The organism is Leptothoe spongobia TAU-MAC 1115, assembly GCF_018739885.1.
GTDB lineage: Bacteria > Cyanobacteriota > Cyanobacteriia > Phormidesmidales > Phormidesmidaceae > Leptothoe > Leptothoe spongobia.
In genome coordinates this window covers 1-57,671 of the sequence record NZ_JADOES010000006.1, presented here as the reverse complement: position 1 = coordinate 57,671, position 57,671 = coordinate 1, and the positions used below count along the sequence as shown (strand labels likewise).

Genomic DNA, 57,671 nt, shown 5'->3' with positions numbered 1-57,671 from the left:
AAAAACATCGCCCCTTTGACAGCAGCAGTCCTCATTGGCACACTTGTACTGCTGGGATTAGCCTTACTGACTGCCTTTTTTGAGCGTCGTCTGTCGGCTCAAACCATATATGCCCAGGCAAGTCAAGACAGCAAACAGTATCTCAAAACTATTCTCCAAGGTATTCAGGTGGGCGTCTTGGTGATTGAAGACCATGATCAGATTCGCCTCTCGAATCAGGCCATGCTAGATCTACTGCATTTATCCACTGAAACCCAACTCCAAAATCTGTGGGAGCAATCGATTTTCACATCCCAGGAGGTATCCACCTCTTTAGATGATCAACTATTGCAATCAATTCAACCCATTGTGCAAAAGATTGTCGCCAAACAACCCGTGCACAATGAAGTTGTTTATATCACCCCTGCCACCCAGCTAGAACCAACCGCATTACTCGTTAATTTAATCCCTCTTAACCCGCCTAAATCATCTGAAACCCAGATGATTTGCACATTTAATGAGGTCACTGAACTAAAACAAACGGCCAATCAACTCAAAGCATCTGAGGCTAAATATCGAGACCTTGCCACTCAAGAAGAACTGCTCAACCATCTCTCCACTCAAGTTCGACAGTCCTTAGATTTACATACGATTTTACAAACAGCTGTCTGCGAAGTTCGAAAATTCTTTGAAACTGACCGAGCCTTAATTTATCAGTTCACACCTAATTGGCATGGACAAGTCATTTTAGAAGATGTGGCTGAGCCCTGGTCACCCACCCTGGGAGAAACTGCAGATGATTGTTTTCCCGAAGAATGTCTTGAGCGCTATCGCGATGGTAAAACCAGGGCTATCAACAATATCGACGAGGCCGAGCTAGATTCAAGACATCGACAATTTTTAGAACGATTGCAGGTCAAGGCAAATCTGATTGTCCCCATTGTTGTTTCTCATCAACTATGGGGATTGTTAATTGTACATCAATGTAGTCGACCAAGACTCTGGCAAGAAGAAAAAGGACAGTTGCTGAGTCGTTTAGCCAGCCAGTTAGGTATTGCTATTCAACAATCTGAGCTTTATTCTAAAGCCGAGCAAAGTGCCCTGCAGGCTCAGGCCCAGGCCCAAGAGTTACGTGAGTCCGAGGCACAGCTCAAACAGAAAACTCAAACTCTCCAACAAACCTTACAAGATATACAGAGTCTTCAACTCCAGTTGGTACAGAGTGAAAAAATGTCCAGTTTAGGACAGCTTGTGGCTGGAGTGGCCCATGAAATCAACAATCCGGTCAGCTTTATTTATGGGAATCTGGTCCATCTGCAAGACTATGTCAAAAACGTTTTAGGGCTGATCGCACTCTACCAAAAGCACTATCCCAATCCCGTATCAGAGATTCAAGACGAGATCGAAGCCATCGATCTAGCCTTTATACAAGATGATCTGGCCAAGGTTGTGAGTTCCATGAATATGGGCACCGATCGAATTCGCCAAATCGTACTATCGCTACGTAACTTTTCTCGCATGGATGAAGCCAACTTTCAGGCGGTGGCTATTCATGAGGGCATTGACAGTACATTGATGATTTTGCAACATCGCTGCAAAGCAAGCGCCAAACACCCAGACATCGACGTGATTCGAGACTATACCCCTCTGCCGCTGGTGGAATGCTATCCTGGCCAGCTTAACCAGGTGTTTATGAATATTCTGACCAACGCCATTGATGCACTTCAGGAGTACGCTAGTAAACAGGCATCTCAAGGAATCAAAACAGATACACCTAACCAGATTGTGATTCGCACATCTGCCATCGATAACCAGTGGGCCAGAATTGCGATCGCAAACAATGGCCCCGCCATTCCTGACCAGGTTAAAGAACGTATTTTCAATCCTTTCTTTACTACTAAACCCATTGGTAAAGGCACTGGCATGGGATTATCCATCAGCTATCAAATCATTGTTGAGAAACATAATGGCAAACTCGATTGCTTCTCAAAACCTAATCAAGGAACAGAATTTGTCATCCAGATCCCCATTCAACAGATATAGTCCAACTGATTATAAGCATTTTTATGGGTACTGTACAGAACTCCTGAGTAGCAACTTAATGCGGGACGTTTTCTGGAAGATGGTAGTTGGTAGTTAGTCGTTAAACTCCAGTCAGGGCCTAACTTCCAACTACTAACTTCCTTACCTGATCATATACGCGGATACCCGAACTCTTGAGAACAACTAATAACGAAATCTTGACTGATAGCGTTCGATATCGAAGAGTATCCACAAGGGAATACCCCTACAGAACCGTCCACTTTTAATCAGGTTTGATGAATTCGGATTTGGTATACCTTTTACCCAGAGCTAATGGTCCTCAATGGCTCGTGTTCGATAGATATTTACCCCTGTTTTCAACAATCCATACAAAACCAAAAGTGCGCTGAGAAAATAGACTATACGATAAAACCAAATATCTTGGGAATAGGGCAGTTTCTCTTTAAGTGCTCCAAGACTTACGAAAATCAGGTTGATCGAGTAAAAAACCATCAACGCAGGAAAGAGTAGTACTATGCCGCCCAATATCTGATCAACAAAACTTTGTTTTTGATCTATGAGTAAAGGTGCAATTAAAGTGACATCCATAGGATTGTCACAATTATTAACCTGTCGAGTAATCGCTTGACGCAAACGCATCAACCCTTGTAGCTGAGATGTCACTGTAACAAAACCACAGGCCAAACCAGCTGGGAAAAAAGCAACGACCTCAGCTGTTGAGATAGGAATATTGCCCCAACTAGTGGTCAGATCTGAAACACGTTCTTCTAGTGCAGATTGTTCAAGATGAGGACAGTCTAACTCTTGCGCCTGACAAGCCTTTTGATTTCCAATCAGCGTTATATATGGAAAAAAGATTAGGAAGAAAAATACAATCGTTGTCACTAGCAGTAAGGTTAGGGACAATCGAAAGCGCTTTAGTTTTTCTTCGTATAATGCCAATAGCTTTTCCAGATAAGGAGTCATGTCAATAGCACCCATACTATGTTCTCTAGCCAGACTCTAATTCTAATGACGATAGCCTGTCGAGTTATAATGTCGTCCACACTTTTCAACAAACGCCTGCTATCGCAGATTTCCAGTGATTCGAATGCGATAGTCATGCCCTAGATTAGGCCCTAATCTAGGGCCTATTTTTTTATCTTTGTATTGTGTGGCTATGTATCGTATACGGGCAAAAGCTGATTAAAATAGGAGTCGAAGAGTTGGTATTGGTATTTTGCACACCAAAATCAAAGAAATCAGGTGGTTCAGACTTATTATTGTCTTGCTGGCTTTAGTAGGATGCCGTAACTCTAGTTCATTATCATCTCAATCAACCAACTCACCTATTGCAGTCAACTCATCTCCATCTGTAACCTCATCTCCACCCAAGAATACTGAACCCGCCCCCTTACCTGTACCCTCTGCCGAAGAATTAGCCGAAGCAGCTCAGTATCGTCAGCTAGGGCTAGAATATCGCGGTCAAGGGCGCTACGAGGATGCCATCACAGCTTTCAAGGACTCTGTCAGGTTAGATCCACAGAATCTTTCTGGGCAGGTGATTTTAGGATGGACCCTGCATCTGGCTGGACAGGCCTCGAATGCTATTGAGGTGTTGCAACGCGCATTGGCACAAGACTCGGAACATGTACCGGCCTTAAATGCATTGGGCATTGTTTATTTAGTTGATGGCCAGCTAGATGCGGCAGTGGACACTCATACCAAAGCAGTCGAGCTTAAGCCTGACAATGAGATCGGCTATTACAATCTGAGCCTGGCCTATCATCGACTAGAAGACTATGGACGTGCGATCGCAAACGCCCAACAAGCCGCAGACCTGGAGCCCGGTAATCCTCATCCCCTAGTCGCCCTCGCTATCGCCCACTGGGACAACCAAGAGACGACTGCCGCCCAACAGGCTTACCAACGGGCCATCGATCTGGACCCCAGCTACCAAGAATCATGGTTTTTAGACCATTTACAACAAGCAGGTTTTAGCCTAGAACAAATCCAAACAACAGAAGCGATTCGCCAAACAGTCTAATATGGGTAGGGCAGGCACAAGGGAGCGCCCCTACAGGATGGTTTGGGCATAAGTCCAATAACGACTGATACGCATCAGTAAAACCAATAAGAAATGAGGTGTAGGGGCCGCTAGCTAATTCATTGTTGGCTTGGTCCATCGCATCGGTGTTGCATAAATCCCACTCTGATAGAAACGGGCTCGACATTGGACAAACCCCATTTTCTGGTAAAACCCAATGGCAGTGTCCGCTGAATTGACAGTCACTTCACTAAACTCCTGAATGCAGCGCGTAAATAATTCTCGACCAATGCCTTTTCCAGAACAATCTTTTCGCACAAACAACAGCGATAGGTGATTGCTTCTCCGAAAAGCAATAAACCCAACTATAGTGTCATCCCATATCGCAATTAGGGTCTTCTCACGACTCAAGATGCGTTCTCTTAACTCCTTGGGAGCAGAAATCTCTTTCCATTCAGCAATACTCTCCCGTGCGTCACCGACTAGTTCTAATAAATCAGCAGACGCATGCATACAATCACTGATTTGATACTCATCTCCAGGTTTAGGCGTTTCATAAATAATAGTATTCACCATCGCAGGGCATCTAGGATTGATGGGCGCACTCCCAAATTTCGGACCACTAAACTATATAACCAAATATTCCACATCGCCATGGCAAATGCTGTGGCCATGGCAGCTCCAACAATGCCAAACATATGAATACCAATCAAATTCAAAATCACATTGACAATGGCACTAACGACCATCACTATGACCGACTGATTTTGATGCCCGGTCATGATCATAAGATATCCCACTGAGCCAGCTCCCACATTCACCAGCTGCCCTAGACTCAAAATCACTAAGGCCCCTTTTGCCGCTACAAATTCGGAACCAAACAACTGTAGGACAGGCTCAGCAAAAACAATCAGCCCGACCGCCACTGCCAGTGCCGGATAAAACATCCAGCGAGCAATGGTAGAGACTAACTGTTGCAAACTGTGGCGATCACCCTGGGCGTATAAGGAAGCAATTAATGGAGCCGTAATCGCATTGACACTCACCAAAATAAAGTTAACCCAAGCGGACGTTTTGAGGGCCGCACTATAAAGCCCCACTTGCTTTGCATTCAAGAAGATACCAATCATTAGCGTATCGGTTTGACTGAGGAACATACGAGAACCGCTCAACAGCATTAATGGCAGGGCTATTCTCCACCATCGAGCCATCTCATAGGCAGGTTGGGCATTGCGAATTTTAATGTCCAGGTTGTATTGGAAGAATAGCCACTGCAGCAATAAAACAAGTATTGATGAGAGTAAGGAGAGTGAGATCACAATCACACTCGTCAGCTCTTGCCATCGCTGCCAAATCATTACCATCATCACCAGCAACACAGGCTGAGCAATCAGCGATGGAGCATAGGACAATACCATCTTCTGAAAGGCGCGAATAATCTCTTGTTGCAGCCTTAACAAGGCAACCACTGGGATCGCCCAAAGCCCCACCAGCATAGGCATCGCATAGGCTCCTAAGTCATTGCCAGCATGTACCCCCCACAAAACTGCAGTCCCGCCTAGCGCAGTCGTCACACCGACCACCCATGTCTGTTGCCAGCTACCCCAAATCATTCCTTTGAGGTGGGGCCAGTCTTCTTGGACTCGGTAAACTGATATAAATCGCAGTACCGCCGTCGGTAAACCAAACCCAGCAACAAAGGCCCAAAAAAGACCGATTGCGATCGCATAATCATAGATACCGTACTCAGCTGTCCCCATCCAGCGAGCCAGTAACACTTGAGAGCCATACAAAGCAGCAGCACTGACGATTTGTATCATCAGTGCTGCCCTTGCTCCCCGTACTAGCTTTGAAAATAAACTTGATTGCTGCAATCTGCCCCCTGAGTAGCCACTCCTATCATAGCCACCACCACCAAGAACGATGATGAGCTTAATGACAAAGCGCATCCACCACAAAAATAGCCGTCAGATGTCTTACCCAATAGGGCAAGATCATTTGACAGCTATTTTAAAAGCTTGGCATTATGACTGCCGTTGCCGATTTAGAGAAGCAGCAATTACGTTGTCAGCCACTTACTAACTACTGGTTGATAAACTCTTTTACCAGCGCTGCTTTACTCTTAGTCATGAAAAACGTATTGGGATAACCGTTCGTGCCCGATGTAAATCTCCCATTTGCATAAGCATAAAGCTCATAACCAAGGTTCTTGAGATAGCTAACAATGTCATCATTAGGCTGTTCAATCAGTAGAATAGGCTCATGGGTTTTAATCATTTCTCGACCACCTTTGATAGCCTGTAGCTCATAGCCTTGGATATCAATTTTGATGAAAAATGGATTGAGGTCTAATTCATCTAACGTCTTGATCTGACAGTGTGTTTTCTGTAGTGTCAGACGCTCTTCTTCAAAGAAGAAAATGCCATCTACTAACCACTCTCTCGCCTCTGCTTCATCAAAGGAGGACAGACCATCAAACATCCATTTTTTATAAAAAGGAGTATATAAATCCTGCTCGGCCGCCTGAGCTCCCAGACCAAATTTATTAATAACTATTCTTTTATTGTCGCCATATAGACCTTCTAACTTCTTACAAAGCAATTCGCTAGGTTCAAACATTTGAATATGACTATTCTTTGTTTGCATCAGGATAGCGTCAGTGCTTTGGCCTCTATTAGCACCAATGTCAAGATATAAAGCACCGTCCGTATCAGGAAATAGATGGAGCGCTTTAAAATCGGCTTCAAATGGAATTCCCAACTTATTTCTATAAAACCGCATTAGTGAAAACTTGGTCTCTAATAAATAATGGAAATTGACCTGCAGGGTTCGCAGCAGCTTTTTAAAATTTTGATTCATCCTTGCCCTCCTTTAGCCTAACTTTTCATATATTGAATTCACTGTGTCAATCTAGTTACCCCATGGGGTACGGGCCATATTTCAAGCTTTTAGGCACCATAGCGAAGTAACTTAGAAAGATAAGCTACGAACTGTCCATACAGTGTACATATACCGTATTAATGCGGAAAAATCGTTAGACCACCATTATAGTGACGTCATCACCCGGACAATAGTGCCACGAAATGGACGATTCTTATACAAATCGAGTTCCCTCCATCACAACCTACCGTGCAAACACCTTTGCTATACCTCCTTCCCAAAAACTAGCTAGTCAATGACCACCTCTGTAAAGACAGCAATTTACCCAAATAGGTTGCCCTGCTCTATAGATTCCCCAAATACACTCGTTCGGAATACAAGCAGATGCATACATCTTCACCGATTGAAAACATTAAATGTAATAGCGAACATTTTTGAGTAGAACAAACTCCCAAACAGCTACTCAAAACGACCTGCTCTACTAAGTCCTTATACGGAGGGAGATATATTTAAATCTTTTATGAAGACCAGGATTTACACTGGACTATCGGCACAAAACTTGGAATATCCTCCATCATGCCGTTCCCATTGCCCAAATCCAGAACTCGCATTGCTTAGGTAGCTGTAAGTCTCTTATGAGGTGAAGTGTTGCCAAATAAGATAGCTCAGGGCCATGAGACTAATAGTACGTATAACAATGCTAAACCAGGAGAGTTTTAACTTCATGGACCGACGTTCGACAGGAAAAGGGAGATCTTTTTTCCAGAAGCGATTGTAGTTCAACCCAAACTGATATATGGTGTCTCGGGTTTTGACCTTGAGAACATAACCAGGGATAAAAGTTTGACGAACACTAAAGAGAATGGCTTCGTCGAAGTCACTATAGGGGAGATGCCAAGGGCCAAGTTCGAGGTGGTCATCATAGACTTTCAGAATGCCGCGTCGCGCAGTGACCCAATTGAAGGAGCGACGAATATCGTCACCTTCGGCAGTGGTAGCTTTGGTCATACAGCGATGGAGAAGTGGCATAAGGACTCTACTCTAGTTCGGAAGATTTCTCTATAGCACCCTCCGCGCATACGTTAAAGTATAAGACAAGGGGCACCAGATATCGTCAAGCCTCTCAAAACGGTAAGTTATTGACCTACATATTCCTACCCTGGATTGTTCAAAAGTTTTTCTAATCCAGCGCGAGTTAGGAATTGTCCTAGTGACCAAACCTTCAAATCGACTGGCTTACCCTCAAACTGTTGAGGTTGTTTTTGAGTAACTATGGCATCTAAATGATATGTTTTAGCACAAACAACTTCTACGGCCATGTCAAAATCTTGTACAGAAAGTTGACGAGCTGATTGAATCATATTGTGGGTAATATCTAAACATTGTAATTGAAATAAGGCTTTCAATTGAGCCGCAACCTTTCTGCGCTTAAACCAAGAAATAATAGAATCCTGTGCAGGATTTTCAGGAGGCCTGCTGAGGTAATAGCTAACCCGCTTGAGACAGAGATCTGTTACATGCACCTGAATATTATGCTGATTGAGATGCGCCAAAAGTGTGTCTATTTTATATGTACAGCTGGCATGTCCCATAAAAAACGTCAGCAACAGATCTGCATCTGCTAAAACGCATATGCTCTCTGGAACATCCCTAGAGATGATCACAGGAGAGGAATCTGTAAAAAGTGGCATATCTTAATTCTCCCAGTATATGAAGCACGCTGGGGAACGTTTAACTGACTTTAATTCCTATACGGTGTGTTATCTAAATCTATGCAGGATCGTCATCAGCCTCTAGCCATTGTTTGCGTAATGCGCGCAGCTGCGTTAACGAAAATCCCTTAGATTCATTAACTTCAGAGTCATCAATCAGATCGGAGAGTTCACAGTCCAAAATGGCGCACAACCTCAGAAATTTTTTGATTTGATCAACCCCGGATTTACCGGCCTCCCAATTTTGGATTGTATTATTTGATACACCGACAAAAACAGCAAGCTCTTGCTGCGTCATACCTAATGCTTCACGCAATTCTGCAATCTTTGTGCGGGAACTGGCACCCGTAGCACTGGTTACTTCTTTAGTCATGACATGTTCAACTTTCGAAACAGGGAAACTCCTCTAGGCTATCAAGAGCCCCCGCAGAAAGCGTAGTAGAATCTTACACCTTGATAATGGGTGCATAATATCACACCTGAATTTTATGCAAACCTGAATAAGGTTAAGTGTAAAAGAATGTTAACCCAATGTTGACACACAATAAATTTGGTGCAAGACTTGGTTTAATTCATGAGGGCTTAGTGTCCAACCTTAATACTGAGTTGACTAAGTCTGAGTGAAGCGGTTGCAACAGTGTTCCAGAGTTTGAGTTGTTTATTATAGCTTTTGATTCCCTATAACGCATCTAAATAGGGATTTCAGATTAGGGCAGCAGAAACCACCGCATTGCAATAGCGATTTCTTCTGGTGACAGTATTCTCAGTAAGAGCAGAGCAGAGCTTAGAGGTAAAAAAATAACTCATCCTGACTACCAGAACAGAGCTTAGGTATGAGCTGGCGACGGTGGCGGCAGGATCGAGATGAGAAAATCTCAAGGGTGTACATAGTTTTCCTTAACGGTACGAAGTCGTTTCATGGCGGCCTCACAGTTGGTTGTATTGCCAGAGTTGATGAATGCTGTAGAGGAAGAGATTAGTAGTTTTTGTTCCCGACAAAGAAGGGATATTTTGCTTGCAAGCATATATCCCTCAAAGATCACACTCTTATTCTGAGTCGTGAGTATTTTGGATTGAGAAAATATCAGCTTGAGTATTTTAGATTGAGGAAATGTCAAGATGAAAGTGACTTTTTGTACGACAAAATTTGTCAGCCAATCTGCACCAAGCTTGGGGGCAGCAATGTTAGGTATGATAGCAATTTTGGGCTTTTCGGATAGTGCTGTCGCTGCAAACATTGGAAGAGGTTCCGATTATCTTGTTACCCCCCGAGGTTCATCATTCTTTGATTTTGGAGGTCCTATCGGATTAGTCTCATTTGAGGGAAAGCCGCTTGGGATAGGGAACTCTAATGCAGATACCGTAATCCAGCGGAAAAAAGATGCTATTTTCGATTATGATGCTGATGGCATCATAGATCCCATGGTAATGTTTGACCATGATGGAGATGGCATTAAAGAATCCAGTGAAAGTGACACAGTTTCTATTCCAATCGAAATGACGCGTCTTGCTTTGCAAAGTGTTAATCCTGTAGATGTTAGTGGAACTTTGTTTGATGTGTCAGTTGGTCTTACGCCAGAAACAAATTCAGTAGGCACAATGACCATTAACCACAATATCAATCCAGACAATAGTTTTAATGACACTGGTGATTCCCAAGGAACCTTTACATCTGTACTTAAGAAAATCTTCTTTGATGCTACGTTTACACCTGTAGGTGGTGGTCCTGGTGAGTTCACGGAGAGTCTAATAGTTAATGATTTCATCAATGTCGGTGCAGACTGGAGTCATCAGCCTCTGGGGTCAAATCCTATTCTGGTAACAGGGCCTCTAGGAAACCAAGATGCTAATTGTCATGTTGGTTTTGTATCTAGTGGTGTGCCTCCTTGTGATGAAACAGATTTCTTTACTAGTCTGGCTATGCATACGAAAAACGATCTTAGTCAAGGGGAGATCATTGCTCACACAACAGAGTCAAGCCAATGTTCTCCTGGCGAAAACTGTATACAGCCAGTCCCTACCCCTGCACTCCTGCCTGGTCTTCTTGGTCTTATAGGAGGAGCGCTGCGGAAGCGGAAGCAAGAGACAGTTTAACCTGCTGACTACGATATAGAATCAAACTGAGTCGGGTTGTTGATGGAAGTACAATGTCTCGGCTCAGTACTCGAAGTCTGTTATACAGCAAACTGTTTGATATTTGCTGCAATCTATTAATTTTCGACATTGCTTAGCTTGATATGATCTTAGTCTCTGTTTAGTGATGTCCTAGCTTTATTAGCTGCCTAAGTTTCTGAATAAGGAGGAGGAAATCGTGCATCGATTTTTTGCCCGACCTCGTTTCCATAGAAGTAATTCTGTTGTAAGCCTCAAAACTGAGCCGTCCCATTCTCAAATCTCTATGCCAACCACTTCTTCCTGGGGACAACTAAAAGAGTATCTCTTTGGCCTTTCACCTCAAGAAACCACCTTTGACAAACGAGGATTTCGCGTCGGAAATCCTCAAGCACAGCAGCGCTTGGAAAAGAGTGGCCGTATCTTTTTGCAAGGCTACCATGCAGCTCTCGCTGACGATCAACCAGAAACCCTTGCACAACGCTTGAACACTGTTGAAAACGAATGGCGTGGGTTCGCATTTGAAGGTGCAGCTATGGGTTTAGCATTGCTTGATGCCCTCACCCCCTGGCAGTGCAATCGCCTGGAGAATTTTATAGCAGGCCCTGGCACTGATCACATCTATATGGTGCATGTGGGAGCAGGCTGGGTATTGGCTAAACTCCCTTGGCGACTTGATGGATATCTGGCACAGCTGCATAGGGAAACAAATACTTATCGCGAGGGGCATAATCCGACAAAATTCAAAATTCAAAATTCAAAAGCTATTGATCCACTACTTGGCTGGCTAGCTATTGACGGTTATGGATTTCATGAAGGGTATTTCCATTGGTCTCGTGTTGTAGAACAGCAGATAGTTCCGAAAAAGCTCTCTGGCTATGCACGTCGTGTTTTTGACCAGGGCCTGGGCCGCAGTCTTTGGTTTTTGTGTGGTGCTGATTTTACCCATATTCCCGACAAGATAAACGCCTTTGAACCCATGCGACATCCTGATCTTTGGAGTGGCCTGGGCTTGGCCTGTGCCTATGCAGGAGGCGTGGATCAAGTAGCGATCGCAACCCTACAAACAACCGCAGGCGCTTACCGACCTCAACTGGCTCAAGGAGCGGCTTTTGCAGCCAAAGCGCGCCAACGGGCAGGAAACCCAGCTCCCCATACAACCATGGCTTGTCAGGTCTTGTGTGGGATGGATGTGGATGCCGCCGCTGCCCTGACAGACAGTACCCTTCAAGACTTGCCCTTTGACGAAGAAACACCAGCTTATGAAATCTGGCGGCAGCGTATTCAATCACACTTTGCCGTTAAGGAAACAAAAGTATGAAGAGTTTAGTTCGTTTTCTAAAACAACAAAGTAAGCGCTTAGTAGCAATTGTTCTGATCTGTGGTTTCTTCTGGTTTACTCGACTTCCAGCCTTATCAGCTACTGAACGAGCAACTTTGGCTTCTCGTTTCCACTTCACTCGTCTGCCATTACCAGAGCTGACATCATCACCCGTCAAATCAATTCGTTCGGTTCACCCCAGTTTAGAACAGCATTCGGCCTGGATTTCTTCAGTAGGTGCAGCAATTGCCCTTAGCGATTTAGATAGCGATGGGTTATCCAATGATATTTGCCACGTCGATCCTAGAACCGATCACGTGATTGTGTCACCGGTACCCGGTACGGGTGATCGTTATGCTCCATTTGCTCTAGCCCCCTCGAAACTGCCCTATGACTCAGCAACCATGGCTCCAATGGGGTGTTTAGCCAATGACCTCAATGAAGATGGACAGACCGATATACTCGTGTACTACTGGGGGAGAACACCCGTTGCTTTTCTGCAGAAAAACGGACTGGAGATACGTGATAACTTGAGCCCACTGAGTTACGTCCAGCAAGAAATTGAGACAAGTGGAGAACGCTGGTATACCAATGCAGCCACCTTCGCTGACCTGGATGGAGATAGTCACGCTGATTTGATCATCGGTAACTACTTTCAAGATGGTGCCCGCATCCTAGATGCGACTGCATCAGGGCAAGAATCGATGCAACATTCGATGACACGAGCCTATAACGGGGGGCTCAATCATATTCTTCGGTGGGCAGAAGCAGAGGCAGGCTCCACGCCACGGGTCAAGTTTCAGGACATAAAAGATAGTTTAGATGAAGACGTATCTCACGCTTGGACCCTAGCCGTGGGTGCAGCAGATCTCGATGGAGATTTACACCCAGAAATCTATTTTGCCAATGACTTTGGTCCTGATCGACTACTCCATAACCGTTCCCAACCGGGCCACTTAGCGTTTGCTTTATTAGAAGGTGAGAAAGGATTGATGACGCCAAACTCTAAGGTTTTAGGCAAAGACGGTTTTAAGGGAATGGGGGTCGATTTTGGAGATGTCAATGACGATGGATTACTGGATATTTATGTTAGCAATATCGCTGATGAGTATGCCTTAGAAGAAAGTCACTTTATGTTTACAAGCACCGGAAACATAGAGGAAATGAATAAGGGGATCGCTCCCTATGTTGACCACAGTGAACCTCTGGGGGTCTCTCGCAGCAGCTGGAGTTGGGAGACAAAGTTTGGTGATTTTGATAATGATGGCGAGCTTGAGGCTCTACAAGCAACAGGATTTGCTAAGGGAACAATTGACCGCTGGCCAGAGTTACATGAACTCGCTATGGGTAATGATGAACTGTTGAGTCATGCCAATATCTGGCCTCGATTTCAAGCTGGTGATGATCTCAGTGGTCAAGCCCACAACCCATTTTTTGTGCGGACAACAGAGGGGCGGTATTATGATCTCGCTAAAAGCCTGGGACTGGATACTCCCCAAGTTACCCGTGGTATTGCCACTGCCGATGTGGATGGTGATGGCGATTTAGATTTTGCGATCGCAAATCAGTGGGAGCCCTCCTACTTCTATCGCAATGACAACAATCTTACTGCTGGCACATCTCTCAACCTGAAGCTTTTACTCCCAGTTAGTGGGGACAAGCCAACATCAGGCACACCTGCCATTGGGGCCACGGCAATTGTGCACCTACCGAATGGGCGCTCTTTAGTCAGTCAAGTCGATGGGGGCAATGGTCATTCTGGGGCTCGCAGTTCTGGGCTGCACTTTGGATTAGGGCAAATTCAGCCTGATAGCACTTTGCCAGTAGGCCTGCACTGGCGGGGGCGAGATAGTCAAGTGCACCAAGCAACTGTCAAGCTATCTCCCGGATCGCACACTTTGGTTTTAAATGATGACACCTTACTGACAACCACTGAGCAAACAAATCTGGCTGCATTGGTTAAGGAGAATGAGTAAATGAATAAACCAGCCAATTGGTACCAGCCAAATCGTCTAGGCGGCTTACGACGGTTTGCGATCGCTATTACATTTTTGAACCTGCTGGGCCATACCGTTTTAGGGTTTGAGCAATCCTGGGCACAACCCTTAGTAGCGCTTGTTACCGCTTATGGCGTTGAGATCCTTCTGGAATTATTAGATAGCTGGAGCGGCAAACATCGTCCGCGATTCTTAGGAAAAGATAAGCAGGCACCTATCATTTTTCTCAAAATCATTGATTTTCTCTTGCCTGCTCACATTACTGGTTTAGCAATAGCGATGCTGCTCTATGCCAACGATCAGTTGTTGCCAATTGCGTTTGCAACCACAGTTGCCATTGCCTCAAAAGCCATTTTTCGCGTACCCATAGGTCAGAAAAATCGGCATTTTCTGAATCCTTCTAACTTTGGCATTACCGTAACGTTGCTCCTGTTTCCATGGGTTGGGATTGCTCCACCGTACCAATTTACTGAAAATTTGGTCGGTTGGGGGGATTGGCTACTCCCTGCTGTCATCATCTGTACTGGAACATTTTTGAATGCCCGCTTTACTGGCAAACTACCATTAATTCTAAGCTGGGTCGGTGGCTTTTTCATCCAAGCTTGTTTGAGAAGTTGGCTATGGGGCACACCGCTGTTGGCTCCTCTGATGCCAATGACGGGGGTGGCATTTGTGTTGTTTACCTTCTACATGATTTCTGATCCGGGAACAACACCGATTAAACCTTTCAGCCAGATCATCTTTGGCGGTTTCACTGCCGCTATCTATAGCTTTCTAATGCTGAATCACATTGTGTTTGGCTTCTTTTTTGCATTAACGATTGTTTGCATAGCGAGAGGGTTGATGTTATTTAGAAAAAGTATTGTTCAGAAACTCTCCTCAACCCCCATTTTAGTTCCATCAATTCTGGTTGGGGAGGTCTAATTATGACAAATGAGATCGCAATTGTGGGCATGGCCTGTTGCTATCCCGATGCCCATTCCCCAGCTGAACTATGGGAAAACGTGTTGGCTCAACGGCGTTCTTTTCGACGGATGCCTCCAGAACGCTTGAATCTGGCTGATTATTGGAGCAACGATCCCACGGTTCCCGACCGCACCTATGGCTCAGAAGCGGCCCTGATCAAAGGATATGAATTTGACCGGGTTGCTTTTCGCATCATGGGTAGCACATTTCGATCTGCCGATTTAGTCCATTGGGTAGCGTTAGATATTGCCAACCGTGCCTTAACCAATGCAGGATTTCCCCATGCCGAAGGTCTCCCCCGTGAATCAACGGGGATCTTACTCGGGAATACCTTAACTGGCGAGTTTTCTCGTGCAAATTCTTTGAGGCTACGCTGGCCCTATGTGCGCAGAGTAATAGAATCCGTCTTGGAGCAAGCCGATTATTCTTCAAAACAGAATTTAGCTTTATTGCAAATTCTGGAGCAAACGTATAAGGCTCCTTTCCCTGATATTAGTGAAGAAACTCTGGCCGGTAATCTTTCTAATACCATCGCCGGACGGATCTGTAACTACTTTGATTTCAAAGGGGGTGGATATTCTGTTGATGGTGCTTGTAGCTCCTCGCTGTTAGCGGTGGCGCAGGCCTGCACAGGTCTACTGGCAGGAGATCTGGATGTCGCCCTGGTGGGAGGCGTAGATTTAAGCTTAGATCCCTTCGAGTTGGTAGGTTTTGCTAAAGCAGGGGCTCTAGCGACTGACGAAATGAGGGTTTATGATGCTCGGTCCGCTGGTTTTTGGCCCGGCGAAGGCTGTGGTTTTGTTGTCCTCATGCGCTATGAAGATGCCATTGCCCAAAACTGTTCTATCTATGCCGTGATTCGGGGATGGGGAGTCTCCTCAGATGGTAATGGTGGCATAACTCGCCCTGAGGTTGAAGGCCAAATCCTGGCGTTAGAGCGAGCTTATCGCCGGGCTGGTTTTGGCATTGATACAGTGTCTTATTTTGAGGGCCATGGCACAGGTACCCATGTCGGGGATGAAACAGAGTTGAGCACACTCTCCCGTGCCCGTCACGAGAGTAATCCCAATGCACCCGCAGCCGTGATTGGTTCGCTTAAAGCCAACATTGGACATACCAAAGCTGCTGCTGGCATCGCCGGACTGATCAAAGCCACGCTGGCGCTTCACCATCAGCTACTCCCTCCTCATCCCATGTGTGAGCAGCCCCATGCATTGTTAACTACAGAAGATGCAGCTCTGAGGGTACTGCCTCAGGGTCAACTGTGGCCCCAGACAGCTCCCTTGAGGGCGGGTGTCAGTGCCATGGGGTTTGGCGGCATTAATGCGCATATTGTTTTAGAGAGCAGCGATGGCAATCGTCGTCAAAGCCTGAATCAAACTGAAAAAAATCTGTTGCACTCTGTTCAAAAGACAGAACTGTTTCTATTCCAAACTGAGCAGCTTGAGCAGCTCCAACAGCAGGTTAATCAGATTCTAGAGATTGCTCCCCGGTTATCACGGGCTGAATTGACAGACTTGGCAGCTCACCTGGCTCAATCATTGCACCTTGGTAACCTGCGAGCGGCAATTGTAGCCGCAACTCCCATGGAGTTAACAACCCAACTGAAAACATTGGCTACCTGGTTAGCTGAGGGCATCACAGATCGTCTGGATTTGGATGCCGGTATCTTTATCGGACAAAAAGCAACGCCTCCCAACATCGGTTTTCTGTTTCCAGGGCAGGCATCCCCGACCTATTTCAACGGCGGGTGTTGGGAGTATCGGTTTGATGATATTAGAGAGCTATATAGCCATACATTCTTGCCCGACAGAGGAGAGGGTAATGCAACTGCGATCGCACAACCTGCAATCGTTACCGCTTCAAAAGCAGGCATGATAGTACTCGAACAACTTGGTATCACGGCTCAGGTTGCCATTGGGCATAGCTTAGGCGAGATTACGGCACTACACTGGGCAGGAGCCTTTGACCAGACAACTCTGTTAAGGATTGCCCAAGTTCGAGGTCAGGCGATGACAGACTTGGGCAGCACCCCTGGCGCAATGGCCAGTATTCAAGCCTCCCAGCAGGCGGTTCAACTGCTTATCAATAGGTATCCTGTTGTGATTGCAGGTCTCAACAGTCCCCAACAAACGATTATTTCGGGTGAAGTAGAGGCAATTAATGAGCTGGTAAGTCAAGCTCAGAAGTGGGGACTTAAAGCCGTTGCCCTAGCTGTTTCCCATGCTTTCCATTCTGATTTAGTGGCGGCGGCGGCTGAACCTCTAGCTGAACATCTGGCAACAGAAACCATTCAACCATTGCAAAGGAAGCTGGTTTCCACCATTACAGGTACACCCTTAACAGCCAAGACAGATATACGCTCTCTACTTCATCAACAAGTGACGGCTCCAGTACGTTTTCTGGAGGCCATTACCCAGGCAAACCAAGAGGTTGATCTTTGGATTGAGGTAGGACCAGGTCAGGTGTTAACGCGACTAGCTCAAGATTGTGGGGAAACGCCTGCGATCTCAATTGATGCTGGTGGACCGTCCCTGCGAGGTCTCCTCCAGTCAGTTGGAGCCACTTTTGCATTGGGGAGTGCGATTGAACCCACTAGGCTGTTTTGCGATCGCTTTACTCGTCCATTTGATTTAGACTGGCAACCCAATTTTTTTGTTAATCCCTGCGAACTAGCCCCCCAATCAAAAATGCAGGAAGTTTCCAGTAAAAAAAATCATAGTAACCAGGCACCTATCTCCAAAACTGCTGAGATTTCATACCTAGAGAAAAAGATTGATCGCCAGAGTCTGGGCACCTATCAGCCAATAGAGCAATTCGCCAGACCATCAGCGAATCAAGTCATAACCAAACAGGATGAAGTTGTATCTCCCTTAGAAATGGTGCGACAGTTAGTTGCCCAACGGACTGAATTACCCACCACAGCCATCCAGGATCACCATCGCCTGTTAAGCGATCTACATCTCAACTCCATTACGGTAGGACAGCTAGTTGCAGAAGCTGCCAAAGCCCTTGAGCTGGAACCGTCAGCGGCCCCAACCAATTATGCCGATGCCACCGTTGCAGAAATCGCTCAAGCCCTGGATGATTTAGTCCAAACAGGTGGAGCTACCGCCATCAATAGCGTCAATCACCATCCTCCAGGCATTGAAGCCTGGGTGAGGACGTTTACGGTTGAATGGCGTGATTGTCCCTTATCATCCAAACTCCAAGTCTCAGATATTAAGGGGGTGTGGCAGATTCTAACACCCTGCCACACTCCCTTTTCAGAGACTTTACAGCAGAGCTTTCAAACCTTCCCAGGCCAGGGAGTCGTGGTGTATTTAGCAACGGCGGAAGATGCACAGACTATTGACTGTCTCCTGTCGGGTGCTCAACAGATTCTGGCTGAGGATCAATACACCCATTTTGTATTGGTGCAACAGGCTCCAATTGGTGGTGGCGTTGCCCGCACACTGCATTTAGAACATCCTCAAATCACCACCTGTGTTGTTACTCTCCCAACGGATCATCCTCAATCAGTACCATGGATACTTGCTGAAGTTCAAGCTGCCAAAGGCTATACCGAAGTCCGTTACGATCAGCAAGGTAATCGACAGATCCCTATTCTAAAATTGCAACAATGTCCAGAGACTTCTCTAGAAGTACCTTTGACAGCTACAGACGTGTTGTTAGTAACAGGTGGGGGCAAGGGGATTGCAGCAGAATGTGCACTGGCGTTAGCCCGAGAAACTGGTGTGCGTCTGGCACTGTTAGGACGCTCACATCTAGAAGTTGATAGTGAGTTATATCGCAATCTAGAACGGATACGCGCCAATGGCATTGAGATGTTATACGAAGCAGCAGATGTAACAGATTTGCAGGCCGTACAAAAGGCTATACAGAAATTTGAGACGCAGCTTGGACCGATTACAGCAGTGTTGCACGGTGCTGGGGTCAATACTCCTCAGCTATTAACGACTCTAACCCCGGCAGATTTTCACAAGACCCTAGCGCCCAAGGTGCATGGGCTCAATAATCTATTGTTAACGGCTAATCCTAAACACCTCAAATTTCTGATCACCTTTGGTTCACTGATCGCTCGCACTGGCCTGCGAGGTGAAGCGGATTATGCCCTGGCTAACGAATGGCTAGCCAATCTGATGGAAGATTTCCAACAAGCAAATCCTAGCTGTCGTTGTCTCAATTTAGAGTGGTCTATCTGGTCAGGGGTAGGCATGGGTGAACGCTTAGGTCGAGTGGATGCACTTTTGCGAGAGGGAATTACTCCCATTGTGCCGGATATGGGGATTTCCATCTTACGGCAGTTGATGGCACAATCCCCCATGACAACATCGGTAATCATTACAGGCCGATTTGGGCAGGCTCCTACATTAAGAATGGAAAAGACAGAACTTCCTTTCTTACGCTTTCTAGAACATCCCAGAGTTTATTACCCTGGCATTGAGCTGGTGATAGATGCCAATCTCTCGATTGGGACAGACCCTTATCTGAACGACCACGTTTATCAAGGAGAACGGATTTTTCCAGCGGTAATGGGGCTAGAAGCAATGGCTCAGGTGGCGACTGCTCTTGCAGGCGAATCGACATCCCTCGTTTTCGAGGATGTGCAGTTTAATCGGCCTGTGGTCATACCTGCCAATGACACCCTGACGATCCGCATTGCCGCCTTAGTGACAGCACCAGGATATATTAAGGTCGCTCTTCGCAGTGACCAAACTGCCTTCGGCATCAATCATTTTGAAGCCACTTGTCATACTCTTCAAGTATCCAACTCTAAGGACAAAATTAAAATCCCGGCATCTAGCCTTTCTCTTAATCCTGAACAAGACCTTTACGGTTCTATTCTCTTTCAAAGTGGTCGCTTTCAGCGTCTACAAGGCTATCGTCTACTGCGGGCAACAAAATGTATCGCAGAACTGTCGCCCAACCAAACCGCAAGTTGGTTTAACCAGTATTTCTCAAACCGTTTGATCTTAGGTGATCCAGGAACACGAGATGCCATAATTCATTCATTACAAGCTTGCATTCCACAGCGTACTCTGCTACCAGTTGCCGTAGAGCGCATTATCATAGTCCCAACTCGGATAACTGAGGCAAGCAGTGACACAATCTTTGTATCAGCACAAGAGCGAGAGCGGCAAAACGAGAGGTTTACCTATGACTTAACAGTCGTAGATAGTGAGGGCAACGTTCTAGAGGAATGGCAAGGATTACAATTACAGGCAATGCCACAAACCAGCCCTTTGAAGGAAAACAAGGTCTGGCCCGTATCGCTATTGGGCCCTTATTTAGAGCGACAGCTACAAACACTCATCCCCTCTGTCAATATCAATGTGATGGTGGAATATAGTCAAAGTTTAGGTCGTAGAGAGAGGCGAGATCTCGCGCTACAACAAATAACACCTCTATCTCTGCTTACATATCGACCAAATGGTAAGCCAGAGTTAATTAGTAATGGGGCAAGCTCATCAATTTCCGTGGCTCATTCAGACAGTTTAACGCTGGTTGTTTTTGGCAAAACAACGCTGGGATGTGATATTGAAACAGTAGTTCATCGAGAGCTACATCTTTGGCAAGACTTACTAGGTAAAGAACGATTCAATTTGGCTCAATTATTAGCTAACGAGACTAATGAGAACTTGAATGTCGCAGCCACACGCATTTGGACGGCATTGGAATGTTTGAAAAAAGCTGCCATATCAGTGAGGTCACCCCTGGTGATGCTTGAACCAGCTGATGATACTTGGGTTCTATTACAGGCAGGCTCGCTGGTAATTGCCACCTATCGGACGTCAATCGCAGAAACAGTCACTCAGACTGTTCTACCAAAAGACCAAATATTTAGCATATTACTCGAAAAAGAGGACTCGCAGGAGCATAATCCCGTTAAACAAACGGCTTAATGCTTTACCAGAACAAGAATTGATGTGATGACTGCGAACATGAAGAGATTTAGGCTAGGCTTTTTCAAATATATAAGAGTAGTCGCCATTATCTGCGGAATATGGACCATCTGGTTAGTGCTTCTGGGTTCCCAGCAAGCTTTTGGTTATCTACTGAATCAGTGGCAAGTCGCCCTAACAATGGTCTTTGGCTCGATGATTGCTGGGGGAACCAGTATAGGTGGTGGCGCTGTTGCGTTTCCTGTATTTACCAAGCTTCTACAAATTTCTCCCCATGATGCTAAAGTGTTTTCTCTGGCTATTCAGGCCGTAGGGATGAGTGCTGCCACCCTTGTTATTTGGAGTACAGGCATCCGCGTTGAAGAGCGGGTGATTCGTTGGGGTAGCCTGGGAGGATCTTTGGGGATCGTTCTGGGATTAAGATGTTTCGCACCTTGGTTACCGCCCGATGCGGTCAAAATGGTTTTCACGATATTGCTCAGTAGCTTTGCCATTACCCTTGTGGCCCTCAACCGTAGACATAGCCTACGCCATCTGACTATCCCCATTTGGGGGACACAACAACGGGGACTGATTTTCCTAATGGGTCTTATGGGCGGCATTATGAGTGGTCTGGTGGGTAATGGCATCGATATTGTACTGTTTTCAGTCATGGTGCTTCTCTTTCGAATCAGTGAGAAGGTGGCCACCCCCACCTCTGTTATCCTCATGGCCATCAACGCTCTGATCGGATTGATTCTACAAGTATTCGTTTTCCATGATTTTTCTGTCCAGGTTCAATCTTACTGGTTTGCTGCCATCCCAGTCGTGGTTGTGGGGGCACCCCTTGGAGTTATGATTTGCAGCCTGTTGCGCCGTGAGACCATTGCCCATATCTTGATCAGCCTGATTGCAATAGAACTGACGACATCGTTACTCTTAATTCCATTGCGACCTACCGTCATCTATACCAGCCTGATAACGTTCATACTATTTTCCACCTTAAATTACTGGATGTATCGCACCCAGACCTATGCGATACCCTTCCAAAAGCCCATATACACCTGGAAAGAAACATAATGCAAATCTACGAATACTCCCACATTGTTGGCTTCGAAGAAACCAATCTGGTCGGCAATGTATATTATGCCAACCATTTAAAGTGGCAGGGCCGCTGTCGCGAAATGTTTCTCCATGACAATGCCCCCGAAATTTTAACCGATCTCTCTCAAGGGCTGGCCCTCGCCACTGTTCGTGTCTCCTGCGAATATTTTGCTGAATTATTTGCCTTCGATCGTTTAACTATTCGGATGCAGCTAAAAAATCTCCATCAAAATCGCATCACTATGCTATTTGAATACTGGCGGGTAGGCGACATCGGTGAAGAACTTGTTGCTCGTGGTGAACAACAGGTTGCTTGTATGCGGCGTGAGGAAGATAAAACAGTGCCCATCCCTATTCCTACGGCCCTCCAAACAGCCCTTCAACCCTATATTGAGTAACGGTAAACTTCCTATGACGAATTGGATATCAACCAGACAATTAGGGGGCTATAAGATACTCTCACTTGCCGCTTTGCTAGCGATTGGGTCTGCTATCGCAACGGGAGTTGTTATCACTCAGGTTTTGTCACAACAGCGAGCTATTTCTCAATCGTCTCTTGATAGTGGACCTATTAACCCATCTGAGATTGGAGCAGTTGCTGCACTGGGCCGGTTAGAACCTGATGGTGAAGTCATCCAGGTTTCAGCCCCCAGAGAAATCGGCGGCACACGGGTTGAACAATTGCTAGTTAAGCAGGGTGACAAACTACGCTCAGGTCAGGTGATTGCAATTCTAGATAACCATGATCGCCTTCAGGCTGATTTAGGCGGGGCACAAACCCACGTCAAGATTGCCAAAGCCTATCTCCAGCAAGTACAAGCTGGAGAAAAACAAGACATTATTCAAAGTCAGGCCCATGTAGTTGAGCGCTCTAAAGCAGACCTACAAGGGCAGATAGCGACTCAGGATGCTGCGATCGCACGTTTAAAAGCTGAGTTAAACAACGCCAGCATCGAATTTGACCGCTATGAGCATTTGTATCAAGAGGGCGCTATTTCAGCATCTTTACGAGATAACAAGCAGTTGATGTTAGAAATGGCCCAGCAACGCTTAGCTGAAGCCAATCGAGTGCGTCAAAGACTTTTAAATACGCTTCAAGATCGAGTGAATGAAGCTAAGGCGACCCTAAAGGCAATTTCTCAGGTACGGCCAACGGATGTGGCAGTAGCACAAGCCGAGCTAGAAAATGCTGAGGCTGGGGTCGGGCAAGCCCAAGCAAATCTCGATCTTGCCTATGTACGTGCTCCCCGTGATGGCCAAGTTCTCACAATCCACACATTTCCTGGTGAAACCGTTGCCAATGAAGGCATTGTTTCCCTGGGCCAAACGAACCAGATGTACGTTGTTGCAGAAGTTTATGAAACTGATATTCATCAGATCCAGTCAGGACAAAGGGCCTCAATTACTAGTCGAGGGTTTACAGGCACGCTACATGGCACCGTCGATGAACTTGGCTTAGAAGTTGCTAAAAAAGATGTGTTACAGACTGACCCCACTGCCGATGTTGATGCCAGAGTTGTTGAAGTTAAAATTCGACTCAGTCCCGACGATAGCCCTCTAGTTTCTGGCCTGACAAATTTGCAGGTTCATACCATCATTCATACTAAATGATGTTTCGCAAAGTCCCCGTCGCCTGGTTACAGCTAACCCATAACCGGCTCAGGTTGTTAGTTGCTTTAGCCGGGATATCCTTTGCTGTGATCTTGATTTTTATGCAAATGGGCTTGAGAGCAGCCCTGTTTGAAAGCGCTGTACGCTTACATACTAATCTCCAAGGAGAGATCTTTTTGATCAGTCCTCGCTCTACCGCTTTAATTGGCATGAGTCATTTTTCAGAACGTCGCTTGTTACAAGCGTTGGCATTCCCTGAAGTAGATATTGTCAGTCCAATTTATGTGGACTATGGCCAGTGGAAAAATCCTCAAACCGGCCAGACACGTCAGATTTTTGTCACTGGATTTGAACCGAACGATAATACTTTGCGATTATCAGGAGTTATCCAACAGACATCTCAATTAAACCTGTCAGATACCGTCTTATTTGATCAGGCCTCACGACCAGAATTTGGCTCCGTCGCCATCCAACTAGAGCAGAAGAGGCATTTGAATACTGAACTGGAAGGCCGACAGATCTCAGTGGTGGGCGTTTTTAAAATGGGAGCTTCCTTTGGAGCAGATGGCAATGTCATCACCAGTAACTTAAACTTTCTGCGCATTTTTGATCATCGTGCTAAAGGCGCAATTGATATTGGTCTAATTCGACTTAAACCTGGCAGTGACGTAAATTCAGTTGTTCATCGTATGCGACGTTATTTGCCTAAAGATGTCAGAGTTTTCACAAAACAAGAACTGATTGATTTTGAAAAGAACTACTGGCAAACAAGTACAGCTATCGGTTTTATTTTTGATTTGGGTGTTGTTATTGGCTTGATCGTGGGTATTGTTTTTGTTTACCAAGTGCTTTATACCGATATCTCCCACCACCTACACGAATACGCCACCCTCAAGGCTATGGGCTATAACAATAATTATCTAGTATCCATAGTGTTTCAAGAGTCATTTATTCTAGCAATCCTCGGTTATATGCCAGGATTTGCCATGACGCTAGGCATCTATGATTTGACTCTCAAAGCCACACTGCTGCCCATTCAAATGGATATCAGTCGGGCCTTCAATGTTCAAGTTTTAACTGTTTTTATGTGTTTTATAGGTGGATTTATTGCTATCCATCAAGTCCAGAGATCAGATCCAGCTGATCTTTTTTAGATAAGAAGCATTGATCAGTAAACAAATTGGTGATTTTCTTCAGGAATATCTTGATAAAATGCGAAAGGTTACACTTCAGTAGTGATAGCTTTGGTCATGCAGCGATGGAGAAATTAAACGTTCGGGCAACATCAGCGTTTGTCAGGTTTTATTAACTTCTTAGTAGTAATTCAGCAATCTAAGGTTGACTTTGTAAAATTGAATACAGTTTCACATGGGGAAAGGGCATGCTCCTTCAAGCTAGCGCTCCAGTCTGTCCGTTAGTATCAGAGCCAGAGGCAGAAACGGCTCCCAACTGGTACTCAGTGTGCCAGATCAATTACACCCGCGATACCTGGGTCAAACTACTCCAGCCGCCTAGCTATTTTGCTTACGATAAAGCCAAACTGCTTTGCCAAACCTCTGAAGATACTTGGGCTGCCTGGGTGCCTGACCATGGTGAGGTGCTATTGGACAGAAGCCATTTCTATTGCTAATCGCCTAGTGGTAACGTAATAGCAATTTCAACTTTGGGGTCACGGCATTACCTCCCCTGCCAATCACGCCACCATGAAACATGCCTCTGAAAATACAATCGCCACTCTAGCTCCCCTACTAGAACAAATCCGTCCTCTACCCGGTCTCAAGGAAAAAAAGACCGGTATCTTCTATCGTAAGTCCAGAGCCTTCCTCCACTTCCATGAAGATGGCGATAGGATTTATGCTGATGTACGCTTACAGGAACCAGACTTCCAACGCCTTCCTGTGACCACCAAAGAGGAACAAGCGGCCTTTTTAAAAATCCTTCAAGATTCTCTGTAACCTGAATTCAAAATCCAAAACTCTCCTGACCTACCGCCTCTAACCATCCTCTACAGATACTATTTCTCCTAGCGAACCCTACCCCTCACGGCCTTGCAGTCCCAACTGCTCAAACCCACTTTTCAACACCAGTTTCGTATCCATTGAGCCTACTTCAATATCCTCTTTCAACAACTCCACCAGACAGCGCTGTCTGAGCAATCGCTGAATCCTGAGATGCTTGCCAGGCTTAACCTTGGTACGAGTGTAAATCATGCAAATCTCTTCTGAAAAAGTCTCTACACCGACAATGCTAGTCGGTTCCAGGATGTCGTCCTCTACTTTACAGAGTTCTGCCCCCACCTGTTTAATAATCTCAAATGCCTTTTCCGGATCCACCTCATAGGTAATCGACACTTCCACCGCCGCATCCACCGGATTCTTGGAGTAGTTCACAATCGAACCAATATCGCCGTTGCGCAAAATCTGTATCTGGCCATCCGGGTGCAAAATCCGGGTGGTGCGTAGCTCAATCGACTGTACAGTCCCCTGGGCTTCTTCTGTTTCTATAAAATCACCCACCAGATAGTAATCTTCAAACAAGATAAAAAAGCCATTCACTAAATCTGTCACCAGGTTCTGTGCCCCGAGACCAACGGTAATACCTACAATTCCGGCCCCTGCCAGGATAGGCCCTGGATCAATATTCAGTGCTTTCAAGACGAATAACGCTGTCCCAAAATAAATCACATACCTGAGTAAGCTCACAATCAGGGGGGTAATCGTTATCCGGCGCTGATAGACAGCGGGTGAGGTATCATCCGTCGATAGCAAAATCTCCGAAACGACCAACTGCATAATGTTGGCAGCCAAGCGTCCTAAAAAGACTAGGGCAATCACCTTAACCGCCTGTGCCCCATAGTCTGCCAAATTAGCAATCAAGGAGATTTGGCTCATCACCAGCATGGCCACATAGAGCCACACCACATATTCCAAACAACGTTTCAGAAATGGTACCAGATGCTGAAGCTGAGCATAGAACCGAAATAAGTTATTAGGATTAGAATACTTTTTACTCAGTGCATCCAAACTATCAACAACAACGGTGACCGACTTATAAACAACAACACCAATGGAAATAATCAAATAAATTCGCCATGTAGCGTACAAATAAGGGGAAATCTGCTCAGGTAAGTGTAAAAAACGAGCACACCAAATCAGGGATAGGAGCCACATGCCTGTACTCAGAACAGCTCCCAGCGCATCAAACAGCTGATCAATACTGTCATCATTGGCCGTAATCTGCTCTACCTGTTTAGCTGCATGACCGATCCGATCCAACAACTGGCGCAGAGGTCGCCGCAAAATACCGACTAATACTAGCAGACAGATACTTTTGCCAATACCAGCTGCAATGCCTAGCCACACCGTCCGAGGCGTATTCTGAATCAACGATAGCGTATAGGCATCGGGCTGCTCACCCTGGAGTAATATCCAGCCATTAAACCCTGCCACCAAAAGTAACAGCAAAAATCCTGAGACCAGGACAATACCCAGAACATTTTGCCGCAGGGACTGAAAGCTACCTTCATCCAACTGTAGAGAGGAAACTTGTAAAATCCGACGAGAGCCCCAATTAAAAGATACGTATAAAAAACAACAAAGAAAAATAATAAACGTTAGCTCGATGGAAAATAGTAATAATGCAGCCATGACCTAACGGCCTCGCGAAGGAGCAAATAAGTAGATAGAGACAGTCATCTTTCTAGCACCTAATGGCATTAGAAAATTGCTATACGCACCATACAAAACTTGCTGATCACGTGGCAATCGGCTGTAAAACTCCTTATATATTTAAATTAGGGGGAACTTATGACTGGTTAAGGGCGTTAGCGGCTAAATCATCCCAAAGCCTGTCTCAGGTGGGAATGTAGCTTAGATCTCAGTTCTAACCTAACGAAAAGTTTGTCAGAAAAAAGTACACAAAGAGAGCAGTAGCATCCAGCAAAATGCCATCGTGCGTTCTGTTAGGCCAGCTCCATTGGGGGAATCTTGAAATCAAAGCCTATAATGTTTCTTAGTCAATGGTTGAATTGACGTCTTCGAAGTAATGAATGCAAACAATACCGCTCTATTGTTAATCGGCTTTCAAAACGATTATTATGCTTCAGACGGTATCTTAAACGGTGTCATTGAAGCATCTGCAAAAGCTAGTAATACCGTTAGAAATACGATTCAGCTGATACAAGGCTTGGTAGAAACACCGGCTTTAATTATTTCTGCCCCAATTTTTTTTACCAAAGGGTATGAAGAACTGGTTGACCCTGTCGGTATCTTAAACACCATTAAGGAAGTGGGTGCCTTTCAAGCTTGTGGGAAGGGGTCCCAAACGATTGAAGAGCTGAGCCCCTTTCAAGACAGGATTTTAGAAGTTCCTGGAAAACGAGGCTTAAATGCTTTTGTCAATACTAATCTGGACCATGTCCTCCAGCAAAGAAACATTCGAAATTTAGTCTTAGCTGGCGCGGTTACGTCCATTTGCATTGACTCCACAGGACGATCAGCCTATGAGAAAGGTTACTATGTGTCTGTGCTGAGTGATTGCATCTCTGCGCGAACGGTGTTCGAGCAGGAATTTTACATTGAGAATGTCTTTCCACTGTATGCCAATACGCTGACATCAGTAGAATTGTTAGAACAGTTAAGCGCTAAGGCTGCTTAATTAGCTGTGTAATGCCCCCCATGCAAGAGCACGATACGACGAATGAGCTCCATACCCAGATTCAGTATCGCCTCATTGAAAAGCTCACTGAATCAGAGCGACGCTATCGTGAACTGGTAGAAAGCTTACGGGAAATTGTATTCGAGTGCGATCGCAACGGCTGTCTGATCTTTCTGAATAAAGCCTGGACCGAAATCCTCGGATATTCCACCCAAGAGTCCCTTGGCCAGCAGCTCGAATCCTTCATCCTGGAAACGGATAGGGGCACATGGCAGTCTGCCTTACAGCAGCAAATAGAGGATGGTTTAGAACTGCGCTTTTCGCATCAAACGGGAGCTGTCCTGTGGTTAGAACTGGCGATCCGATTTGGTCAGGATGCCAAACTCACCGGCTCACTGAATAATATTACAGAACGAAAACGAGCTGAAACGCTGCTCAAGCAAGCCAATGAAGAACTCGAACATAGGGTCCAATGCCGAACCCATGAACTCAGCCAAACCAATGAACAATTGACCACCACCTTGAAACAACTTCAGCAAGCTCAAGGATGGCTGATACAACAGGAAAAAATGTCGAGTTTAGGACAACTGGTAGCTGGAGTGGCCCATGAGATCAACAATCCAGTCAGTTTTATACACGGAAACCTGGAACATGTCCAAGATTATACTCAAAATCTAATCAGGCTGATACAGCAATATCAGAAAGCCTGCCCCTCTCCTGCTAACGCAATTCAAGCAGAGGCTGACAGCATGGATCTTGAGTTTATTCTGGCAGACTTACCCAAAGTTTTATCTTCCATGAAAATGGGGAGCGATCGCATCTGCGAAATCGTCTTATCCCTACGCAATTTTTCACGCCTGAATGAAGCGGAAATCAAACCCGTCAATATTCACAATGGACTAGAAAACACCCTCACTATTCTCAACCATCGGCTTAAAGCAAGTTCAAAACGACCTGCCATTGAGGTGATTAAACAGTACGCAAACAACCTGCCCCCAGTCGAATGCTATGCCGGTCTGCTCAACCAGGTCTTTATGAATATTCTTGCCAATGCCATTGAAGCCATCGATGATATGGGCCAAAGAGATAACTCTCAGGAGTGGGTCGAAAAAGCAGGAAAAATCACATTAAAAACCTCACTAATCGACCATCAATGGGTTCGCATTTCAATTGCAGATACGGGATTGGGTATACCCTCAGAGGTACAGCAACAGATCTTCAATCCGTTTTTCACAACTAAACCTGTTGGCAAAGGCACCGGGATGGGATTGGCTATCAGCTATCAAATTGTGACAGAACGACATGGCGGTAAGCTGGAATGTTTTTCCTCTCCAGATCAGGGCACAGAGTTTGTGTTCCAAATTCCGATTCAACAAGCCGTTGGTTGATTGGGTAAACGGCGCAGTTAATAACTTATCTTTTTCATGAATTGACATCGTCCTAACAGGCGTTCACTAGAGATAAGACACCACCACCACCTCGGATCATTTATTTTTTGGCGTTGCTGATCTCAGTTGCATCATGGGCAAAAGATGCTAATAATTTGTATAGACGTCTACACAAATTTAACAAGCGATTAACGTTTGGTTAAGCCATGGTGAAAGCAGAACAACAACCATCACGGGCCATCTGGATGTCAACTTTGGCAAAAGCGCCCCTGCCGCTTTTAGAACAGTGTGTTGCCACACTTGAGGATTTACCTGACTATGGATTTTTGCGATCGCCCGAAATTGGCTTGACCATGGTGCGCGGTCGAGCAGAGGGCACCGGACAACCTTTCAACCTGGGTGAAATGACGCTGACCCGTTGTGTCGTACAGCTCGATCAGCTAACCGGCTTTGGCTACGTAGTCGGTCGCTCCAAACGCCATGCCGAACTAGCCGCCCTATGCGATGGTCTCCTGCAGCATCCTGGCTGGCATGCCCAGGTTCAGACAAACGTCATTCATCCACTACAAACCGCCGCTCAAGACCAACGACATAGCGAAGTCGCTGCAGTAGAGTCCACCCGCGTTAACTTCTTTACTATGTTGCGAGGGGAAAGCTAACCATGATTACCCAACTTGCTGGATTTGCCGATGCCATCCATGACGCCCAGCATACATTTCGGGCTCTGCTCGATGCGCTAGCAAGACCCGGCATTCCTCAAACAACGGTCTCTCTAACACCACCGTCAGGGCTAGAGTCTAGCTGTGCCGCCACTTGTCTCACGCTCCTGGACTTAGAAACCTCAGTCTGGCTACAGCCAGGATTGCCAGCAGATGTACGTTCATGGCTAGTATTCCACACTGGCTGTCGTTTTACTGACCATCCTCACGCCGCTGACTTTGCCTTGATTTGGCAACTCAACAATGCACCCGAACTCAGCGAATTCTCCTGGGGAACTGCCGAATATCCAGAATCCTCCACATCATTATTGATTCAACTCCCTAATTTAACTGGAGGAGAGCCTATTACCTTAGAAGGTCCTGGCATTTTGTCGGAAATTGAGGTGAGCCTGCCCATGGAGTCTGCATTTTGGCAACAGTGGGAGACTATGACAGCGAATTATCCCCTCGGGTTGGATTGCTGGTGCTTTGCTCAAAATCAGATCATGGGATTACCTCGCACATCCAAGTTGACAGCAAGTGTTTACGAATCCTTGGGATTCACCAAGCACGGATACAGCTATTGAACTGAGCTTAGTTAACGAAACCAGTTGGAGAGAGTTATGCCCTACGTTGCGGTCAAAGGTGGAGAACAAGCCATTCGCAATGCCGAAGCCCTACTCAAGGCAAAACGGCGAGGTGATGCTGATGTGCCAGAGCTATCGCTAGAACAGATCAAGCAACAGATGCAGCTGGCGGTAAACCGAGTGATGGCTGAAGGCAGTTTGTACGATCCAGATCTGGCAGCACTGGCAATTAAGCAATCTTGGGGAGATCTGGTCGAAGCCGCATTTCTGTTGCGGGCTTACCGGACAACATTACCTCGGCTATATTACAGTGAACCGCTAGATACGAGCGAAATGGCTATTCAGCGACGGATCTCGGCCATTTTTAAAGAGGCTCCCGGTGGGCAAAAACTGGGGCCTACGTTTGATTATATTCACCGGTTGTTGGACTTTAAGCTGGCAGCTGAGGATAATACGTTTCCTGCGCCGATAAGTGAAGAGTATGATACGGCAGAGGCGACACCTCGGGTAGCGCATATGTTAGAGCAGGAGGGATTGGTAATGCCGCCGAGCAATGGGGCGCAGGGGAATGGGTCTCAGACAGAATCTGGGATGGTGGGCACTGCCCACCCTACGGGGGATGGCCAACGATCAGGTGTTGAACCGTTTGATATTACGCGACAATCGTTGAACACTCCTACCAATCGGGATGCCCGTCTGCAGAATCTGGCCCGTGGTGATGAAGGTTTTTTGTTATCCATGGCCTATTCCACCCAGCGGGGCTACGGCAAAAATCATCCCTTCGCGGGAGAGATTCGGGTGGGAGAGGTGGAGGTGTCAATTTTTCCTGAAGAGCTGGGATTTGAAATCGCCATTGCTGATATCACGGTCACTGAAGTGCAAATGGTCAATCAGTTTAAAGGCAACAAAGAGATTCCACCCCAGTTTACCCAGGGGTATGGCCTCACGTTTGGCTATAACGAGCGGAAAGCCATGGCCATGGCACTGGTGGATCGAGCGCTGCAGGCAAAGGATCTAGGAGAATCTCTGGATGGGCCAGCGCAGGATGAAGAGTTTGTTCTCTATCATTCCGACAATATTGAAGCACAAGGTTTTGTACAGCATCTGAAGCTGCCCCACTACATTGACTTCCAAGCTGAGCTTAACTTAATTCGTAAGTTACGTAGCGACTATGAGCATAACAACAGCCAACCAGAGGCATCTGAAAAATCAAAAAAAGAGAGGTCTACTGCTGCCAAGGAGGCCACCTCGTGAGATTAGGAATTTCTCATTTATCTTTGGTAATGGTAGGCCATACTCACCCACTGCCGTTGCTCATGCCCCATTGAATTCTCGTTGTCAGGGCAGGCACAAGGCCAGCTCCTACCTCCGTTAACCAATTGCCTCGCTCAAATCATGACATCTTCCTCCCCTGGCTCTCCTGGCTCCCCTGCTCCTCCCCCTATCCCCGAACCCGGCTTTAACTTTGCCTACCTCGACGAACAAACCAAACGCGCCATCCGTCGTGCCATCCTCAAAGGCGTAGCCATTCCCGGTCATCAAATTCCCTTTAGTTCGCGGGAAATGCCCATGTCCTATGGCTGGGGAACGGGGGGTATACAGGTAACCGCATCCGTTATCGGCCAGGACGATACCCTAAAGGTAATTGACCAGGGAGCTGACGATACGACTAATGCAGTGAATATTCGGCGTTTTTTCAAGAAGGTATGTGGTGTTGCTACTACTGAAAAAACAGAAGAGGCCACGCTGATTCAAACCCGACATCGGATTCCTGAAAAACCTCTCAAAGCAGGACAGGTATTTGTCTATCAAGTACCGATGCCTGAGCCACTGTACTTTATTGAGCCATCTCGAACCGAGGCTAATAAAATGCATGCCCTAGAAGAATATGGTCCCATGTACGTCAAGCTCTATGAGGACATCACCAAGTTTGGGCGCATTTCTCTGGCCTACGACTATCCAGTCATGGTCAATGGGCGACATCTGATGAACCCCAGTCCTATTCCCCGGTTTGATAATCCCAAGATGGATATGAACCCGGCATTACAGTTATTTGGGGCCGGACGAGAAAAACGGATCTATGCCATCCCGCCCTATACCCAGGTCAAAAGTCTGGACTTTGAGGATCATCCATTCTCTGTGGAGAACTGGGAGCATCCCTGTGAGTTTTGTGGGGCAACGGATAGCTATCTGGATGAGGTGGTGATCGATGACCAGGGTGGACGCATGTGGATTTGTTCGGATACGGACTATTGTGAGCAGCGTCAGCGAGAACAATCAGGCAGTGCACAAAAACTGGGATAACGGGCGTGGTCACTAAACAGTGGAGAGTTTTATTTAGATGCAAACGTCTAACGGGAGGAGGATTCAATGCAACCGCTATTAACGGTGAATAACCTAAGTAAGTATTACGGGGATCTGAAGGCGTGCGATCGCATCTCCTTCACCCTTTACCCCGGTCAAGTCCTTGGCATCATCGGCGAGTCCGGCTCCGGCAAAAGTACCCTGCTGGATAGCATTGCAGGCCATGTCCCTTTTGAAAACGGGATAGTAGAGTATTGTGATCGAGACAACAACCCCATCGACCTGCGCACGCTGCCAGAGCCCCGTCGCCGCAAACTCATGAAAACCGAATGGGGCTTTGTCCGTCAGAATCCCCGTGACGGACTGCGCATGACCGTCACCGCCGGAGCCAATATCGGTGAGCGGTTATTGGATGTAGGAGAACGCCACTATGGCAATATCCGCACCGAAGCCCTGGAATGGTTGAGCGAAGTCGAAATTCCCCATGGGCGCATTGACGATTTTCCCAGTACATTTTCCGGTGGTATGCAACAGCGCTTGCAGCTGGCTCGCATTCTAGTCACCCGTCCCCGCATCGTGCTGATGGACGAACCCACAGGCGGTCTGGATGTATCCGTCCAGGCCAGGCTGTTGGACCTGATGCGCTCCCTGGTGCGGACACTTCACCTCAGCGTAATTCTTGTCACCCATGATATCGGTGTCGTACGGCTGCTAGCCCATCGACTGATGGTGATGCAAAATGGTCAAGTTGTTGAGTCCGGACTTACTGATCAAGTACTAGATGACCCCCACCATCCCTACACACAACAGCTTGTGAATGCCACGTTAATTCCCTAGATAATCAGATGAGACCACCCAGGAGATGTATCCCATGGCCAAAGCATCCATTAATAAAGAGTATGAGCTAGCGACGGAGGTGGATTAAAAACATCAAGTGCGCGAGTCTTATTCACCCCCACCTCCCCATGGACACCTTAAAACTCTCACCACTCCCAATCGCCCCCACCAACACCCAGGCCCTACTCCAGGCAGAACACCTCTACAAAAGCTTTGTCCTCCACCACCAGGGCAGCGTCAAACTCCCCGTTCTCGCAGACGTTTCTCTCACAGTTAATCCTGGAGAATGTGTCGCTCTGCAGGGTCCCTCCGGCTCTGGAAAATCCACATTTATGCGCGCCCTCTATGCCAACTATCGTATTGACAGCGGCTCGATCTGGGTCAAGCATCAGGGGGGATGGGTAGACCTACCCCAGATTGAAGCCCACCAACTGATTGAGGTACGCCAACAGACTTTAGGCTACGTCAGCCAATTTCTGCGGGTAATTCCTCGAGTACCTGCTGTCGAAGTAGCTGCCGAGCCCCTAATGGAACTGGGTGTGGATGCGGATGCGGCTCAGACTAAAGTGCGAGACCTATTCTCTCGACTCAACTTACCAGAACGCCTATGGGCGCTTTCACCCACGACCTTTTCTGGCGGTGAAAAACAGCGGGTGAATATCGCCAGAGCATTTTCGGTGGACTATCCCATCTTGCTGCTAGATGAGCCCACGTCGGCCCTGGATGCGGCTAATCGAGACGTGTTCATGCAGCTGATTGAAGAACGCAAAGCCCAAGGTTGCGCCATGGTGGGTATTTTCCATGATGACGAAGTCAGGGAAAGAGTATGTGATCGCGTCCTCACCTTTGGCTAAATCGATTTTCCCGATAAAATCGCCACTAGAATTTTCATCAAAATTTCTACATCTGTAGGTACTCGATAGAGTTCCAAATCTTGAGAAATTTTCTTTTGCTGCCGATCCAGCACCGCAAACTGCCAAATACGGCCAATGGAAACTGCACCGTAGAGGAGATTACCTGCCGATGGATCCGTAACTTTATCCAATGCAATCAGCTCAGCGGCAAGCTGCTTAAAGCCGCGCTCTAAGTTTTCGTCCTTGGCTTCAATAATGAGTAAGTTATGGCCCGACTGGAGATAGTAATCTAACAGCCCCTTCAGTTGGTCAGTAGCCTTGAGAGAATAACTCACTTTTACCTTGACATGGATCAAATGAACTAACTCTAAAACCAGTGGCGCAATTAAAAATTCTCGACGAGCTGCTTCACTATCAAAGGTAACAAACGGCAAACTCTCCTCTAGACGTTGTCGTAACCGATCAATCGTTTCCACAGGTCTCTCTGTCTTAGGTAAAACCAGCGACGTTAGCTCAAAGCTATACCCAAAGTGGGTAACGATATCTTCCAGATAATAGTTCAGCTTGAAATAGTCAGAAAAGTAACAAGACTCTGGAAGTTCAATTGTTTGAGCCATTTGTATGTCTCCTAAACCTAGGAATTTTACCCCTAGAGATAACGTTAACTTAACCTTGATTAGCTATGAGTTAGAGATGTCTATACGTATCTAATTTATAGCGATCGGTAGAGAAGCCACTTACATCCTGATATCCCCATCTGCCTGCCCCATGACTGAAACCATCTATACCAATTATCGCTTACAGCTGCCTGACAATGAGGTTCTAGGCACCCTAGTCGTCAAAGACGGGGTGATCGCAGACATTCAACCAGGCGTCGTCGAGCAAGGACACAACGGCCATGGCGACTATCTACTACCAGGGCTGATCGAGCTCCACACCGATAACCTCGAACGCTGTATGTCGCCACGACCCAAAGTGCTCTGGCCCTTAGATGTTGCAGCAGTACACCACGACCGAGACCTGGCTGGGGCAGGCATTACCACCGTTTGTGATGCCATCTCCATTGGCGATCTCACCCCTGGCTCCCTGCGCATGACCCAGTTTGGTCCGATGATCGACACCATTCACCAGGGACAGAACGATGGTCGATTCTCAGTGGATCATAAACTGCACCTACGTTGTGAGCTGGGGTACAACCAGGTGTATGACTTGGTAGAAACCTATGCCGACCACCCGTTGCTGTCGCTAATGTCATTGATGGATCACACACCGGGGCAGCGACAGTTTGTCAAAATCGACAAATACAAAGAGTATTACCAGGGCAAACATGGGGTGAGTGCCGATGAAATGGAGGGCTTCATTCGCGATCGCATCGCCGCGCAACAGCTCCATGCCGTCGACAATCGCCGCAAATTGGTGGAACTAGCCCAGCAGCGAGATATCTGTCTCGCCAGCCATGACGATGCCACCCCCGACCATGTCCAAGAGGCCATTGATGACGGAGCCGCTATTGCCGAATTTCCCACTACATTAGATGCGGCTAAAGCGGCCCATAGCCATGGGTTACAGGTGATGATGGGGGCACCTAACCTAATCTTGGGTGGGTCTCACTCGGGTAATGTCTCTGCCATGGATCTTGTCGAACGTGATCTGGCTGACATTATCTCGTCGGACTATGTGCCCCAGAGTTTAGTGCAAGCGATGTTCCTGATTGTGGAAAAGGCCCAGATTCCTATCCACCAAGCAATGCGTCTGTTTACCCTAAATCCAGCTAAGGCGATTGGGTTGGATTGCGATCGCGGCAGCCTGGAAATCGGCAAACGAGCAGACCTCATTACCCTGCACCACGATGGTGTAGTCCCTCGACTCACATCGGTTATGCGCCAGGGATATCGCATTGCCTAAATATTAAGCCTAAATGTAGGCTGGGCACAGCCCACCACCACAGAGTTTTTCCTTAGCAAACAAGAGTTATGACGGTAATCTCTGCAGAGAAAATCGCATTTCAGGGGGCAACCATTCTCACACCGGATGGCTGGCTAGAGGATGGCACTATTCTGGTAGAGGACGGCAAATTTGTCACAGTCGATCAGATTACTACTCCAGCAGGATACAAAGCAATCAATACCACCGGTCTCCAGCTATTACCCGGTCTCGTCGACATCCACGGTGACGCCTTTGAACGGATGATTGCCCCACGCCCAGGAGTCTCCATGCCTCTAGACATGGCCCTAGTAGAAAATGACCAGGCATTACTCGCCGCTGGCATCACAACATTTTTCTATTCCATTACCGACTCCTTTGAACCTGGCTTACGTAGTCGTGCCACAGCCAGAAAACTCATTAAACACATCACCGCCCTAGACAATAGTCTCAAAACAGACAGCCGAGTTCACATTCGCCACGAGCAGGCCAACACGGCTAATTATGATGAGCTATGCCACTGGTTAGAGTCTCGCCAGGTAACCCTATTGTCATTAAACAATCACCTGCCTGAGACACTGGATGAGCACTTGATTCAACGCTATGCCAACAGCGTTCGCCAACGGATTAAACAGTCAGATAGTGAAATTCGCACGTTAGTGGAGACGGCCTTTATCCACTTGGATGAGGGGCTGGTGCAGATGGAAAATCTGGTGCAGCGTTGTCATGCCCTGGGGACGCCGATTGCCTCCCATGATGATGAGACAGAGGCAGATGTGGCTAAGAGTCGGGAGAGAGGTGTTGCGATCGCAGAATTTCCCGCCGCCATTCCCCTCGCCCAACAATCGCGAGATTATGGGGCCGCTGTCCTGATGGGAGCCCCCAACCTCGTCCGTGGCGGTTCCCACGTCGGCTATATGGGTGTTGCCGAAGCCGCCCAGGCCCAAGTGCTCGATTGCCTGTGTTCCGACTACCACTATCCGTCGTTATTCCATGCCCCCTTCTTGCTCGCCGAGAAGGGGTTAATGTCGTTTGATCAAGCCTGGAAATGCGTATCCCAATACCCGGCAGAAGCCGCCAAAATCGGCGACCAAAAAGGAAAAATCGCCCTCGGTCACGACGCCGATTTTCTTTTATTAACCCCCGACTGTCCATTACCCAGCGCCATTCGCGCTGTCTACATCAACGGTCACCCGGTTAAACAATCTCGTTAAGCCTATTGTGTGGGGCCGTTCCATGGAACGGCCCCACACAATAGGTTGTCCCCTACCTCCCCTGTTCCCCTTTCTCTCTTATCCCATGAATAATATCCCCCTGAACCAAATTCTCGATCTCTACCGCACCCGAGGCCAAGCCCAATACGGTGGCGAGGCCGTCAGCCAGCTCGAACATGCCCTCCAGTGCGCCATGTTTGCAGAAGACGCTGGCGAATTTCCAGAACTCATTGCTGCCTGTCTACTTCACGACTTGGGGCACCTGGTTCATTATCTAGGTGACGACCCAGCACGGCTGGGTATTGACGATCGCCATGAATATCGGGCAGTCCCTGTTTTAGAAGCCTTGTTTCCAGATACGGTGACCACCCCCATTCGTCTACACGTGGCAGCCAAACGCTATCTCTGCGCAGTAGATAACACCTATTGGGATAGTCTCTCACCGGCATCAAAACTCAGCCTGGAACTCCAGGGAGGCATCTTCTCCCAGGCCATGGCAGATGCCTTTATCGCCCAACCCAATGCCCAGAGTGCTGTAAAGCTGCGTCGCTGGGATGATTTGGCTAAGGTAAAAGATCTCAAAACACCAGATCTAGAGCATTTTCAGCCGATTTTAGCAGCCATTTGTCAGGTACCCGTAGCATGACCATCATCGCGCAAATTAGCGATTTGCATGTTCAAGTATCCGGCAAATTAGTCTATGGCGTTGTCGACACCACACCCCTGGTGGCCGAAGCCATTGCCCACCTGAGTAGACTCAAACAACAACCAGACATAGTGATCGCCTCAGGAGATCTAGTCCAAGACGGGACCATAGCGGAATATGAGCTATTAAAAACAATGCTCGCACCGCTCCAGTGTCCCGTTTATCTGATGCCGGGCAACCATGATCATCGCAACCACCTAAAACAGGTGTTTGCCAGCCACACCTATCTGGCCAAGGAAAAGTCTCATCTGAGCTATACAGTAGAAGGCTACCCGATCCAGATGCTGATGCTCGATAGCATTATTCCTGGTAAAGGGAGTGGCTGTGTTGATCCTGAGCGCCTGACCTGGCTAGAGCAACAACTGTTAGCGGCCCCAGCTACACCCACATTGATCTTTATGCACCATCCTCCCTTTGCCACAGGCATTCCCTGGATGGATCGCAAGCGATGTCAAGGCCATGGGGCATTGGCTAACCTCATCAGCCAGCACCCTCAGGTAAAACGCATTAGCTGTGGTCATTTGCACCGCACCATTTACTGTCCCTGGGCGGGCACCATCGCCAGTAGTCAGCCCAGCCTAGTGCACCAAAGCGGGCTGGACTTCACCCCTGATGCACCCAGCCAGTTTGTCATGGAACCACCCGCTTACCAACTGCATGTATGGACCCATGAGAACTTGGTTTCTCACACCCTATATGTTGGTCAGTTTGATGGTCCCTATCGCTTTTCAGATGGCAAAAAGATGATGACCGCTGCCCTATGAAGCCAGTTCTTTGACTACGGCCAACACATCCTGGGGCTCGGCTCGCTGGGTATAATCTGCCTCAGCAAAGGCATAGCGGATGCGACCGGCCTGGTCGATCACATAGGTAGCGGGCAATGGCAGCTCATAGCTGTCGTCACCATTGTTAGTGGGAATATCAATTCCAAAGCTCTGGTAAAGGGGCTGTAGAGATGCATCTAGGGTGAACACTAGACCATATTGGCGTGAGATTTTGTTACCCACATCGCTAAGAACAGAAAATTCTAGGCTGTGCTTCTCGGTCACGCTAAGGGAGTGATCGGGCAGCTCTGGGGAAATAGCGATCAGGTTAGCACCAGCTTGCTTGAACTCGGGCAATAGGTTCTGAAATGCCCGCAGCTCTAGATTGCAGTAGGGGCACCACTCACCCCGATAAAAGTTAATGACGACAGGGCCTTGCTTGAGTAGTTCGCTGAGGCGCACGGCTTTACCAGTGGCATCGGGCAATTCAAAGTTAGGAGCCTGGTCACCAACGGTCAGTGCTTGATTGACAATACCTGAGGCTTCCAGGGCATCGGTGGCGGCGGCCATGGTGTTCTGGGCATCCTGGGGCACCTTTTGCTGAAACCCAGCACGATATTCTGCCAGTTGCTCAGCCAGGGGGTGGGTAGTTGTAGTCATGGAGATAGACCTCTAGGGGATTAGCTTTGTTCGAGATTCTAGAACAAGGCTAATCCCCAGAGATTAGAGTTCACTGACTAAAGATTAGAGTCAGCTGAGAGAGCAGGAATAGGTATGTGGGCACTAAGCTCGAATGACGGTGATATCTCGCTGTAAGTTTGAGAGGCAGCATCATCTAACAATTGGTTGTCTAACAGGACTTGCGCAGCCTGCAGTGCTGCATCTGCTCTTTCTAGGTTGGCTTGAATTTCATCGGGATAGTTCACAGTTTTATCCCTTCTCGATGAATATTTCGATATAGCTGATTAGCATCCGCTAGAAATTGATCGGTTTCAGCTGGGCTGGCGGAAATCCAGTGACTGGCCGTTAGCTGTAGGGGATACAGTAGGTCCACAATGGTTCTCAGTTCCTGGCCATGGTCAAAGAGACCGGGCAGTACAACTAGCAAGTCGAGGTCGCTGTTAGGTGTGAGTTCTTGTCTAGCAGCGGAACCATAAAGAAATAAATCGATAAGACGCTGTTGATAATGCTGCTCAAGAATTTCTTTGCATCGTTGTACAACATCTTGAATTTCTGTGGGTAAAGGGTTTATGCCTTCTGCCATGTTTGTTGGGTTCATGATGTTGACAGGAACTGGCCTTTGATAAGTGGTTTGAAATAGCTAAATGTGTACGGACACTATAAGCGAACAGCTTTTACTAGTTTACTGACGGGGCAGATATTTCACTAGGGCGCGCATGGATTCGTGGAGTTGGGGTTGGATGGGGCGATCGGTGGGTAGGAATTGAGTCCACTCAAATGGTTCGGCGAAGTGGTGATGGTGGAGGCTGTGGATGATGGTGTTGACGGCTGATTGGGAGCCGATGATCAGGATTTTGACGGGCTCGCGGTCGGGTTTGGGGACTGAGTAGAGCTGCAGGGCAGATTCAGGGGTGGTTATTTCAGTGGTTAGAGCGGGTGTAGTCAGAAAGCTGGTGTACATGGCAAACGTCGTCCATTTGGATGTCTTGAATCAAATTAGACGGCCATTAGGACGACTGTCAACCATTGGGCTGTTTACGGGGGTGAAAACCTCTGACAGTATGGCCTCATGGGAAAAGCGGGAAAGGCGCTCAAGCAAGTGCTTGAGACCTATGAAATTAGTCAATATAGTCTGTCGGTTGCGATGAATGTGGAGCGCAATAATGTTTACCGTTGGGTAAATGAGAAGCGTGATCCGACGGCTGAAACGGTAGTTGAGATTGTTAGGGCATTGAAGAGTCTAAACCCTGAGTCAGCAAATGCCTTTATGCAAAGCTATTTAGGCGATGAAGTTTAGGCATTGGGTTGTTTCGGGCGATCCATAACTCCTTTGTGATTGGTCTGATTAAAAACTCGCACCAATGGTGCGAGAAATTCTAAATCTGCCACTGTTGGTGGCAGAAATGCAAAACTCCCACTATTGGCAGGAGAAATTTTCTGTTCCATGAAACTTAGCTCAATGAGCCTGGTAATTCTGGGCAGAACGGAGCATCTCAGCTGCTATCTTTTTGACAAACCATTCTGGTGTTAGAAGCCGTATGTTCTCTCCATACTGGAGTAGACGCTGGCGGAACCAGAATAAAGATTCTTCTTTTGTGCTGATTTCAACCCATTGAGGCGTTTTAGCAGAATCTCGTTTAATAACTGTTTCATTGGCTCGACGTGGTTGATACCTGCCGAGTGGTCCGGCCATGCGGTAGGTTAAGTCGATGGCTGGAAATGTCAATCTACCCCAGGGGATATTGGAGGCTGCTCCTACGGTCAGAATGCGATCAACTCGAAAGATCTGATTTTTTTCGACATCATGGTTATAAGCTGAGAAGTCTGGGGCATAGGCAAATAAGTAAAGGACTCCATTGTGTAATCGTAGTTCTGAGCGGTCTAGATCCCAGGGGCGTTCTTTGCCACTACTGCTGCGGTAACGAATGGTGTAGCGGCGACGTTTTTGGAAACGGTCTTGCAGGGTTTGGACAACGGTATCTAGGCGATCTTCTCCGTAGTCTACTGGAGGGCTAAAGTTAACCTTTACTTGTGATGGTAATTGGCTTTTCTCGAAGCCTGAGATTTGAAGTATTTGGCTAGCTTGGCTTGAGAACCCCATGTCTTCAAGGATGTAGGCGGCCAGTGCTAATGCCTCTCGCTGGTCAGGGGTAAGAATTACTGGAAAGCTCGATTGGACTAATTCGTAGGGACGATTGGGAGCACTACGAATTTCAAACCCACAATCCCGCATCTTGGCAATCATGCGGCCAACTTTACGGTTTACATCATCTGTAGATTGACCATTTCCTTCCAGGAAGGCATACAACTCTTCACTTAACACTCTAGGAAAATATGGTTTCTCTGCAAGTTTTTGAAGAATTGCGATCGCAAATTTCAGTTGATTAAATCCTGCTGGCATCGCTTTGACTCCCAGAATAACTAGAGAGTTCGAAAAACAAATTAAGATAAAGCCAAAATATGGCGTTATCTATTTTATAAAAGGGTCTAGGATGTGGCAAGCACGGATAAGGGCCATGAAAGTTCTAGTCAAACCACTCTATTCACAAGTTAATGTAGGTATTGGGGCCTGTCCCTTGGGTTGCCAGCAATCATGCCAGGTTACTGAAAAATCTTCCACATTTCAGCCAATCACTGACTGTAGCTGTCCTCTATCAAGTCATCAGGCAGAAACTGCCGCCGCCGTTTTTGATGGTGAGGCTGACATTATTTTCAATACGAGTGTGACGGGTGATGGTAAATCCTTGGCTGCAAGTTTGCCTATTTTGCTCGATTCGCAATATCGCATGGTGGGTCTATACCCAACCAATGAGCTAGTTGAAGACCAGCTACGGGGACAGCAGGATTATCATGAAAAATTTGGTCTGAATCCACAAAAGCGGATTGATTTGCTCTACGGACAGGAATTAGCTCGTCGGGTAAAGGCGAATGACAGAAATCGCTTTCGTGAATTGGAACTGACGATTCAACATAAACCCGTTTTATTAACAAATCCAGACTTGTTTCATCTGATGCTGCATTTTCGGTATCGAAATGCAGCTTATGACAATGCGGAATTACCCATGTTGATGGCCACGTTTCCTGATTATTGGGTCTTTGATGAGTTTCATATCTTTGGTCCTCACCAGGAAGCGGCTGTACTCAACAGTCTCTGTTTTATACGAGCCTCTGCTCAGGGAAAGCGTAAGTTTCTGTTTACGTCGGCAACACCTAAAACGACATTTATTAAGCAGTTAGAATCGTCTGGATTTAAGGTAAAGTCCATTTCCGGGCAGTACGCTAGCGAAGCGAAGCCAGGGTATCGACCAATTTTGCAGCCTGTGGAGCTGGAATTTGTAAAACTGAGACCACAGCAAGGAATCTTAGATTGGCTGCAGGATAATGTGGGACTACTCCAAAATTTATTGCTTGCTGAAGCTAAAGGTCGTGGTCTGCTGATTTTGAACTCTGTGGCTCAGGCAGGGAGGGTTGTACGTTTATTGAAAACGTTGCTGCCTGATAATTTCGAAATTGCTGAAATCAGTGGACGGATTGATCGACAAGAACGGCGCAAGACACAGGAAAAGTTAAAAGATTCTCCACACCCTGTTCTTGTTGTGGGTACATCTGCAGTGGATGTGGGTGTTGATTTTAAGATTCACCTGTTGATTTTTGAGAGTAGTAATTCGGCAACTGTTATTCAACGGCTGGGGAGGCTAGGGCGTCATCAAGGGTTTCAAAAGTATCATGCATTTTGTTTGTTGCCTGGTCATGCACCCTGGATTTATTCACGGCTTACAGAGTCTTTAGGCGAGAGCCCTACCATTGAGCGACAAACGCTTAATGATGCGATTCGCTCTGCCTTTGAAGAACCGAAGGAGTTTGAACAATATCGTCAACAGTGGGGAGCACTACAGGCTCAAGGAATGCTGACGCAAATACAGCGAGACAGAAATAATAGCGAGAAAAAAGTGATGGAGCCGGTTTGCGATCGCATCCTCTCCGCTCTCACCCCAGTCTATAGCGAAGCCAAATTAGAGGGTGCCCGCAAATGTTGGCATGCCAAGGGTAATAACTCTATTGGTAAAGCTACCCAGGAAGAACTTTTGAGATTTCGAGGTGGTACAACGTTACAAGCTGCTGTATGGGACGATCATCGCTTTTACACATACGATTTGCTCAGGCTATTGCCCTATACCCATGTAGAAATTATTGAAGAATCTGACTTTTTAACGGCTGCTGAAGAAGCCGGATATGGGGAAGAGTTTTTCAGCTATGCCCAAGTTTATATCAAGGTTCAGCAATGGTTGGATGAACGTTTACATATTCGCTTAAGTTGCAATCGAGATAGTAGTGAACTGAAATGTTGTGATTTAACCCAAATCAAAGGTCTGCGGATTGAAGAACATCCACAAATTGAAATCGTTCGCGCCTTAAGTCAAAAGAAGGTTTTAGCTTTTCTTATTCCACTGGGAAAACGCCAGCCCCATTGGGATATCGTCAAAGCATTGCGCCTTAGTCCTCTATTTGGATTACATCATCTGACAGATGCGTCTGAACAGTCTTATGCCTGTGCGTTTAATCAAGACGCACTCTTGCTAAAAGCCTTCGAAAAACACCATCGCTTAACTAAATTCTGTCGACAAGCAGGTTCTCTTTTCTTCTAATACAGTCCTACACACTCCTTCCAAAAATGTTATGGCAACTCTATTACAAACGCTACTAATTAACACCCTCGCTGCTGATACTGATCCTATTTTTCGACAGTTCATTGATACGGTTCTGCCTGCAATGGAACAGGAATTTGGCTCTATTACTGCTTTGGGTGGCTCCTATGAGGTACATCTTGATCGCTTAACTCGTAAAAAACATCCCTATGCAGAAGAAACAGCACAACGATGGGCCAACAGTGCTGATCAGAGCTTGCTTGTACATGTGCTTAACGGTTTACTAACCGCCTGGAACCTGATTCCATTTTTACCAGACAATGACTTAACGGATACCGAAAAACGATTGCTGTGCCTGGGCTTAACGTTGCACGATTATAACAAATACTGCCAGGGGGAAGAAGATGATCCACCCAAAGCTTATGAAGTAGATAGTATCCTGGCACTTTGTCACGAAATGGGACAAAAGCTCAATTTTGAAAGTTTTTGGCCTGAGTGGAAAGACTACGTCTCAGAGATTGGATTCCTGGCCCAAAATACTCAGGGCAAACATGGTACTAATTTAGCCCCACGCAATTGGCCAGACTTTAAGTTACGTGACCGTCGCTTGCTCAAGCCATTACGACCACTACTTGCTTTTGGTGATGTGGCAGTCCATATGACTAATCCTGCTGAAGTTGAAACAACTACCCGTAAGGATCGGCTGCGAGATCACTTAGATAGTCTCGGGATCTCAGGGAAGCTTGTTTATCATCGCCTGCGGGATGTAACCGGCATTTTAAGTAATGGTATCCATAATGCTGTTTTAGCTTTTACTGCACAGGAAGACTGGCAGCCTATCTTATATTTTGCTCAAGGGGCCGTTTACTTAGCTCCCAAGAAAACTGAAGTACCAGAACCTGACCACCTTAAACATGCTCTATGGAACTCTATAGAAGAACTATTATCTGGTGCCATGTTGGGGGGGGATATTGGCTTCAAACGTGATGGCAAAGGAGTCAAGGTATCACCCCAAACGTTAGAGCTATTTTCCCCCGAGCAACTCATTCGAGGGTTGCCAGAGGTCATTACAGCTAAAGTCAGAAATGAGAAGTCCCCAGCAACACCAAAACGACTTGACAGCCTGGAACTAAGTGAAACTGAGCGAGCACGACTTGGTACGGTGGCTGACATCCGTAGTGACCGTTTAGCTGAGCTTATTGGTCTTGTTCAAAAGGAATTTTTTAGTAAAACTCCTGAATTTACACCATGGGTTCTAGAGCAGCTAAAAATCCAGGATGAAATAACGCCTGAACAAACCCAGGTACAAAAAGGTGGTGTTAACTATGGTTGGTATCGAGCTGCTGCTGAATATGTTCTAAAACATCAAACATTGGATACAGAGCAGTTTTCTGAAATATTAGAGGAGTTTGTTAAAGCTCTTGCTGATTGGGCAACAGAGAAACAACTATTACCCGAAACTGTTAACCCAACCAAAGAGGCTTTTCTCAGTTATCTCGACCAGTATCTTGAAATATCTGGTTGGGATAGTGTAGGAGGCTCATTTCAGCAGGAACTAGAACGCTATACCATTGCTAAAACTAAAGGCTCCAAGCAGCCCATTTGCTCTCTAAGTTCAGGTGAGTTTATTTCAGAAGATCAGATGGACTCTGTAGTGCTCTTTAAGCCTCAGCAATACAGTAATAAGAATCCATTGGGGGGTGGACAAATCAAGCGAGGCATTTCCAAAATATGGTCTCTTGAAATGCTTTTACGGCAGTCAAAATGGGCTGTATCCTCTGGCAAAATGGAAGACCAGCAGCCTATCTTCCTGTACATGTACCCTGCCTATGTGTACTCGCCTCAGGTAGCCAAGGCAGTGCGTGTATTAGTCAATGACCTTAAGCGAGTTAACTTTTGGGAATTACATAAGTTCTTGATTGAGCATGATTTAGATATTAATGCCCTAAAACAGTATCCATGGCTTTCGGAGACAGAGCCTGAAGAGGGGCGATTTAATGATGAAAAATATGCTGGACAAGATTTGCCTTTCTTAGGCATCAGCTATACCACTACACGCGGTAAAACTCACACCGATGCTTGGGCAGAGCCTGCTTTTCTATCCCTCGTAATTGCCAAGTTCTTAGGGATTAAAGTTGTGGCAACTGCTAGCCAAACACCCCTATATAGAAGTGACAACGATTTTAGAGAATCTATCAAGCTAGATGGGCTTGCCAACTTTTGGAGTGTCCTAAACTTACCTGATGCTATTCACCTAGAGGAACATCACCAGGGACATATTCAACGCATCGAAGATTTTATGCAGCGTCTACTGATCGCCTACAGTGTTCATCTTGAAAATCAGGCCGATAAACCAGATCCACGCTGGCGAGCCTTGCCAGATACTGCCCGACAGCTAATGAGTAATGTACTGAACCTATTTAGTCTGGCGGAATCGGGCTGTCGTAAACGAAAACGTGATCCCACACCAGACGACGCTCAACGCTATTGGGAATATGCTCAACTTTGGTCTCAAGGAGATGCCATAATGGAAGAACAGATATCTCTCGTTAAACGGTTAGCCCAAGAATATCGACAATTTTATAAAGTCCGTAGCACCGCTTCAAGCCATGCAATTTTGCTGCCTCTGACAAAAGCCCTCGACACTATTTTGTCAGTGCCTTCCGATCTACCCGAAGAGGATTTAATTTTAGAGGGATCTGGCCAGCTTAAAGATGCACTTGAGCGGCAAGAAGTCTATACCAGACCACTCTTGCTGGATAAGTCTAAAGACATTGCTCTACGCAAAGCGCAGGAACTGCAAGCCATCCAACAATTTATGGCCACCTGTGTCGAGCAGTTGTTTAAGGGGCAGTATCAAAAAGATATTGCCTTACTTCAAGAAAATCGAAACAGAATCAAGTCTGGCGTTGAATTCGCCTATCTGATACTGAATTTAGAAGACGCACAGCAAGAAACTGAATCAGAGACAGAAACTGAATCAGCAGCCTAACTTTGGCTAAATAAGCCCATCAAAATTCATCAAAGGAACTTTTTGTTATGTCTATTCTCGAAACCTTAAAACCTGAATTTCATAGTGCTTTTCCCCGCCTTGCCTCTGGTAAATACATTCACTTTTTAATGTTGCGGCACAGTCAGTCATTTCCAGTCTTCCAAACGGATGGTGTGCTAAATACAGCCCGAACACAAGCTGGCGCTAATACTAAAGAGACAATTAGCCGCTTAGTCATGTTCAAACGGAAACAAACCACACCAGAACGGCTAACTGGAAGAGAACTGCTAAGGGCATTGGAACTGACCAGTGCAGACGAAACTGATAAAGCAAAATATTGTGAATACAATGGTGAAAAGTCTTGTAAGCATTGCCCAGACTGCATTATCTACGGCTTTGCCATTGGTGATAGCGGCTCTGAACGCTCTAAGGTTTATTCGGATTCCGCTTTTTCGCTAAGCCCTTACGAAACCTCTCACAAAAGTTTTACCTTTAATGCACCGTTTGAAGGTGGCACCATGAGTGAAAAGGGCGAAATGCGGAGTTCTATTAATGAGCTGGACCATATTTTACCTGAAGTTACCTTTCCAACGGTTGAAACGCTTAAGGATGCGACTTTAGAGAGCTTTATATATGTATTGGGTAATTTACTGCGCACGCGACGGTATGGTGCCCAAGAGACTCGAACTGGAACGGTCAAAAATCACATTGTTGGTATTGCGTTTACCGATGGTGAAATATTCAGTAACTTACATTTTACCCAGGCCCTATACGATGCCAGTAAGTCAGATTTATCAGCACCAATTGACACACTCTGCCAACGTGCAACTGAACAAATTGAGCCACTATTAGAGAATGAACCTGTGCGTAAGAATCAAGTCATTATTGGTGATAAGTTAACCCAGTTACTTGGGGAGGTGTCTGCTATTTATCAGGATGAAGATCAACTCAGAGAGATGCTTCAGGCCCTGTATGAGCAAACCACTGCCTATGCCACAACCTATGGTGCCATGGCCAAAGGCAAAAAGAAAAAATAGGGAGTAAATGACATGCATATTTATCAATGCAATCTCACACTCCATGACAATGTGTTTTTTGCCACCCGTGAGATGGGGACCCTCTATGAAACTGAGAAGTACTTACATAACTGGGCATTAACCTATGCTTTTTTCTCAGAAACTCACATTCCCCGTCCTTATCGGATGCAGGGTAAGACAGCTCAGAAACCAGGCTATCTTGATCCAGACCATGAGCAAAATCTATTGCAACTGAATGGTTCAGGGCTGTATCTCTTGCCTGCAAAACCATTGCGATGGAGCTATCAAGTGAATACGTTTAAGGCGGCTCAGGTTGCCTATTATGGCCAGTCTAAACAGTTTGGAGCCAAAGGAGCCAAGCGTAACTATCCGATCAATTTTGGTCGTGCCAAAGAGTTAGCGGTGGGGAGCACCTACCGCACGTATTTAATCTCACCTCAAGCGCTAGAGATAAAGACTCTACCGCAATGGATTCGATTAGGAAAATGGGCCGGGAAAATCCATGTTAAATATATCCCTTTAGCCGATATCAAACGAGACAAAGGAACCTTTGTCTGCACCCATCCTTTGAATCCCATGGATTTACCACCACAGATCCAGCTAAAGCTCTATGACCGCATTGTGATGCCACCTGTGAGCCTCGTGAGTCAGGCCCAGCTAGAAGGAGCCTACTGGCAATTGCCTGACGGGAAAAAATTACCGGCTGATTTAGCCTATGGAGTTGGATATGCTGCCACAGCTTAGTGAATCAGATAATCTACATGCGATCGCAATCCAGCTAGTCGCATCAAAACAAGGGTCCTTACCCAGAAACCTAAACCGTGCCACCCATGCTCAAATTATGACCTGGCTAAGCAATGCTGATCCTGAGTTGGGTAGTCAAGTGCACAACATACAGGGGGCTCCCATGAGCATTTCAGGGCTGCTCGGACATCGACGTAAAAAAAACTTTGTCAAGGCGGGTGATGAATTCACCTTAAGAGCAGGCATCTTACATGGAGACCTGATTTCACCCCTACTAAAGGGACTAGAAAATCACGGGCTAGAGAAAGTTGTCATGATAGATTTCCCATTTTCTATCAAGGCAATATATGCCATGCCAGGTAGTCATCCTTATGTCGGCTCTTCTCAGTATTCACTTTTAGCAAAAGCCCCCAGTCTTGGTCAGGACATTACCCTTGAATTTCTCTCACCCACCAGCTTCAAACAAGAGCAGCACATTCAACCATTCCCCCTTGCCGCTAGCGTCTTTGGCAGCCTGCTCAAACGCTGGAACACTTTTGCCCCAGAAGCCTTAGCCTTGCCAAAAATCCAATGGAACGGCTGGGTTGCCGCCTATGACCTCAAAACCAAAGCCATCCGCATGGAAGGTGGTCCCCAAATCGGCTCAGTTGGCTGGGTCAAATACCACTTTCCAGACCCAGAGCAGGCTCGTATTGCCAGTATATTAGCCCACTTTGCCTACTTCGCTGGTGTGGGCCGTAAAACCACCATGGGAATGGGCCAAACCCGCCTCAAACAACGATAATGAAATCAGATCAAGCCCATAGCAAATCAAGGAGTACACCATGGCTCAGGTGCTTAAGCCCGATCAGTCTTATACCTTTAGCAAAATCTTTGACCTGAAGATACCGGCTGACGAGTTGGCCCAGGAGCTAGGCTATACCTTGAGCCGAAAACGGCTAGACCTACCCCGCTTTCCAGGCGAACTAGACCGGATTCAAGAACTATGCGATCGCATCGAAGAAATCCTACCCTACGTAGACCTGGCCAGCGAAACCTCAAGACGAGAAGTACTCATCTCACGGGTGGTATCAGAGTTAGTCCATTACACAAAAGCCCAGTTACGAATCGAATACCCCATTAAAGTTAGTCTCCAACTTCAGGGTTATCTAGACTATTTACTCAGAACCCAAACAGAATTGCTAGTCATCGAAGCAAAGCGACAAGATCTAGATTACGGCTTTACCCAGCTGGTCGCAGAAATGATCGCTTTAGATCAATGGGATAAAACACCTAAACAATCTGTATTACTGGGTGCTATTACCACAGGAACCGTTTGGCAATTTGGTCAGCTCGACCGTAACACCAAACATATCGAACAAGGTTTAAATAGCTATCGTGCCCCCGAAGACTTAGACGACCTTATGCGCATTTTAGTCGCTGCCCTTTCACCGTAACCATGAGTGAATATTATCTTCCCCTCGCATATTTGAATGCGTGGGAATATTGTCCACGCCGTTTTTATCTGGAATACGAACTTGGCGAAATGCAAGACAATGCCCATATTGTTATGGGACGTCACCTACATCGCAACATTGACGAAGAAACGGTTCGTCAGGAAGGCGATACCCGCATTTACCAACAACAATGGGTCTGGAGCGATCGCCTGATGGTCTCCGGCAAAATCGATGCTGTCGAAGAAACCCATGGTCAACTCGTACCACTCGAATATAAAAAAGGACGCATGGGTCAGCACCTGAGCGATCACTTTCAGCTATGTGCTGCTGCCCTCTGCCTTGAAGAACGCACTGGTCGAGAGATTGCCCATGGTGAGATTTTTTATCATGCTAATCGTAGACGTGAGCATGTGCCCTTTACTGAGCAGTTGAGACAAGCAACAGAGACAGCGATTGTCAGTGCCCAAGCTGCCCTTGATAAACCTATTCCAGTACCCATAGACCATCGTAAAAAGTGCCAAGCCTGTAGCTTACAAGATATTTGTTTACCCATAGAAACTAAAGCTCTAAGCGCCCAACCCATTCGAACCAAAAATTAATCATCAATCTCATGTCTTCTCTTTATATCACGCAGCCGGATGCCGTACTCAGTAAAAAATACGAGGCTTTTAACGTTGCTCTAAAACAAGAGGATGGTACTTGGAAAAAACAATCAATTCCGGCCCAGACAGTAGAACAGGTCGTGCTGATGGGAAATCCCCAAGTAACTGGCGATGCCTTGATGTATGCTCTGGAACTTGGCATGCCGGTTCATTACCTATCGAGCTTTGGTAAATATTTAGGTGCCGCTCTACCGGGGCATTCGCGTAACGGTCAACTCCGGCTTGCTCAATATGGAATGTATCGCGATACTGAACAACGCTTAATCCTGGTAAAGGCGATGATTACGGCCAAAATCCATAATCAGTATGGGGTGCTTTATCGCCATGGCCAAAAGGATAATCCTCTGAAGCAACGTAAAGGTATGGTTGCTCAGCAACAAACTTTAGATAAAGTGCGTGGCATCGAAGGGTTAGCCGCTCGCGAGTATTTTGCTTGCTGGTCTACGATGTTGGCTAAGTCCTGGCGATTTACTGGTCGTAATCGCAGGCCACCGACTGATCCGGTAAATGCGCTGTTGAGTTTTGCTTATGCTCTTTTACGAAGTCAAGTCACGGCAGCGGTTCACATTACTGGTCTGGACCCTTACATTGGTTATCTGCATGAGGTTCACCATGGCCAGCCGTCGATGGTTCTGGATTTGATGGAGGAGTTTCGGCCCTTAGTCGCTGATAATTTGGTCTTGGCTGCTATCAACAATCGTGCAATTCAACCAAAAGACTTTACTGAGAGTTTGGGCGCTTATCGTTTGTCAGATAATGCTCGGAAAGCTTTTCTGCAGGCATTTGATCGCAAGATGAATGATGAGTTTAAGCATCCCGCATTTGGTTATCGGTGTAGCTACCGACGGGCGATTATTTTACAGGCACGATTGCTGGCAAAGTATCTACAGGAGGGAATTGAGTATAAGGGGTTGATGCTGCGGTAATGGCGACGCTTTTTTATTTGATCATCTACGATCTACCTGATTCTAAGGCGGCGAATAAACGTCGTAATCGTTTGCATAAACTATTGTCTGGCTATGGTACCTGGACTCAGTACAGTGTATTTGAGTGTTTTCTAACGGGTATGCAGTTTACTAAATTGCAAACTCAGATAGAAACATTAATCAAGACGGATGAGGATTCTGTCCGGGTGTATGTGCTAGATGCTGGTGCAGTCAAGCGAACTATTGCCTATGGTTCTGAGAAACCTCGTCAGCAGACGGCTATCGTACTGTAGTGCTAATTTTCCTGAATTATTGGTGTCAACACCTCGTTTTTTTGGCAGACTAAAGCAAGGGCAAATTCCCTAGGGGTTTGCCAAATGGCTAGAACCTTGATAATTGAATAGTTCTAAGAATCTTTGGATAAGTTGGCTGCTAGCTAATTTAAGCTAAATCACGCTATAGTTTTGACCTTTGCCAAAAGTATGGGTGAAAGGCTTGCCAAGCAAGCTTTTGAGAGCGCGGACTCGCCAAACACCAATCCCGATCAACGGGACTGAAACCTCTGCTGTAGGAAAGTCTACTTTAGGATCGAAAATCTCGCCAAACACCAATCCCGATCAACGGGACTGAAACGATATTCTAGCCGATGGGCAACAAAACAAGAAAGCTCGCCAAACACCAATCCCGATCAACGGGACTGAAACGTTGCTGTTTTCGCTTTCGGCTTGCTGGGCCTTGGCCTCGCCAAACACCAATCCCGATCAACGGGACTGAAACTCAACGTATACATATCTATGGCTAGGCTCAATACTCCTCGCCAAACACCAATCCCGATCAACGGGACTGAAACCTCCAAGATTACAGCTTGGTCGTAAGTGCGATTACGCTCGCCAAACACCAATCCCGATCAACGGGACTGAAACCGTCGCCAACTACTCAAACAGCACAGCCACCCAGCTCGCCAAACACCAATCCCGATCAACGGGACTGAAACCGATACTGGAAGCCATACGCAAAGCTAGTTGCCCATCTCGCCAAACACCAATCCCGATCAACGGGACTGAAACTCCTCAAAAGAGCAGGAGCAGGACGGGCACGCGTTAGCTCGCCAAACACCAATCCCGATCAACGGGACTGAAACTTTGACTACAAGCCACTCAGCAACACCTTTGTCTGGACTATCTTCGCTCGCCAAACACCAATCCCGATCAACGGGACTGAAACGTTCTGCCTTCTATGCTCGCAATTTGCCCCTGGCTTCCTCGCCAAACACCAATCCCGATCAACGGGACTGAAACTCTCTCCTGAGCAGTGGGCATTGGCCAGAATTAACCTCGCCAAACACCAATCCCGATCAACGGGACTGAAACGCACCATTGACACCAACAACGACATGCGAGGAACTGCTCGCCAAACACCAATCCCGATCAACGGGACTGAAACTTGCAGTTGCAAGCTGTTTGGTCCCGTCAGACCGCTCGCCAAACACCAATCCCGATCAACGGGACTGAAACTTTTCTTTCCCCATCAATGGCTTACTGAGATTTTTCTCGCCAAACACCAATCCCGATCAACGGGACTGAAACAATAGTGTATTTTCTTTCCCCTGTTCCTTTCTTGGCTCGCCTCGCCAAACACCAATCCCGATCAACGGGACTGAAACTGCTCCAGTTCCTGTTTTTCCCAATTGACCCTTAACTCGCCAAACACCAATCCCGATCAACGGGACTGAAACTCAACTATGCAAAGATTAGCTTTCTTAGCTTCTGTCCTCGCCAAACACCAATCCCGATCAACGGGACTGAAACATGCAGTGGATCGCTACGAGCACAAGCAATCTGCAGCTCGCCAAACACCAATCCCGATCAACGGGACTGAAACGATTAACTTCCTTGTCTACGTCAATCTCGTGATAGCTCGCCAAACACCAATCCCGATCAACGGGACTGAAACACCGGCAATAAGCGCTCAAAGATGTTTGTCAACTCCTCGCCAAACACCAATCCCGATCAACGGGACTGAAACAACGAGAAGGACTCGTTGATGGTTGCGCCCAGTTGGCTCGCCAAACACCAATCCCGATCAACGGGACTGAAACGAGGGCCTAATTCCAAGCCCATGGATATTTTGATAACTCGCCAAACACCAATCCCGATCAACGGGACTGAAACCTGGCGGAAATGCGATCGCAAAGACAAATCCTCAACTCGCCAAACACCAATCCCGATCAACGGGACTGAAACTTTAAACCTGTTGCTATTGTGAGTGAGACCGATAACTCGCCAAACACCAATCCCGATCAACGGGACTGAAACTTACTGCTTGTGTTGGAACATTCTTATATTGAAACTCGCCAAACACCAATCCCGATCAACGGGACTGAAACGCATTTGAGAACTATCGAACACGGGAATATCTAAGCTCGCCAAACACCAATCCCGATCAACGGGACTGAAACCCGAAAGCCCTAGTCTGTAAGGGTCTTAGGTGTGAACACAGCTCGCCAAACACCAATCCCGATCAACGGGACTGAAACTTGCCTTTCAGCTGGACTCCATAACGTTGGCGATGCTCGCCAAACACCAATCCCGATCAACGGGACTGAAACTTGCCATAGAGCACCCAAAAGCCTAGCCCTATATACCTCGCCAAACACCAATCCCGATCAACGGGACTGAAACTTGAATATACAGCAATCCCCGCGCTGACAGTTGCCCTCGCCAAACACCAATCCCGATCAACGGGACTGAAACGACCCGCACGTCTAACGCTTTGAGCTGGCCTGATGCTCGCCAAACACCAATCCCGATCAACGGGACTGAAACCCACCTTCGGACCCGCCTATCGGCCCACCTGATTTTCTCGCCAAACACCAATCCCGATCAACGGGACTGAAACGAGCGAGACGCTTTTACCTTAACTCATATTTCTCATGCTCGCCAAACACCAATCCCGATCAACGGGACTGAAACGTTTCTTATCAATACCGATGAATACCGTTTTCTATCTCGCCAAACACCAATCCCGATCAACGGGACTGAAACTTAGAAAAGAAAGGTTGAAGTATGAAGGAAGCGAGAACTCGCCAAACACCAATCCCGATCAACGGGACTGAAACAAGTGCTGGATCTTATGGAAAGCATTCGCCAGGAATCTCGCCAAACACCAATCCCGATCAACGGGACTGAAACTTCTTCCTCACTGGCACCATGGCAGCGCTCACACCTCGCCAAACACCAATCCCGATCAACGGGACTGAAACTGGCCTTAAGAAAATCATCCCCAGTCGTCGGCTCCTCGCTCGCCAAACACCAATCCCGATCAACGGGACTGAAACCATCACTTGAGATAGATTCCCTTAATCCCCAAAAGCTCGCCAAACACCAATCCCGATCAACGGGACTGAAACGGCAAGTGACAATACCCACACGGCTCCTCGATACACTCGCCAAACACCAATCCCGATCAACGGGACTGAAACGCTTTGAGCAAATGGTCCAGGCTGCGACCAGGTTTCTCGCCAAACACCAATCCCGATCAACGGGACTGAAACTTCAGCGACCCCCACCACTGGGTAGATGTGATGTGGGCTCGCCAAACACCAATCCCGATCAACGGGACTGAAACACGGCAGGTGTGTGATGAAAACAATCCAAAATGGAACCTCGCCAAACACCAATCCCGATCAACGGGACTGAAACGCATTACCGCGCCAACCATTGCCAACCTTGTTCGGTCTCGCCAAACACCAATCCCGATCAACGGGACTGAAACAGGTGCCATTGGGACCAAGTTCAATCATGCTGCCCACTCGCCAAACACCAATCCCGATCAACGGGACTGAAACCATTCTCAAACCCGTCTGAGATAAGGCACTCAAAAACTCGCCAAACACCAATCCCGATCAACGGGACTGAAACATGATGCATGGTTTCCCGTACTTATCGCGCACCTTTGCTCGCCAAACACCAATCCCGATCAACGGGACTGAAACTGCGCGATCGTGAAAAAGACTGTGGCATTGTAGGCGAGCTCGCCAAACACCAATCCCGATCAACGGGACTGAAACATCTCTGAGCACTCCCCCATCCTCTTAAAGGTGGGGCTCGCCAAACACCAATCCCGATCAACGGGACTGAAACAAGGATCTACAGGTTGACCCCCCACCGGTCTATGCTCGCCAAACACCAATCCCGATCAACGGGACTGAAACTCACGTCTGGGAGTGTGTCGATATATCGTTCTATCTCGCCAAACACCAATCCCGATCAACGGGACTGAAACTACAGATTAGATATACTTATACCCTCAAATGCTTGATCTCGCCAAACACCAATCCCGATCAACGGGACTGAAACTGAATTAATTGATTATCTGGATTTATTTCTACCAGCCCTCGCCAAACACCAATCCCGATCAACGGGACTGAAACTAAAGCTAGAGTACGGGGGTTACACTCCATTACTTCCTCGCCAAACACCAATCCCGATCAACGGGACTGAAACGTGTGTACAGTGAGAGTATTGTAACTCTAATTAACTCTCGCCAAACACCAATCCCGATCAACGGGACTGAAACTCTTTTGCTGACATCCCATCTAGTGCTTTCTGGCCCTCGCCAAACACCAATCCCGATCAACGGGACTGAAACTTTTGCAAACGTAATGATGATCTCGTGAGTATTTTCTCGCCAAACACCAATCCCGATCAACGGGACTGAAACAACCCATCAGCAGCTGTGACGATGAGATCCCCGCTGACCTCGCCAAACACCAATCCCGATCAACGGGACTGAAACGAACTATCACTGTCAGTACCTTCCAGCGATTCAGCTCGCCAAACACCAATCCCGATCAACGGGACTGAAACTGCAGACCTAGCGGCTTTAATTTTATCTACCTTTCGGGTGTAACCGGTCTTGCGCTAAGTCTAAGCTAAAAGTGGCCAATCGGCTGCCTCTATTAGGTTTCGGTTCGGATAA

50 protein-coding genes and 1 CRISPR repeat array (1 of these 51 running past the window's edge) are annotated in these 57,671 nt (G+C 46.8%); of the genes, 35 read left to right on the top strand and 15 right to left on the bottom strand.

Annotation, left to right across the window (positions count from 1 at the left end; translation table 11 throughout):
- Window positions 1-2,022: the 3' portion of an MHYT domain-containing protein gene (locus IXB50_RS04700; RefSeq protein WP_215607789.1), read on the top strand. The gene continues 654 nt to the left of window position 1, outside the view; the window shows 2,022 of its 2,676 coding nt (coding positions 655-2,676); its start codon lies beyond the left edge, outside the window; its stop codon occupies window positions 2,020-2,022.
- Between the two features lie 309 nt (window positions 2,023-2,331).
- Here IXB50_RS04700 and IXB50_RS04695 read toward each other — a convergent pair whose 3' ends face one another.
- Complete coding sequence (locus tag IXB50_RS04695; RefSeq protein WP_215607788.1) at window positions 2,332-2,907, bottom strand: hypothetical protein; 576 nt, start codon at window positions 2,905-2,907, stop codon at window positions 2,332-2,334.
- Window positions 2,908-3,289: 382 nt separating this feature from the next.
- Between IXB50_RS04695 and IXB50_RS04690 the strand changes: the two genes are divergently transcribed.
- Window positions 3,290-4,048 (top strand): tetratricopeptide repeat protein, encoded by a 759-nt coding sequence (locus IXB50_RS04690; protein WP_246564089.1) that lies wholly within the window; start codon window positions 3,290-3,292, stop codon window positions 4,046-4,048.
- 114 nt (window positions 4,049-4,162) lie between these two features.
- Here IXB50_RS04690 and IXB50_RS04685 read toward each other — a convergent pair whose 3' ends face one another.
- From IXB50_RS04685 to IXB50_RS04660, 6 genes are all read right to left on the bottom strand, one after another.
- A complete protein-coding gene (locus tag IXB50_RS04685) occupies window positions 4,163-4,624 on the bottom strand; it encodes a GNAT family N-acetyltransferase (RefSeq protein WP_215607786.1) in 462 nt (153 codons plus the stop codon).
- The gene (locus IXB50_RS04680) at window positions 4,618-5,997 is read right to left on the bottom strand and encodes a flippase (RefSeq protein WP_215607785.1); all 1,380 of its coding nucleotides are present in this window, start codon (window positions 5,995-5,997) and stop codon (window positions 4,618-4,620) included. Before IXB50_RS04680 ends, IXB50_RS04685 begins: the two co-directional genes overlap by 7 nt.
- 133 nt (window positions 5,998-6,130) lie before the next feature.
- Window positions 6,131-6,907, bottom strand: coding sequence for an FkbM family methyltransferase (locus IXB50_RS04675; protein WP_215607784.1), 777 nt, complete (start codon window positions 6,905-6,907; stop codon window positions 6,131-6,133).
- 654 nt (window positions 6,908-7,561) lie between these two features.
- Window positions 7,562-7,957, bottom strand: coding sequence for a hypothetical protein (locus IXB50_RS04670; RefSeq protein ID WP_215607783.1), 396 nt, complete (start codon window positions 7,955-7,957; stop codon window positions 7,562-7,564).
- Between the two features lie 125 nt (window positions 7,958-8,082).
- Window positions 8,083-8,619: a PIN domain-containing protein gene (locus IXB50_RS04665; protein ID WP_215607782.1), complete on the bottom strand. Its 537-nt coding sequence runs from the start codon at window positions 8,617-8,619 to the stop codon at window positions 8,083-8,085.
- A gap of 79 nt (window positions 8,620-8,698) precedes the next feature.
- Complete coding sequence (locus tag IXB50_RS04660) at window positions 8,699-9,013, bottom strand: helix-turn-helix transcriptional regulator (protein WP_215607781.1); 315 nt, start codon at window positions 9,011-9,013, stop codon at window positions 8,699-8,701.
- A 746-nt stretch (window positions 9,014-9,759) separates the two neighbouring features.
- Between IXB50_RS04660 and IXB50_RS04655 the strand changes: the two genes are divergently transcribed.
- From IXB50_RS04655 to IXB50_RS04605, 11 genes are all read left to right on the top strand, one after another.
- A complete protein-coding gene (locus tag IXB50_RS04655; RefSeq protein ID WP_215607780.1) occupies window positions 9,760-10,734 on the top strand; it encodes a PTPA-CTERM sorting domain-containing protein in 975 nt (324 codons plus the stop codon).
- Between the two features lie 304 nt (window positions 10,735-11,038).
- Window positions 11,039-12,073, top strand: coding sequence for a DUF1702 family protein (locus IXB50_RS04650; protein ID WP_215607779.1), 1,035 nt, complete (start codon window positions 11,039-11,041; stop codon window positions 12,071-12,073).
- Window positions 12,070-14,049 carry a CRTAC1 family protein gene (locus IXB50_RS04645; RefSeq protein ID WP_215607778.1) on the top strand — a complete coding sequence of 660 codons (1,980 nt, stop codon included), beginning with the start codon at window positions 12,070-12,072 and terminating at the stop codon, window positions 14,047-14,049. Before IXB50_RS04650 ends, IXB50_RS04645 begins: the two co-directional genes overlap by 4 nt.
- Window positions 14,050-14,994 carry a hypothetical protein gene (locus IXB50_RS04640; RefSeq protein ID WP_215607777.1) on the top strand — a complete coding sequence of 315 codons (945 nt, stop codon included), beginning with the start codon at window positions 14,050-14,052 and terminating at the stop codon, window positions 14,992-14,994. It abuts the gene before it with no gap.
- 2 nt (window positions 14,995-14,996) lie between these two features.
- Entirely contained in the window at window positions 14,997-20,942 is a 5,946-nt protein-coding gene (locus IXB50_RS04635; RefSeq protein ID WP_215607776.1) for a type I polyketide synthase, read from the top strand.
- Between the two features lie 117 nt (window positions 20,943-21,059).
- Window positions 21,060-22,001: a sulfite exporter TauE/SafE family protein gene (locus IXB50_RS04630; protein WP_215607775.1), complete on the top strand. Its 942-nt coding sequence runs from the start codon at window positions 21,060-21,062 to the stop codon at window positions 21,999-22,001.
- Window positions 22,001-22,423, top strand: coding sequence for an acyl-CoA thioesterase (locus IXB50_RS04625; RefSeq protein WP_215607774.1), 423 nt, complete (start codon window positions 22,001-22,003; stop codon window positions 22,421-22,423). Before IXB50_RS04630 ends, IXB50_RS04625 begins: the two co-directional genes overlap by 1 nt.
- Window positions 22,424-22,436: 13 nt before the next feature.
- Complete coding sequence (locus IXB50_RS04620; RefSeq protein ID WP_215607773.1) at window positions 22,437-23,636, top strand: ABC exporter membrane fusion protein; 1,200 nt, start codon at window positions 22,437-22,439, stop codon at window positions 23,634-23,636.
- Window positions 23,636-24,790, top strand: coding sequence for an ABC transporter permease DevC (gene devC, locus IXB50_RS04615; protein WP_215607879.1), 1,155 nt, complete (start codon window positions 23,636-23,638; stop codon window positions 24,788-24,790). The genes IXB50_RS04620 and devC overlap by 1 nt, the downstream gene beginning before the upstream one ends.
- Before the next feature lie 227 nt (window positions 24,791-25,017).
- Complete coding sequence (locus IXB50_RS04610; RefSeq protein WP_215607772.1) at window positions 25,018-25,266, top strand: hypothetical protein; 249 nt, start codon at window positions 25,018-25,020, stop codon at window positions 25,264-25,266.
- A 73-nt stretch (window positions 25,267-25,339) separates the two neighbouring features.
- Entirely contained in the window at window positions 25,340-25,591 is a 252-nt protein-coding gene (locus tag IXB50_RS04605; RefSeq protein ID WP_215607771.1) for a hypothetical protein, read from the top strand.
- A gap of 78 nt (window positions 25,592-25,669) precedes the next feature.
- Here IXB50_RS04605 and IXB50_RS04600 read toward each other — a convergent pair whose 3' ends face one another.
- The gene (locus IXB50_RS04600) at window positions 25,670-27,283 is read right to left on the bottom strand and encodes a mechanosensitive ion channel family protein (protein ID WP_215607770.1); all 1,614 of its coding nucleotides are present in this window, start codon (window positions 27,281-27,283) and stop codon (window positions 25,670-25,672) included.
- 397 nt (window positions 27,284-27,680) lie between these two features.
- Between IXB50_RS04600 and IXB50_RS04595 the strand changes: the two genes are divergently transcribed.
- The 8 genes from IXB50_RS04595 (at window position 27,681) to phnL (ending at window position 34,960) form a co-directional block, all read left to right on the top strand.
- Window positions 27,681-28,292 (top strand): cysteine hydrolase family protein, encoded by a 612-nt coding sequence (locus tag IXB50_RS04595; RefSeq protein WP_215607769.1) that lies wholly within the window; start codon window positions 27,681-27,683, stop codon window positions 28,290-28,292.
- 11 nt (window positions 28,293-28,303) lie between these two features.
- Window positions 28,304-29,680, top strand: a complete 1,377-nt coding sequence (locus IXB50_RS04590; RefSeq protein ID WP_246564087.1) for an ATP-binding protein — start codon at window positions 28,304-28,306, stop codon at window positions 29,678-29,680.
- A gap of 206 nt (window positions 29,681-29,886) precedes the next feature.
- On the top strand, window positions 29,887-30,339 hold the full coding sequence (gene phnG, locus IXB50_RS04585; RefSeq protein ID WP_215607768.1) for a phosphonate C-P lyase system protein PhnG: 453 nt from the start codon (window positions 29,887-29,889) through the stop codon (window positions 30,337-30,339).
- 2 nt (window positions 30,340-30,341) lie between these two features.
- On the top strand, window positions 30,342-30,965 hold the full coding sequence (gene phnH, locus IXB50_RS04580) for a phosphonate C-P lyase system protein PhnH (protein ID WP_215607767.1): 624 nt from the start codon (window positions 30,342-30,344) through the stop codon (window positions 30,963-30,965).
- 36 nt (window positions 30,966-31,001) lie between these two features.
- The gene (locus IXB50_RS04575) at window positions 31,002-32,219 is read left to right on the top strand and encodes a carbon-phosphorus lyase complex subunit PhnI (protein ID WP_215607766.1); all 1,218 of its coding nucleotides are present in this window, start codon (window positions 31,002-31,004) and stop codon (window positions 32,217-32,219) included.
- Window positions 32,220-32,360: 141 nt separating this feature from the next.
- Complete coding sequence (locus tag IXB50_RS04570) at window positions 32,361-33,269, top strand: alpha-D-ribose 1-methylphosphonate 5-phosphate C-P-lyase PhnJ (protein ID WP_215607765.1); 909 nt, start codon at window positions 32,361-32,363, stop codon at window positions 33,267-33,269.
- 66 nt (window positions 33,270-33,335) lie between these two features.
- Entirely contained in the window at window positions 33,336-34,106 is a 771-nt protein-coding gene (phnK, locus tag IXB50_RS04565; protein WP_215607764.1) for a phosphonate C-P lyase system protein PhnK, read from the top strand.
- 128 nt (window positions 34,107-34,234) lie between these two features.
- The gene (gene phnL, locus IXB50_RS04560) at window positions 34,235-34,960 is read left to right on the top strand and encodes a phosphonate C-P lyase system protein PhnL (protein WP_215607763.1); all 726 of its coding nucleotides are present in this window, start codon (window positions 34,235-34,237) and stop codon (window positions 34,958-34,960) included.
- On the opposite strand, the gene IXB50_RS04555 is transcribed toward phnL, so the two are convergent.
- A complete protein-coding gene (locus IXB50_RS04555; protein ID WP_215607762.1) occupies window positions 34,957-35,577 on the bottom strand; it encodes a hypothetical protein in 621 nt (206 codons plus the stop codon). The two genes, phnL and IXB50_RS04555, sit on opposite strands and share 4 nt — an antisense overlap.
- A 151-nt stretch (window positions 35,578-35,728) precedes the next feature.
- Between IXB50_RS04555 and IXB50_RS04550 the strand changes: the two genes are divergently transcribed.
- The 4 genes from IXB50_RS04550 to IXB50_RS04535 all read left to right on the top strand — a co-directional run bounded on the left by IXB50_RS04550 (window position 35,729) and on the right by IXB50_RS04535 (window position 39,567).
- Complete coding sequence (locus IXB50_RS04550; protein ID WP_215607761.1) at window positions 35,729-36,865, top strand: alpha-D-ribose 1-methylphosphonate 5-triphosphate diphosphatase; 1,137 nt, start codon at window positions 35,729-35,731, stop codon at window positions 36,863-36,865.
- A gap of 68 nt (window positions 36,866-36,933) precedes the next feature.
- Window positions 36,934-38,097, top strand: a complete 1,164-nt coding sequence (locus IXB50_RS04545; protein ID WP_215607760.1) for an alpha-D-ribose 1-methylphosphonate 5-triphosphate diphosphatase — start codon at window positions 36,934-36,936, stop codon at window positions 38,095-38,097.
- 85 nt (window positions 38,098-38,182) lie between these two features.
- The gene (locus IXB50_RS04540) at window positions 38,183-38,743 is read left to right on the top strand and encodes a phosphonate degradation HD-domain oxygenase (protein WP_215607759.1); all 561 of its coding nucleotides are present in this window, start codon (window positions 38,183-38,185) and stop codon (window positions 38,741-38,743) included.
- The gene (locus tag IXB50_RS04535) at window positions 38,740-39,567 is read left to right on the top strand and encodes a phosphodiesterase (RefSeq protein ID WP_215607758.1); all 828 of its coding nucleotides are present in this window, start codon (window positions 38,740-38,742) and stop codon (window positions 39,565-39,567) included. The genes IXB50_RS04540 and IXB50_RS04535 overlap by 4 nt, the downstream gene beginning before the upstream one ends.
- Here IXB50_RS04535 and IXB50_RS04530 read toward each other — a convergent pair.
- From IXB50_RS04530 to IXB50_RS04515, 4 genes are all read right to left on the bottom strand, one after another.
- A complete protein-coding gene (locus IXB50_RS04530; protein ID WP_215607757.1) occupies window positions 39,562-40,227 on the bottom strand; it encodes a peroxiredoxin-like family protein in 666 nt (221 codons plus the stop codon). The genes IXB50_RS04535 and IXB50_RS04530 overlap by 6 nt on opposite strands.
- A 77-nt stretch (window positions 40,228-40,304) precedes the next feature.
- Window positions 40,305-40,493 (bottom strand): hypothetical protein, encoded by a 189-nt coding sequence (locus IXB50_RS04525; protein ID WP_215607756.1) that lies wholly within the window; start codon window positions 40,491-40,493, stop codon window positions 40,305-40,307.
- A complete protein-coding gene (locus tag IXB50_RS04520; RefSeq protein WP_215607755.1) occupies window positions 40,490-40,846 on the bottom strand; it encodes a nucleotidyltransferase domain-containing protein in 357 nt (118 codons plus the stop codon). The genes IXB50_RS04525 and IXB50_RS04520 overlap by 4 nt, the downstream gene beginning before the upstream one ends.
- 84 nt (window positions 40,847-40,930) lie before the next feature.
- Complete coding sequence (locus IXB50_RS04515) at window positions 40,931-41,209, bottom strand: hypothetical protein (RefSeq protein WP_215607754.1); 279 nt, start codon at window positions 41,207-41,209, stop codon at window positions 40,931-40,933.
- 108 nt (window positions 41,210-41,317) lie between these two features.
- Here IXB50_RS04515 and IXB50_RS04510 point away from each other — a divergent pair, with 108 nt between their 5' ends.
- A complete protein-coding gene (locus IXB50_RS04510) occupies window positions 41,318-41,545 on the top strand; it encodes a helix-turn-helix domain-containing protein (RefSeq protein ID WP_215607753.1) in 228 nt (75 codons plus the stop codon).
- Here IXB50_RS04510 and IXB50_RS04505 read toward each other — a convergent pair.
- Both IXB50_RS04505 and IXB50_RS04500 read right to left on the bottom strand, forming a co-directional pair.
- Complete coding sequence (locus tag IXB50_RS04505) at window positions 41,542-41,694, bottom strand: hypothetical protein (RefSeq protein ID WP_215607752.1); 153 nt, start codon at window positions 41,692-41,694, stop codon at window positions 41,542-41,544. The two genes, IXB50_RS04510 and IXB50_RS04505, sit on opposite strands and share 4 nt — an antisense overlap.
- A 10-nt stretch (window positions 41,695-41,704) precedes the next feature.
- The gene (locus tag IXB50_RS04500; RefSeq protein ID WP_215607751.1) at window positions 41,705-42,649 is read right to left on the bottom strand and encodes a helix-turn-helix transcriptional regulator; all 945 of its coding nucleotides are present in this window, start codon (window positions 42,647-42,649) and stop codon (window positions 41,705-41,707) included.
- Window positions 42,650-42,764: 115 nt separating this feature from the next.
- Between IXB50_RS04500 and cas3 the strand changes: the two genes are divergently transcribed.
- From cas3 to cas2, 9 genes are read left to right on the top strand one after another with little or no spacing between them, the layout of a single operon-like run.
- A complete protein-coding gene (gene cas3, locus IXB50_RS04495) occupies window positions 42,765-44,894 on the top strand; it encodes a type I-D CRISPR-associated helicase Cas3' (RefSeq protein WP_246564086.1) in 2,130 nt (709 codons plus the stop codon).
- A gap of 31 nt (window positions 44,895-44,925) precedes the next feature.
- Complete coding sequence (gene cas10d, locus IXB50_RS04490) at window positions 44,926-47,886, top strand: type I-D CRISPR-associated protein Cas10d/Csc3 (RefSeq protein WP_215607749.1); 2,961 nt, start codon at window positions 44,926-44,928, stop codon at window positions 47,884-47,886.
- Between the two features lie 47 nt (window positions 47,887-47,933).
- A complete protein-coding gene (cas7d, locus tag IXB50_RS04485) occupies window positions 47,934-48,923 on the top strand; it encodes a type I-D CRISPR-associated protein Cas7/Csc2 (RefSeq protein WP_216867586.1) in 990 nt (329 codons plus the stop codon).
- A 12-nt stretch (window positions 48,924-48,935) separates the two neighbouring features.
- A complete protein-coding gene (gene cas5d, locus IXB50_RS04480) occupies window positions 48,936-49,667 on the top strand; it encodes a type I-D CRISPR-associated protein Cas5/Csc1 (protein ID WP_215607748.1) in 732 nt (243 codons plus the stop codon).
- Window positions 49,651-50,451 carry a CRISPR system precrRNA processing endoribonuclease RAMP protein Cas6 gene (gene cas6 / locus IXB50_RS04475; protein WP_215607747.1) on the top strand — a complete coding sequence of 267 codons (801 nt, stop codon included), beginning with the start codon at window positions 49,651-49,653 and terminating at the stop codon, window positions 50,449-50,451. Before cas5d ends, cas6 begins: the two co-directional genes overlap by 17 nt.
- A gap of 40 nt (window positions 50,452-50,491) precedes the next feature.
- Window positions 50,492-51,103, top strand: coding sequence for a hypothetical protein (locus tag IXB50_RS04470; protein ID WP_215607746.1), 612 nt, complete (start codon window positions 50,492-50,494; stop codon window positions 51,101-51,103).
- A gap of 2 nt (window positions 51,104-51,105) precedes the next feature.
- The gene (gene cas4, locus IXB50_RS04465; RefSeq protein ID WP_215607745.1) at window positions 51,106-51,702 is read left to right on the top strand and encodes a CRISPR-associated protein Cas4; all 597 of its coding nucleotides are present in this window, start codon (window positions 51,106-51,108) and stop codon (window positions 51,700-51,702) included.
- Between the two features lie 11 nt (window positions 51,703-51,713).
- Window positions 51,714-52,691: a type I-D CRISPR-associated endonuclease Cas1d gene (cas1d, locus tag IXB50_RS04460; RefSeq protein WP_215607744.1), complete on the top strand. Its 978-nt coding sequence runs from the start codon at window positions 51,714-51,716 to the stop codon at window positions 52,689-52,691.
- Entirely contained in the window at window positions 52,691-52,984 is a 294-nt protein-coding gene (gene cas2 / locus IXB50_RS04455) for a CRISPR-associated endonuclease Cas2 (RefSeq protein ID WP_215607743.1), read from the top strand. Before cas1d ends, cas2 begins: the two co-directional genes overlap by 1 nt.
- A 230-nt stretch (window positions 52,985-53,214) precedes the next feature.
- A CRISPR array of direct repeats spans window positions 53,215-57,559; the repeat unit is 37 nt; unit sequence CTCGCCAAACACCAATCCCGATCAACGGGACTGAAAC.
- Window positions 57,560-57,671: the final 112 nt, after the last annotated feature.

Excerpts from the sequence above, each read along its gene's own strand:
- IXB50_RS04685 (WP_215607786.1), bottom strand. The coding sequence starts at position 4,624 with ATGGTGAATACTATTATTTATGAAACGCCTAAACCTGGAGATGAGTAT.
- IXB50_RS04680 (WP_215607785.1), bottom strand. The coding sequence starts at position 5,997 with ATGCGCTTTGTCATTAAGCTCATCATCGTTCTTGGTGGTGGTGGCTAT.
- IXB50_RS04675 (WP_215607784.1), bottom strand. The coding sequence starts at position 6,907 with ATGAATCAAAATTTTAAAAAGCTGCTGCGAACCCTGCAGGTCAATTTC.
- IXB50_RS04670 (WP_215607783.1), bottom strand. The coding sequence starts at position 7,957 with ATGCCACTTCTCCATCGCTGTATGACCAAAGCTACCACTGCCGAAGGT.
- IXB50_RS04665 (WP_215607782.1), bottom strand. The coding sequence starts at position 8,619 with ATGCCACTTTTTACAGATTCCTCTCCTGTGATCATCTCTAGGGATGTT.
- IXB50_RS04660 (WP_215607781.1), bottom strand. The coding sequence starts at position 9,013 with ATGACTAAAGAAGTAACCAGTGCTACGGGTGCCAGTTCCCGCACAAAG.
- IXB50_RS04655 (WP_215607780.1), top strand. The coding sequence starts at position 9,760 with ATGAAAGTGACTTTTTGTACGACAAAATTTGTCAGCCAATCTGCACCA.
- IXB50_RS04650 (WP_215607779.1), top strand. The coding sequence starts at position 11,039 with ATGCCAACCACTTCTTCCTGGGGACAACTAAAAGAGTATCTCTTTGGC.
- IXB50_RS04645 (WP_215607778.1), top strand. The coding sequence starts at position 12,070 with ATGAAGAGTTTAGTTCGTTTTCTAAAACAACAAAGTAAGCGCTTAGTA.
- IXB50_RS04640 (WP_215607777.1), top strand. The coding sequence starts at position 14,050 with ATGAATAAACCAGCCAATTGGTACCAGCCAAATCGTCTAGGCGGCTTA.
- IXB50_RS04635 (WP_215607776.1), top strand. The coding sequence starts at position 14,997 with ATGACAAATGAGATCGCAATTGTGGGCATGGCCTGTTGCTATCCCGAT.
- IXB50_RS04625 (WP_215607774.1), top strand. The coding sequence starts at position 22,001 with ATGCAAATCTACGAATACTCCCACATTGTTGGCTTCGAAGAAACCAAT.
- IXB50_RS04620 (WP_215607773.1), top strand. The coding sequence starts at position 22,437 with ATGACGAATTGGATATCAACCAGACAATTAGGGGGCTATAAGATACTC.
- devC (WP_215607879.1), top strand. The coding sequence starts at position 23,636 with ATGTTTCGCAAAGTCCCCGTCGCCTGGTTACAGCTAACCCATAACCGG.
- IXB50_RS04610 (WP_215607772.1), top strand. The coding sequence starts at position 25,018 with ATGCTCCTTCAAGCTAGCGCTCCAGTCTGTCCGTTAGTATCAGAGCCA.
- IXB50_RS04605 (WP_215607771.1), top strand. The coding sequence starts at position 25,340 with ATGAAACATGCCTCTGAAAATACAATCGCCACTCTAGCTCCCCTACTA.
- IXB50_RS04600 (WP_215607770.1), bottom strand. The coding sequence starts at position 27,283 with ATGGCTGCATTATTACTATTTTCCATCGAGCTAACGTTTATTATTTTT.
- IXB50_RS04595 (WP_215607769.1), top strand. The coding sequence starts at position 27,681 with ATGAATGCAAACAATACCGCTCTATTGTTAATCGGCTTTCAAAACGAT.
- IXB50_RS04590 (WP_246564087.1), top strand. The coding sequence starts at position 28,304 with ATGCCCCCCATGCAAGAGCACGATACGACGAATGAGCTCCATACCCAG.
- phnG (WP_215607768.1), top strand. The coding sequence starts at position 29,887 with ATGGTGAAAGCAGAACAACAACCATCACGGGCCATCTGGATGTCAACT.
- phnH (WP_215607767.1), top strand. The coding sequence starts at position 30,342 with ATGATTACCCAACTTGCTGGATTTGCCGATGCCATCCATGACGCCCAG.
- IXB50_RS04575 (WP_215607766.1), top strand. The coding sequence starts at position 31,002 with ATGCCCTACGTTGCGGTCAAAGGTGGAGAACAAGCCATTCGCAATGCC.
- IXB50_RS04570 (WP_215607765.1), top strand. The coding sequence starts at position 32,361 with ATGACATCTTCCTCCCCTGGCTCTCCTGGCTCCCCTGCTCCTCCCCCT.
- phnK (WP_215607764.1), top strand. The coding sequence starts at position 33,336 with ATGCAACCGCTATTAACGGTGAATAACCTAAGTAAGTATTACGGGGAT.
- phnL (WP_215607763.1), top strand. The coding sequence starts at position 34,235 with ATGGACACCTTAAAACTCTCACCACTCCCAATCGCCCCCACCAACACC.
- IXB50_RS04555 (WP_215607762.1), bottom strand. The coding sequence starts at position 35,577 with ATGGCTCAAACAATTGAACTTCCAGAGTCTTGTTACTTTTCTGACTAT.
- IXB50_RS04550 (WP_215607761.1), top strand. The coding sequence starts at position 35,729 with ATGACTGAAACCATCTATACCAATTATCGCTTACAGCTGCCTGACAAT.
- IXB50_RS04545 (WP_215607760.1), top strand. The coding sequence starts at position 36,934 with ATGACGGTAATCTCTGCAGAGAAAATCGCATTTCAGGGGGCAACCATT.
- IXB50_RS04540 (WP_215607759.1), top strand. The coding sequence starts at position 38,183 with ATGAATAATATCCCCCTGAACCAAATTCTCGATCTCTACCGCACCCGA.
- IXB50_RS04535 (WP_215607758.1), top strand. The coding sequence starts at position 38,740 with ATGACCATCATCGCGCAAATTAGCGATTTGCATGTTCAAGTATCCGGC.
- IXB50_RS04530 (WP_215607757.1), bottom strand. The coding sequence starts at position 40,227 with ATGACTACAACTACCCACCCCCTGGCTGAGCAACTGGCAGAATATCGT.
- IXB50_RS04520 (WP_215607755.1), bottom strand. The coding sequence starts at position 40,846 with ATGAACCCAACAAACATGGCAGAAGGCATAAACCCTTTACCCACAGAA.
- IXB50_RS04515 (WP_215607754.1), bottom strand. The coding sequence starts at position 41,209 with ATGTACACCAGCTTTCTGACTACACCCGCTCTAACCACTGAAATAACC.
- IXB50_RS04510 (WP_215607753.1), top strand. The coding sequence starts at position 41,318 with ATGGGAAAAGCGGGAAAGGCGCTCAAGCAAGTGCTTGAGACCTATGAA.
- IXB50_RS04505 (WP_215607752.1), bottom strand. The coding sequence starts at position 41,694 with ATGGAACAGAAAATTTCTCCTGCCAATAGTGGGAGTTTTGCATTTCTG.
- IXB50_RS04500 (WP_215607751.1), bottom strand. The coding sequence starts at position 42,649 with ATGCCAGCAGGATTTAATCAACTGAAATTTGCGATCGCAATTCTTCAA.
- cas3 (WP_246564086.1), top strand. The coding sequence starts at position 42,765 with ATGAAAGTTCTAGTCAAACCACTCTATTCACAAGTTAATGTAGGTATT.
- cas10d (WP_215607749.1), top strand. The coding sequence starts at position 44,926 with ATGGCAACTCTATTACAAACGCTACTAATTAACACCCTCGCTGCTGAT.
- cas7d (WP_216867586.1), top strand. The coding sequence starts at position 47,934 with ATGTCTATTCTCGAAACCTTAAAACCTGAATTTCATAGTGCTTTTCCC.
- cas5d (WP_215607748.1), top strand. The coding sequence starts at position 48,936 with ATGCATATTTATCAATGCAATCTCACACTCCATGACAATGTGTTTTTT.
- cas6 (WP_215607747.1), top strand. The coding sequence starts at position 49,651 with ATGCTGCCACAGCTTAGTGAATCAGATAATCTACATGCGATCGCAATC.
- IXB50_RS04470 (WP_215607746.1), top strand. The coding sequence starts at position 50,492 with ATGGCTCAGGTGCTTAAGCCCGATCAGTCTTATACCTTTAGCAAAATC.
- cas4 (WP_215607745.1), top strand. The coding sequence starts at position 51,106 with ATGAGTGAATATTATCTTCCCCTCGCATATTTGAATGCGTGGGAATAT.
- cas1d (WP_215607744.1), top strand. The coding sequence starts at position 51,714 with ATGTCTTCTCTTTATATCACGCAGCCGGATGCCGTACTCAGTAAAAAA.
- cas2 (WP_215607743.1), top strand. The coding sequence starts at position 52,691 with ATGGCGACGCTTTTTTATTTGATCATCTACGATCTACCTGATTCTAAG.